Genomic DNA, 56,278 nt, shown 5'->3' on the forward strand with positions numbered 1-56,278 from the left:
GGCGCTTTCGGTCGTTTCCCTGTCCAACGGCGAGGGAAAGACATTGCTGATCACCGCGCTCGCACAACAGATCGCCGCCACCGGCCTGACGGTTGCGGTTATCGATGCGACCAGCAGGCGGTCGGGGCTGGCGGAGGCCTTCGGGCTTCCGCAAGGGGATAACGGCATCATTTCCAGCGGTCGCGCGCTGGCAGGCGCGACACTGGTGCACGACCATGGTTCAGGCATCAATATCGTCACGCCCAACAGCCAGAGGCGCGAGGGCGACTGGCTGGCCGAGCTGATTGCCCAGTTGCGCACTGATCACAAGATCATTCTGGTCGATCTCCCGGCGGTCATGGAGGACAAGCGCTCGGTTTTGCTGTCGCGGGCAACGGATACGGCGCTTCTCGTGGTGCCGTCGGACAGGCAGGACCAGTATGCGACCAATGCGCTGATCCAGACGATGGCGTCCTTCGGGCGCAAGCCAGCGCTTGCGGTCGTGAACCATAATTCGTCGTCCTATCACGGCTGGCTGGCGGTCATTGGCGTCATGGGTGGGTTGGGCTTGTGGGCGAAGCGAGGCGTGAGTGCCATCTTTTCGCGACGGCCAAAGTCAGCCGCAGGCAGCGTTCAGGAACAGGCGTGAGGGCAAGCCATGTCACACAGGATCATCAGAAACCGCATTGTCACCCACCTGCGGGCCACGATGCTCTCGGGGCTCATTCTGGCTGGCGGAAGTTTTGCCGCGCTTGGCGAAGGGCAGGCCTACCGGGTCGGCGCCAACGACGTGTTGCAGGTGACCGTCTATGGCCAGCCGTCCCTCACAGGGCTTTACCCGGTCGATGTGGATGGCAATATCGGCTATCCGATCGTGGGCAACATCCCGGTAAACGGGCTGACCATAAACGAGGTTGGTGAAAAGATCGCCGGGTCGTTGTCCCAGCATATTCCCGGCCTGACGGTCACGGCAACGGTCAACCAGTACGCGCCGGTATTTGTGGTCGGCGACGTGAAGATGCCGGGAAAATATCAATTTCGGCCCGGCATGGTGGTGCTTGAACTGACGGCGCTTGGCGGCGGGGCAGGCAAGACGGAGACGCCAGCGCTGACCGCCGGGATGCAGCTCATCACCGTGCAGCAGGAATATGCGGATTTGCAGATGCAGATCACCGCCATGACAATCCGGCGGGCGCGTTTCGAGGCGGAGCTGAACGGTGCGGAATTCAATTATGCCCTGCCGGAACAGCCTGCCGCGAACAAGGAAACGGTGGCGCTGACGCAGCAGATGCTGGACGGGGAAAAGACCGTCTTCAATGTCCGCCGCAACAATCTCGCCGCCGAACGTCAGGCACTGGAAGCGCAGGCCGCAAGCTATGGCGACGAGATCGAGACCTTGCAGCAGAGCATCAAGCTGCACGACACGGAAATCGGGCTGTTGCAGGAGAATGTGGATTCCAGCAAGTCGCTGGTGGATCGCGGCCTTGCCGCCAAATCCAACCTTCGCGACATGGAGCGCGATCTGTCGGCTACGCGGCGGGCCGCGCTGGAGCTTGCCTCCTTCCTCGCGCGGGCGAGGCAGAACCAGCTTGCCATGCGGCAGCGCATCGCCAATCTGGACGAAATCCGCAGGAGTGAGGCTGCGACTGCGTTGCAGGATATTGACCTCAACATTGCCCGCATGGAGCACCGCAGCAATGCACAGCTTCAGACGATGGCCGAAATCGCCAAGTCATCCGGCAATATCGCTTCATCCACGCTGCGCCAGAAGCTGATCTTTTCGATCAGCCGTATCGTTGATGGCAGCTTCCAGGATATCGTTGCCAATGAGCGCACGGAGATCAAGCCGGGCGATATCCTGCGCGTCGAACTGGATATGAGCAGGGTAGGCGGCTCGCCTTCATAAAGCGAGCTTCTCAAGCCGCGACGGGATCGGCGGATTCCTGCAACCAATTGCGATAGACGTCGCGCAGGCCGTCCTCCAGACGGATACGCGGCTTCCAGCCAAGCGCCCGCATCTTCGACGTGTCGAGAAGCTTGCGCGGCGTGCCGTCGGGCTTGCCGAGATCATGTTCAAAGCGGCCTTCATAGCCGACGACGCGCGCGACCGTCAGCGCCAGATCCCTGATCGAAATCTCGTCGCCCGTTCCGATATTCATGGGCTCGATGCCGTCATAGAAGCGCAGCATGTGCAGGCAGGCATCGGCAAGGTCGTCCACATGCAGGAATTCCCGCAAGGGCTTGCCGCTGCCCCAGAGCGTCACATGGTCGACGCCCCGCACCTTGGCCTCATGAATCCGACGGATCAGTGCGGGCAGCACATGCGAGCTTTCGGGATTGAAATTGTCGTTCGGGCCGTAGAGATTGGTCGGCATAGCCGTCATGAAGCGGTTGCCATATTGCCGCGCGCAGGCTTGCGCATATTTCAGCCCGGCGATCTTGGCGATGGCATAGGCTTCGTTGGTCGGCTCCAGAGGGCCGGTCAAAAGCGCGTCTTCGGTGAGCGGCTGCGCCGCGTCGCGAGGATAGATGCAGCTTGAGCCGAGCCATAAGACGCGTTCCACGCCTGTCTGATGGGCGGCGCGGATGAGGTTCATGCCGATCAAAAGATTGTCGTAGAGAAAATCCGCCGGATATTGCGAATTGGCCAGAATGCCGCCGACGCGGGCGGCAGCGATGATGATGACATCCGGCTTGCGGCCGCTGATGAAATTTTCCGTCGGTCCTTGCCGGGTCAGGTCGAGCGTGCTGTGCGCGGCAGTGATGATGTCGCAATCCGTGCCATGCAGGCGGCGGAGGATGGCGGAACCGACCATGCCCGTGTGCCCGGCAACGAACACCTTCTTGCCTTCCAGCGCATAGAGTGGGGCGATATCAGCCATAGAAGTCATTGCGTCCGACCTCCCGCATGATGTTGCGCAGATCCCAATCGACCATTTCGGCAACAAGGCTGTCGAAGCCGGTCGTATGCTGCCAGCCGAGGCGATCTTTCGCCTTGGACGCATCGCCGAGCAGGAAATCGACTTCGTTCGGACGGAAATAGCGCGGATCGATCTCGATTAGGCAATTGCCGGATTTCCGGTCGCGGCCGATTTCTTCCACGCCGTCGCCTTGCCACACGATTTCCTTGTCGACCGCCTTGAAGGCGCGTTCGACGAACTCCCGCACGGTGTGCGTTTCGCCCGTGGCCAGAACGTAATCGTCGGGAACATCTTCCTGCAGGATGCGCCACATGCCCTCGACATAGTCGCGGGCATGGCCCCAGTCGCGGCGGGCATCGAGATTGCCTAGTCGAAGCCTGTCCTGAAGGCCGCGTTCGATGGCCGCGACAGCCCGGGTGATCTTGCGGGTGACGAAGGTTTCGCCGCGTAGCGGGCTTTCGTGATTGAACAGGATGCCGTTGGACGCATGGAAGCCATAGGCGTCGCGGTAATTCACCGTTGTCCAATAGGCATAGAGCTTTGCCGTCGCATAGGGACTGCGCGGCGCAAAAGGCGTCTGTTCGTTCTGCGCCTTGGGCGAACTGTTGCCGAAAAGCTCCGATGTGGAAGCCTGATAGAAGCGGCATGTTTTGCCTAGCCCCAGAATGCGCATGGATTCAAGCAGGCGAAGCGTGCCGAGCGCATCGGCATTGGCCGTATATTCGGGCGTCTCGAAACTCACCTGCACATGGCTCTGGGCGCCGAGATTGTAAATCTCGTCGGGCCGCACTTCCTGAATGACGCGACACAGATTGGTGGCATCCGTCAGGTCGCCGAAATGCAGGCGAAAGTGAATGTTCTCTTCGTGCGGGTCCTGATAGAGATGATCGATGCGGGCCGTGTTGAACGAGGAAGACCGCCGCTTCAGACCATGCACGCGATAGCCTTTCTTGAGCAGAAGCTCGCTTAGATAGGCGCCGTCCTGTCCGGTCACGCCGACGATGAGAGCTGTTTTCTCCTGCAAAACCCTGCCTCCGATCAGAAACTCGATGGAAGCATGTTAGCGATTTCCGGCGCGGGCAGAACGGCTCCAAAACGGCAAACGCGGGCCGGAACATCCCTCTTCGGATGAGGCTTGCGACGCGTCCGGCATGGCCAGTTTCACCCAAAGAAGTAGGCAGTTCGCCCGCTGTCGGTGCCTGCCATGCCTTTGTGTTTCTTGCGGTATCTGTCGCGCTGTTGCGATCCTCTGGGTAAGGGATCGTGCACAGGAAGCGAAATCATGCGTGTGGTGCTTGCCAATCGTTACTACTATCCGGACCAGTCGGCGACGAGCCGGATGGTGACGAGCCTTGCCCACACGCTGGTGCGCGAAGGCATAGAGACGACGGTGCTGGCAAGCCGCAGCTATCACGACAGGCGGAAGGATGTGCTCCCTGCGCGCGAGACGATAAACGGTGTCGATGTGCACCGCATATGGACCTCGGGCTTCGGTCGCGGCAGGCTTGTCGGGCGTGCGGTGGATTATGCGACCTTCCATCTGTCCGCAGCCGCATGGTTCGCGGCCCATGCCAAGAAGGATGACGTGTGCGTCGTCTGCACCGATCCGCCGCTTCTGTCGGTTTCGGCTGCGCTGCCGGTCCGGCTGCGTGGCGCAAGGCTGGTCAACTGGGTGATGGACCTTTTTCCCGAAACGGCGATGGAGCTTGGCCTCATCCGGTCCGATACCATTTCCGGCAAGCTCGCCCTGATCCTGCGCAACTGGTCGATGCGCCAGTCGGCACTGACCATTTGCCCGATAGAGCGCATGGCGCATTATCTGGCGACGCGAGACATTCCGGCGGAAAGCCTGAGCGTGGTCCACCACTGGGCCGACCGAAACGAGATCGTGCCGATCGAACCGGCGCATAATCCGCTCCGCCGCGCCTGGGGCCTCGGACGCAAGTTCGTTATCGGCTATTCAGGCAATTTCGGGCGTGCGCACGAGTTTCAGACGGTGCTCGATGCAGCCGAGCGGCTGCGGCATATGAAAAGCATCGTCTTCCTGATGATCGGCGAGGGGCAGCAGCGCGCCTTCGTCGAAAGCGAGGTCAGGCGGCGCGGCCTGACCAATGTGATGATGAAGCCGTTCCAGCCGGTGGAAAAGCTTTCCGAAAGCCTTGGCGCTGCCAATGTGCATCTGGTTTCGCTGAAGCCGGAACTGGAGCATTGCATCGTTCCCAGCAAGTTTTATGGCGTGCTTGCCGCCGCCCGCCCGACTATCTTCGTCGGCGACCCGGAGGGCGAGATCGGCACTATTGTCCGCGATTTCCAATGCGGCATGGCGTCGAGACCGGGCGATGTCGATGCGCTGGTCGGTGCGATCCTTCATTTGCGCCGCTCGCCAGTCGGACGCATGTCGATGGGCAACAATGCCCGTTATCTGATGGAAACCGCCTATTCGCGGGAATATGGCGCAGCTGTCTGGCAATCGGCCATCTCGCGGCTTGAGGAGAAGGTGGTGCCGCAGGCCATGCCGGTTCTCGACCGCCAGTTCCAGCCGAGGGAACTGTGATGGAAGGCTCGGTCGTTGTCAGCCAGCTTGGCGCGCGCCGGCATTATGCGGTCCCGCGCATTTTCGCAAACAACCAGAGACTGGCGCATTTCTATACGGATATTTGTGCCTTTCAGGGATGGCCGCGTCTGCTCGGCAGCGTACCACCCACTGCGCTCCCATCCTCGGTGCGACGGCTGGTCGGGCGCAAACCGCAGGGAATCCCGCTCAAGCAGATGACGACCTTTCCGGTTTTCGGACTGCATTCCGCTATCCGCAGGCTGGCGAACCAGACCGGCCCGAAATCCACCGCCAATGCGATATGGGCTGGCGAAACATTCGGCAGGCTGGTCGCCGAAAGCGGTTTTCACGGCGCGGGCGGGGTCTATGCTTTCAGCGGCGAAGCCGTGGAAGTGCTGTCGGCTGCGCGGAAAGCGGGGCTGTGGACCGCAGTCGATCAGGTCATCGCGCCGCGCGCAATCGTCGACCGGCTGGGGCAGGAAGAGGGATTGCTGAATCCGGGCTGGCAATTGCCGGTCGAAGACGATGGCTATTGCGAGGCTTTCGCGGAACGCGAGCGAACCGAATGGCGGCTGGCCGATCTGGTTGTGTGTCCGTCGCCTTTCGTTGCCCGTCATGTTGCCGAGGAAGGCTGCGCGCCGGAAAAGATCGTCGTGGTTTCGACCGGGGTCGATACACGCTTCCAGATCGAACGAAAGGCGCGGGCGCCGGGCAAATTGCGCGTGCTGACGGTGGGCGCCGTTGGCTTACGCAAAGGTTCGCCCTATGTCGGAGCGGTTTCAAGGCTGCTGGCGGGGCAGGCGGAGTTCCGGATGGTGGGGCCGCTGGAACTTTTGCCGGAGGCGCAGGCAAAACTGGCTGCAACGGTTGAACTGACGGGCCCCATTCCGCGCGGCGAGATGCGCAAGCAGTTTGAATGGGCCGATGTTTTCCTGCTTCCCTCCTTGTGCGAAGGGTCGGCGATTTCCGTTTATGAAGCGTTGGCCGCGGGGCTGCCCGTGATCTGTACCGAGAATACCGGCAGCGTGGTGCGCAACGGTGTCGACGGCTACATCGTGCCGATCCGCGACGTCAGGGAGACAGCTGAAATCCTGCGGGAACTGGCGGGTAATCCGGCGGCACTGGAACGGATGGGAGAAAATGCGCGCGAGCGTGCAGCCGACTATACCCTGTCACGCTATGGCGAAAGGCTCGCTGCTGCGATCTTTGGCAGGAGGGCGGCATGAACATCGTCCACGTCATCGGCTCCTACGATCCCGCCAAGGGCGGACCGCAGGCGGTCGTGGTGCGGCTGGCGGCGGCACAGGCGGCGCTCGGCCATGAGGTGACAATTGTCAGCTACAGCGACCATGAGGTGAGCAGACGGGCTGTCGCGGCTACTGCGACAATTCCCGGTTTCGACAGGGTGAGGACCCTGTTGATGCCAATGCCCGATCTGCGCGAAACGCTGTCTGGAAGCGCCGCAGCGAAGGCAATGGAAGCGCTGTTGCGGGTCACGGATTTCGTGCATCTGCATGGCGTGTGGGAAACCAATCTGCTGCGCGCATCGATGCTCTGCCGCCGCTTTTCCGTGCCCTATTGCGTGTGCTGCTGCGGGATGCTCGATGTGTGGAGCATGCAGCAAAGCGCATGGAAGAAGAAAGTCGCAATGATGCTGGGTTTTCGCCGGATGCTCAACGGCGCGGCCTTTATCCATGCGCTGAATGCGGATGAGATCGAGCTGATGCGGCCCCTTGGCCTGAAGGCTCCGCCGGTGATTATCCCCAACGGGATTTTTCTGAACGAGGTCGAAGGGGGCGAGGTCGATGTGAGCAGCTTGCCCAAGCGGCCCTATGTGCTGTTTCTGTCGCGGCTTCATTACAAGAAGGGTCTCGACATTCTCGCCGATGCCTTTCGCCGTGTCGCTCCCCTGTTTCCGGAAGTTGATCTGGTGGTGGCTGGCCCTGATGGCGGGGCGGAAGAAGAATTTCGCGAGCGTATCCGCCAATACGGGTTGCAAGAGCGCGTGCATATGACCGGCGGGCTTTACGGCCCGGCCAAGATCGCTGCCCTGAAGATGTCGGCCTGTTTCTGCCTGCCCAGCCGTCAGGAGGGGTTCAGCGTTGCCATCACTGAGGCGCTTGCCTGCGGCGTGCCGGTGGCGATTACCGATGCGTGTCATTTTCCGGAGGTGGGCGAGGCGGGGGCGGGCGTGGTTTCCCCGCTCGATCCGATGGCGGTTGCTGCGGCGCTTGAGCGGATTCTGGAAGACGCGGATCGCGCGGCGCGGATGGGTGCCGCCGGTGCAAAACTGGTGCGCGACAATTACACCTGGCCGCGCATCGCGGTCCAGACAATTACGGCCTATCAGGATTTTCAGTCACAAAAGCCGGACGCGGTTGCAAGTCGCAAGGCGCTCCGGTCCGTTACTGCAAGCTGAGGGTCAGGGCTTTCGCCGTGGCCGCACCGGCTTGGCCGGATTGCCCGCATAGACCATCCAAGGTTCCATATCGCGGAAACTGACCCCGCGCGCGCCGAGAACCGCGCCTTCACCGATGTTCACTCCCGGCCCGACGAAGGCTTCGGCTGCAACCCAGCCATAAGCGCCGACATGAATGGGTGCTGCCGTCAGCGGAAAGTCGGCCTGATCGATATTGTGGCCCGCGGTGCACAGATGCGCGCGCTGCGAAACGATGGCGAAAGGCGCAAGCGTCACATGCGCCACGTTGTAACACAGCGCGCCCGGTCCCAGCGATGAGTGCGCGCCCATGGTCAGGTTGCCCGGCCACCAGATGCGGGCGCTGCCGCGCACGATGGCCGTCTTGTGCACCTTTGCGCCGAAGGCGCGCAGCACCGCGCCGCGCCAGCGCCACAGGAAGGAGGGCGTCCATGCGGCAAGCAACAGCCAGCTTCCCTGCCAGCACAGGCGCTGGACGCGATGTCCGAGCGTGAAGGTCGCCCCGCCCTCAAGCGGACGCGACGCATTCATTCTGCCCTTGATGCCTTCCGCGGGTGCTTTGCGGTGCGTCGTTGCGGTCATGATGACCATCCTTCCTGAAGCGTGCCGCTATGCGATGGCGGGAGCGGCAGGTGGATCGATCGATTGCGGATTACGCAGAACGAAAGAACCGGAATGAGGAACAATGCCATGTGAATCCAGACCGGCACGACCCAATCCGTATGGTGAGAAATGGAATGCATGGCCGGGACGATGGATAGCATGTAGACCAGTTGGCCCAGCATCTCGCCCGCCATTGCGGTTTCCCAGAGCCTGCGCATCGCCCAGGCCAGCACCAGGAATTTCAGCGCGCCGAAATACCAGAACGACGAAAATGCATCGACCAGCCCGGTCTCGGTGGTGCCGGTCAGCGGATTGTAATCGCGGCTGGGTTCGGGGACGTCGAGATAGAGCGCTTCCTTGACGTCGCCGCCGACGAGCTGTGCCGGAACGAATGTGAAGACGATCCGGTTCCAGTGATATTTGCCGTAGTCGAATTCCAGCCGCCGGTCGATTTCATCAATGCGCTGCACGGCATTGCGCATTTCCGGGCCGCCGCGCTCAAGGGTGCTGCGGAAATTGGCGGCATAATCGATTTCCAGAATTTCATCGAGAACGAAGCTCGCATCCGTGCGCGTTACCTGACGATAATCGCCCATGCTGGTCATCAGGAAAGTGCCGGCGAGGATGCCGATGGCCATGACGGTTCGAGGCACGACGATCCGCCGGTAAAACCAGAAGGCGAGAAGGAACATAAGGACAAGCTGAATTGTCTCTGCGCGTTTTCCGGTCACCAGAATCCGGTCCAGATAGAAAACGAGATCGAACAGAATGATCGCCAGCGCAGCCCATGATGGACGCCGCGCAAAGCACAGGATAGCGATGGCAAGACCATAGGGCATGAGCTGTGCGAAGAAGAGATAAACCACCGGCATGCCGGTCATCTGCATGCCGATGGAGACATCGCCCGGAAGGCGGCTTAGCAGAAAATAGAATATGGCGCCGAAAGCCGACAGCCCGGCTGCCGCCCATATCAGCCGCCGCTCGCTGAAACTCATGCGGAGAAACCGGATCGGCTTTTTCGTTGTCCGCCACCCGATCGCAAGCATTGCGAAGGACAGGATGCCCATGATCATCGTCTTGGCATAAGCGCCGGAAGGCAGGAATTGATCGTAAATAAGGGCGGGAAGCTGCGGCAGCAGGAAACCGAAGGTCATCACCCCGGCGAGGAAGGGGAACTGGTACATGCGTTCTGGTCTGGAGAAGAGGCCGCCAGCCAGAAGGCAGAGGACGAAGCCGACAAAGATCCAGGTGAGCGAGAGGTTCATTGCGTGCCTCCCGTCGCAGCGCATATGTCCGAAAGGTCGGGTGCGGGCTCGCCTGCCGTAAGATCGTGCGGGAAAATGCGGCCTGACACCAGATACCAGCCGAGCTTCACATATTCCTTTGCAACGAGCTCCATGTCGGCGGGCGTCGCCGGAAAACCGGGGCGTCCGTCATCGCCGCCGATGGGGGACGAGATGAAGCGCATCTGCGGACAGGCGGCGCGAAAGCTCGCTATGGCCCGGCGGGAATGATACCAGTTGGTCACGATGAGGGCGCTTCTTGCCCGGATTCCACGCAAAACAGGCGCAGAAAATTGCGCATTCTGCCACGTGCTGCCCGACCGGCATTCGACGAAGATCGCCGAAGGGTTCACGCCGTTGCGCACCATGATCCGCTTGTTATAGAGGCAGTCGCCATCGCCGGTAACGAGGATCACCGGCGAGCGGCCTTCCTTCCACAGACGGGCGGCCTGCGCCGCGCGCGGCGGGCCGTCACCGCCCGGCACGACGATAACATCCGCCCTGCCGCCATCATCCTGCAAGGTCAGAACCGGTTTCGATAAGAACATCGCGGCAATGCCGAACAGAATGGCGCAGGGCAGGACGACGAGAAGCATCATAGCACACGCCGTTCCACTGTCCCGGCTTCCAGCGGCCGCCCGGCCAAAGGGATCTCCGTCCGCATGGCTGACTGCCGCTGGCGCTGTTCTTCCATCTTGACCACGATCATGAACTCGTAAGCCGAAAGCAGGCGGCAATAGAGATAGCCGGGCTTGCCGTCCAGAAAGCCGCCGCGCAGCAGGTACATGTAGAGGAAGCGCAGGCCTGGCCTGAACGGCATGTGATAGGAAAGCGATTTCAATGCCCGCCGCCGCCGCTCCGGCTCTGCCGAAAAAATGCCGCCCCAGTCGATCTTGCGTTCAAGCAGGCGCGAGGCTGACAGATCAGCCTCGGCGGAAGAATAGCGGTTATGCTTGTCGTACCAGGCTTCGAGCCCCTTGTTGAAGCTGTAATGGATGAAATGGGCCTGCAAGGCACCTTCCGGCCCGCCGCTGGCGCGCGAATGCACCGAGCGTTCGAACCGCACCCGGTCGGGCCTCACCAACCGTGTGATCCAGGTGGGATAAAGGCTCGCATGGCGTATCCAGCGCCCCATGAACATGTTCTTGTATCGCGCCTTGAAAAACACCTCCGGCCGGTCGGGATCGGCGGCGATTGCCAGCATTTCGTCGCGAAGGTCCGGCGGGGTGATCTCGTCAGCGTCAGGCGTGTAAACCCAGTCATGCCTGAACTTGATTTCCGTCAGGCCATACATGCGCTGGCGGTCCTCGGTGTCGTAGGCACGCTGGAAAACGCGGGCGCCCGCTGCCCTTGCAATTTCGACCGTGCGGTCGCTGCTGAAGGAATCGAGGACGACGATATCGTCGCACCAGTCCAGCGAAGCCAGACAGGCTGGCAGGTTGGCTTCTTCGTTCAGCGTCATGATGAGTACGGAAACATTCATGAAGTTGCCTCGGGATAGGTGATCTTCGGTTTGGCTTCGGCCTTTGAAACTGCAACCGTCCGGCGCGGACCTCTGGTCATGCGCAGCACGAAAAGCGTATGCGCCGCAGCCGGTATCGCCAGCGCCAGAAGCATTGGCCAGACAGGCGTTTCGAACCGGACGGCGATGTAGGCGACGGCACCCGCCATGAGATTGAGCATCATGACCGCGACGGCTGTCTGCCCGCAGGAAAGCCCGGCATCCATCAGCAGGTGATGCAGATGCTGGCGGTCCGGCGAGAACGGGCTGCGGCGCGCCGACATGCGGCGCACGATCAGGCTCAGCGTATCGATGACGGGCACGATGACGATCCAGATCAGGATGGGAAAGGCGACGGCGGCGGTTCCGCTTGCAAGGATGAGGATAAACCCGGCAAGAGCCGCACCAAGAAAGGTGCTGCCGCCATCGCCAAGGAAAAGGCTTGCCCTGTTGCGCCAGCGATGCCGCATATTGAAGACGAGAAAGCCGAGGCAGGCGGCGGCGATGGCGAGCGCCTGCAAGCCGAGGCGATGCTCGCCCGCGCCGAAACCGATGACGGCCAGCCAGAAGAAGGCGGCAGCGCTTGCCGACCCCGCCAGCCCATCTACGCCATCGCTCATATTGACCGCGTTGACGAGGCCCACAATGAAAGCGGACGCAATGAGAAGAAAAAGCGGTCCGGCGAGAAACTGGGCCAGCATGTCCGGGGCGATGCCACTGGAAGCAAGCCCCAGATAGATATGCCGGACACCGGCTATGCCGATGATCAGAAGTGCCGCCAGAAGCTGGACCGCAAGGCGTGGCGCGACGGGCAGATTGAAGCGGTCATCCAGCACGCCTGCAATGAGGACCAGCACCAGCCCCGGCAGCAGGGCGGCGGCATTGGCGTGACCTGGAATGCCAGACGCAAGCAGCGCGGCAACGGAAAACGAGAGAAAAATGGCAATGCCTCCGCACAGCGGGACGTCTCCGTCATGCGTCTTGCGGGCATCGGGTATGTCGATGAGATACCATTCACGCGCCAGTCCGCGAAAGCCGAGGCAGAAAGCGACGGAAAGGACGAAGGCCAGAAGCGTGATCCATGAAAGACTTGTCATGTCTCCTCCAAGCCGCGTGCAAAAGATCAAACTCCGCAAATTTTTACCCATTGCCGCGCCGTCCACGACTTGGCTTTAGAGCGTGCCGCATACTCCTTTCAGGTTGGGGGCTAACACCAAGGGCGGCATTTCGTGCCTTTCGCAAAAGGCTATTCTGGTCCTGCCGGGAAGATTGCGCCTGCGAGCGCTGCTGCCGGACTGCAATGAATGGGGGACGAAAGGTGACACAAAAACCGTCGACCGCGCCGGGGAACATCACTCGTTGGAGCGCATCATGAATGGCAGTCGCAGAGGCTTTCTCATGGCGGCGCTGGAGCAGTATGCGGGGCTGCTCTTCAACTTCGTGACGGTCGCTGCGGTTTCGCGCTTTCTGGGACCGGCGGAAACCGGAATGGGCGTAATAGGCTTGAGCCTTACGGCAATCGTGTTCTCACTGCGTGAATTCGCCAGTCCGGAGTTCCTGATAAAGATCGACACGGTGCGCGATCAGGATATTCGGACTTCGCTGACTTTTCTGATGGGCGTGACAGCCCTGCTATCGGTCGCTCTCTATCTTTCTCTGGGTTACTTCGCCGAAGCCTATAACGATCCGAAACTGAAGCTTTTTCTGAGCATCACCATCATAGCCGCGCTGATTGAAAGCCTGTCCTTGCCGATTGTCGCGCTGTTGAGGCGCGAGATGGCTTTTGGAGCACTGGCGCGCATTCGCACCGCAGGGGCGGGTCTCGGTGCTCTGGTAACGGTTGCCATGGCCTATTGTGGCTTCGGCCATATGTGTTTTGCCTTCGGCCTGCTGGCAAGTGCGTTGATGATAACGGCGCTGGCTATCTCGATCCATCCTTTGAAAAATCTGTTTCGCCCGTCGCTGGCCAGTTTCGACACGGCCTGGCGGTTCGGGATCTATCTTGGGGGCAATGCCGGGCTGAACAAGGCCTGCATGACGCTGCCGCAACTCCTGCTCGGGCGCTTCATGCCCATATCGGCGGTCGGGATATACAATCGCGCCGACACGCTGAGCGGCCTGCCTGATCGCATCATCCTTTCTGCCGTTTTTACCGTGGCTTTCCCGATGCTTTCGGCACAGGTCCGTGACGGAGCGAATATCAGCCAATCCTATATCCGTGCCTTATCCTATATCACTGTCGCCTACTGGCCAGCACAGGCACTGCTTGCGCTGCTGGCATATCCGGCGGTGCACATCGTCCTTGGCCCCGGCTGGGACGAAGCGGCACCCATTGTTGCAATCCTCAGCCTTGCCTGTCTGTTCTGGTTTCCATCGATCCTCACCTATCCGCTGCTGATGGCATTGGGACAGAACCGCGAGGCGTTTCTGTCCAACCTGATTTCGCGGTTGGTGGCGGTCACCGTCATCGGCACAGCCGCATTTTACGGGCTGCTCGCCGTTGCGCTCGGCCAGTTCATCAGCCTGCCGATACAGATGGTCATAGCCATCATATTCGTGCGCAGGCATGTGGTCTTTTCCTATGCCGAGCTTGGCCGTGCCTTGCTGAAAAGCGGGCTCGTTACCGTGATCACCCTTGCCATACCGCTGGCGATTGTGGCGGCGAATGGCTTTTCGCTGGAAATCCATCGGTCCACGGGTGTTGTAATGGGCGTCATCGCGGCGTTCAGCTGGCTGGGCGCGCTGTTCGTGGCGCGGCATCCTTTCGCCGCCGAGGTCGAACCGATACTGGGCTGGCTTGTCGGAAAGTTTCGGGCGCGGAGCGTGCAGCCGCCAGCTTCCAGACTCGCGGAATAGGACGGCTGGTGATGGTCAAATACAAATTGCCGACGATTGACGTCGTGATCCCCAATTTCAACTATGGCCGGTATCTTTCTCTCAGCGCCAACAGCGTTCTGGGTCAGACAGGCGTCGATGTCCGTCTGCTCATTATCGACAATGCCTCAACCGATGACAGCGTCGAGGTCGCACAGGGCCTTGCCGCTAGGGACCGCCGGGTGGAGTTGCTGCTTCGCAGCAAAAATCTGGGGCCGCATGCTTCGTTCAACGAAGGCATAGACTGGGCCGCATCGGATTATTTCCTGATCCTCTGTTCGGATGACATGCTGGCAGGCGGCGCGCTGGAAAGGGCGGCGGGATTGCTCTCGCAACACCCGGACGTTCATCTGGCGCATGGCGCGACCGGCAGGATGAAGGCGGATGACGGGGAACCCCATCACGCTAGTACAGACCAGGCGGGCGGTGATTGGCGGATACGCTCCGGGGATGAATTTATCGAATTTGCCTGCCGCCATGCATTTAATCCGGTGATCGGCCCCACCGCAGTCGTGCGGACAGCGATCCAGAAACAGGCTGGATATTACCGCACTTCGCTTTCCCATACGGACGATCTGGAAATGTGGCTGCGCATCGCCATGCGCGGGGCTGTTGCATCGACGAGCCGGATACAGGCCTTTGCGCGTTCACACGCCCAGAACCAGTCGGCGGCGGTGAATGGCATTTTGAACTGGAATCGGGAATTCGAGGCTGGTTTCCGGTCCTTTTTCGATCATGAGGGGGCGAGCCTGCCGCATCGGGACCGGCTGTTCGCGATGGTCCGGGATTGCCTGACCAAGCGCGCCTACTGGTCCGCGATCTCCAGTCTGGCGCGGCAGCCGAAAGTGGCGGGTTCGCTGATGGCGTTCGCGCTGAAGCGGGAGCCGTTACTGGCAGTCATGCCCCCGTTCGACTACTTGTTGAAACGATCCGCCTGGCGCAACGGACGCGGCGCATGATTGGGTGGCGCAATCGGCCTTTTGCCGTGTCGGGTCGACAAAAAGGGCGCGAAGGATTTCTTCCTGTCCTGCGAGCCTGCTTCGATAGAGCTCCACCCCAGCTGTGACTTGCTGGCTCAATGCCGTTCGTTGCGTGAAGGCAAGATCGATCTGGGAGAGGATGGTTTCGGGATCGAAACTATCGATCCGGTGGCAGAATGCCGCGAGACCGGTATCGTGCAGAAGCGCATCGTTCTTGCTCGCATAAGCCAGCGAAATTGCAGGACGCCCCATCGCAAGAGCGCAGACAATGTTATGGTAGCGGCTGGCAATAACGACATCTGTTTTGGCTATCTGCTGCATGAGGTCGTGCAGCGATGCGGATGGCTCAAATATCACCTTGTCCGCTTCCGCCGCAGGGAGCTGTTCCAATATGTCGCGCGCCGCTGCCATATCGCCTTTGTCGCCGATCAGCAGCCGGACCTGTCGCCCGCTGTCCAGAAGTCTTTTCGCAAGTGTCGCCATTTTGGCGACATAGTTCCTGTAGATCGCGTTGCCATCCTTCTCGGCCTTTTCCCATCCGCGATAGGTCATCACACCGATGCCCACGCATTGGTGGGGACTGTCCTGTTTTCCATCCGGAACCGTTGGCAGCGCGAAGGCGATATCCGCGCTGACGAAATCCCCGGAAGGGGCTACGCCGAGTTGCTTCATGAAGTCGTGAGACACCTGATCCCGGTAAGACCGGAAAGCGGCAAGCTTCGCGGCCCAACGTACGAAGCGCCGGCTCAACGGGTGATTGACGGGTCCGGCGCCAATCGACACAAAAATCATGCGCGTGCCGGTTAGCCGCGCCGCAAGGGACCATCGCAACACTGCGAAAGGCCAGCCAAAGGGATTTTCGTTAAAGTCGTCCAATATGCCCGTGCCCGGCACGACAATGAAGTCGAGTTGAGAAGCGAGCAGCAGCGCGCAGCAGAAGCCGATCGTTCGGCGGGGCGCATGCAACATTGCCTTGTTGATGGCGCGCAGCAGCCAGTTGGATGGATAAGGCCGGGAGACCGGATGGGCTGGAAGATCGAATTTCCGCGCAATAATGTCGGGCCTTGAGCAGATGCAGACAAGTTTCGCGTCGGGGCAGTTGCGCTTCAAGAGCTGCAACATGGCCTCCAGCGAACCGTCATTGCCGGTATTGCCCGATCCAAATTGCCCGAAAAGACCTACCCGCATATGCGCAACTCCAGACATACCTAGAAGCTAATGCCGGACTGGCTTTCGGGAAAACTGGCAGAAGGGTGAACACCATCCTCTATTGTAGGAGGGGATGTACCCCTCATAGCCGAAATGCGCAGCGTTGCGATTTCGATACACTGGCCAGCGGTATATCCATTGCCCCCCGATATACCGGAGTAAGGCTTCGAGGGAGTTGTTCCCTCGAAGTCTTGGCTCCCTTGCAATGTCACGTGGCAACAAGGTTCCGGCCATGAAATGTGCTTACTTTGTCCGTCCCCACATTGGCGGGACCTATTCGGTCTTTACACGGCTGCGCTCGTCGCTGGGCCAGTCGGGGATCGAGCTTCGCTGGCTGGCCGCGGGCGCCGCCGGCGATACGGTCAGCGTGCCGAGCGGGCAGGGGCTTGAGGATGCGCTGCGCAAGGGCGATGCCATCGACCGCATGGGGCTACTTGACGAAGAAACCCGCGCCCGGCACATGATCGGCTTTCTGCGCGACAACCGCTTCGACGCCGTTTTCGTCAATGTTCTCGCCAACCGTTTTGAAACCAATCTGGTGCGCTATCTGCCTGCCGATATTCTGCGCGTCATGATCGTGCACAACATCACCCCCGGCACCTATGTGGCGGCAAGGGCGATCCGCGATCATGTCCACGCCACGGTCGGCGTTTCGAAACGCTGCCGCGACGATCTCGTGCGCCAGCACGGTTTCGATGCGGCGCGCACGCTGGTCATCCCGCACGGATTGAACCGGGACATTCATCTGGCGCGCAATGGCGCCAAACAGGATGAAAGCGGTCCGCTGCGCCTGCTTTATCTCGGGCGTATCGAGGACAACTCCAAGGGCATTTTCTGGTTGCCGAACATATTGCGCGAGCTCGATTGCCCCTACCATCTGACAGTCGCCGGTGACGGTCCCGATCTGGCGGAACTGCGCCACCGTCTTGCGCCGTTTGGCGACAAGGTCAGCTTTGCGGGCTGGGTTGCGCCTTCCGATGTTCCGTGGCGGGTAAGCCAGCATGACGTTCTGGTCATGCCGTCACGCTTCGAGGGGTTCGGCCTCACGCTCATCGAGGCGATGAGCCAGGGTTGCCCTGCGGTTGTATCGAGGATCGCCGGGGTGACCGATACTATCGTCACCGACGGCGAGGACGGTTTCCTGTTCCGGGTCGGCGATTTTCGTCAGGCGGCACGTCATATCGAACGGCTTGCCCGCGACCGCAAACTGCTTGCAGGCACGGCCGCCGCCGCGCGGCAAAAGGTGGAAACCGTGTTCGACAACGATGTTGTGGGCCGCGCCTATGCGAGCCTTCTTGAACATCTGGCGATGGAACCTCCGGCCATTGCCGCGCCGCTGGCGCTGTCGCAATGGGCGATGCCGAATGCACTTCATTCCAGCCTGCGCAGCCGCCTGCCGAAGCCGGTCAAGAACTGGCTGCGCCAGATGCGCGAGCGCCTGCATGCGGGATGGTCGGCAGCATGACCTGTGAATAGAAAGGAGAAGGGGCATGAACCTTTTCACATCGCAGTTCCGCAATTCCCAATTGCTCGCCAGCAAGGCGCATGCGCTTATTCCCGGCGGCTGTCACACCTATGCCAAGGGCGACGATCAATATCCGGTTCTGGCGCCCGGTTTCATCCAGCGCGGTTCCGGCTCGCATGTCTTCGACGTCGACGGGCATGAATATATCGAATACGGCATGGGCAATCGCGCCGTCGGCCTCGGTCATGCCTATCCGCCCATCGTGCGCGCCGTGCGCGACGCCTTGCAGGACGGGTGCAATTTCACGCGGCCAAGCGCCATCGAAGTCGAATGTGCGGAAAGTTTTCTCGAGCTGATCGACAATGCGGAGATGGTGAAATTCTGCAAGGACGGGTCGGACGCGACCTCCGGCGCGGTGCGGCTGGCGCGCGCCTATACCGGGCGCGACATGGTTGCCTGCTGCGCCGATCATCCATTCTTTTCGACCGATGACTGGTTTATCGGTACGACCAAGATGAATGCGGGCATTCCAGCATCGGTCTCGGCATTGACGGCGACGTTCCGCTATAACGACATTGCAAGCGTGCAAGCCCTTTTCGACGATTATCCGGGGCGTATCGCTGCCCTTATCCTCGAGCCTGCAAAGGCTGATGAGCCGCAGGGCAATTTTCTGCAGGAAGCAAGGCGGATCGCCCATGAAAACGGGGCCTTGTTCATTCTTGACGAGATGATTACCGGCTTTCGCTGGCACCTGCGCGGAGCGCAGAAGCTTTACGATGTCGAACCCGATCTTTCCTGTTTCGGCAAGGCGCTGGGCAACGGTTTTGCCATTTCCGCACTCGCGGGCAAGGCGGAATATATGCAGCTTGGCGGTTTGACGCAGACGGACCATCCTCGCGTTTTCCTGCTCTCGACCACGCATGGCGCGGAAACCCACGCCATGGCCGCAGCGATTGCCACGATGACCATCTATCGCGATGAGCCGGTAATCGAAAGGCTCTATGAGCAAGGTTCCAAACTGGCAGAGGGCGTGAATGCAGCGATTGCCGCTCACGGGCTTCAGAACCATGTTCGCCTGTTCGGGCGACCGTGCTGCCTTGCCTATGGAACGCTCGATGAAGAGGGCCAGCCGTCGCAGGCTTATCGCACGCTGTTCCTTCAGGAGACGATCCGGCGCGGCGTGCTGATGCCGTCGCTGGTGGTAAGCTACACCCATAGCGATAGCGATATTGCGCGCACGGTGGATGCGATCGACGGTGCGCTCGGCATTTATGTCCGAGCGCTCAATGACGGGGTGGGTTCCTATCTGACGGGACGTCCTTCGCAGGTAGTCTATCGCCGCTTCAACGAAGCGCCGACCTTCCCGCCCGCGATGCGATGAAGCGCCTCGCAGCGGCTTTGATCGCCCCAATCCTGCTGTGTTTGGCAGCAGGGGTTTCAAATGCGGCTGATCTTTTCCCGATCAGGATCGATCAGGACCGGCGCATTTTCGAGGATGCGACGGGCAGGCCCTTTCTGCTGCAAGGCGATACCGCATGGTCGCTGATTGCCGAACTGAAGCGGGAGGACGCCGAGATCTATCTGCAGGATCGCAGGAAGCGCGGCTTCAATGCCATTCTTGTCAATCTTCTTGAGCATCGGTTTTCCAGCCATCCGCCTGCCAATGCCTATGGCGAGAAGCCCTTCGAGGGCGATGCGTTCGGCGAGCTCAATCCGAGATATTTCGACCATGCCGCCTGGGTGATCGGGCGGGCGGAGCAACTGGGCATGGCCGTATTCCTGGCGCCAGCCTATCTGGGCGTCAATGGCAACGATCAGGGCTGGTTTTCCAGAGTTCAGGCTGCTGGACCCGCAAAAATGCGCGCCTATGGCGAAGCGATCGCCCGGCGGTTTGCAAAATTTCGCAATATTATCTGGGTGTTGGGCGGAGATTTTAATGCGCCGGATCGCCAGCTTGTCTCTGCTCTGGCCGAAGGCCTGGCGCAGGTAGCCCCGGACGCGCTCCAGACGGTGCATTCCGGTCGCAATACCAACACGGCGGAACTCTGGGCCGACCAGCCATGGCTTGGCTTCGATACGGTTTATACCTATGACGATGTTCATGCGGCGATTTCTGCCCGACGAAAAGCGGGCAGGATGCCGGTCATCCTGCTGGAAGGCGCGTACGAGTTCGAGCGGGACACCACTGCCAGCATGATCCGCCGCAATGCCTATGGCGCGCTGCTGGCCGGTGCCGCAGGGCAGTTCTTCGGCAATAATCCAATCTGGCATTTCACCGGGCCGGGTGTCTTCAATGCCGACCGTAGCTGGCAGGAAGCGCTCGACAGCCCCGGCGCGCGGTCAATGATGGTGTTGAAGAAACTGTTCGACAGATTGCCATGGCCGCAATTGCAGCCCGATCGCGAAAAGCGCATCGCATTGAAGCCGGAAAGCCATGCCTCATCCCTGTCAGACGGCACGCTGTCGGTAATCTATGGCGATGCCGATGGCTTTGCAGTGCCGAAGGATGCGGTGAGGCAAGGGGGGAAAGCAATCTGGTTCGATCCGGTTTCAGGCGTGTTCGCGGAGGCGGGCCAGCCGAAAATCGAGGGGACGGTCGCGACTTATAGACCCCGGCAGGCAGAAAATGCAGGCGGCGGAACCGACTGGCTTTTGCTGATCGGCAGCGCCGCGCGCCTGCGCGACATCCAAAAGGAGTAGGCGATACGCCCTTTCATACCTTTCATAAACGCTTGTCCTACTGGGGCATGCCTTCGGTCAAGTCGCGGCTCCTGGGCTGCGTCGCTAACATACATTTATCAAAGCTTGAGGAGCTGGACATGAAGGTATTGGTTACGGGCAATCAGGGCTATATCGGGTCGGTCATGGTGCCGGTCCTGATCAATGCGGGGCATGACGTGTCCGGCTATGACATTGGGCTTTACGAACATTGCCTTTTTCAGGAAGGCGGCGCGGTAATGAATGTGCCGACCATCCGCAAGGATGTGCGCGATGTGTCGCCGCGTGATCTGGAGGGGTTCGACGCGGTCATTCATCTTGCCGCGCTTTCCAACGATCCGCTTGGCAATCTCAATGAGGAATTGACCTACGATATCAATCACCGGGCAAGCGTCGCCATGGCAAGGGCCGCGAAACAGGCCGGTGTCGGGCGTTTCCTGTTCGCCTCATCCTGCAGCAATTACGGTATCAGCGATGCCGATCTGATCGATGAGACCGGCGAACTGAAACCGGTAACGGCCTATGGCCGGTCCAAGGTGCGGGCAGAACAGGAAATCCGGGAACTGGCGGATGCAAGCTTCTGTCCGGTCTATCTGCGGCCTGCCACGGCCTATGGCGTTTCGCCCTTCCTGCGTTTCGATATCGTGCTCAACAATCTGGTTGCCTGGGCGGTGACGAAAGGGCTGATCTATCTCAAGTCCGACGGTACGCCCTGGCGTCCTATCGTCCACATCCGCGATATTTCCCGCGCCTTCATGGCGGCCATGGAAGCCCCGCGTGAAAAAGTCTGGAACGAGGCCTTCAATGTCGGCTCGACGGAGCACAATTACCGCATTCGTGACATTGCGAGCATCGTTGCCGAGAATGTTCCTGATTGCCGCATCGATTATGCGGATGATGCCGGGCCGGACACGCGCTCCTATCGCGTCAGTTTTGAAAAGCTGGCGCGGGTGCTGCCGGAAGCCAAACCGGAGTGGGACGCGGTCGCGGGTGCGCGTGAACTGCTCGCCGCCTATAGCCGCTCGACCCTGACGCTTGAAGAGTTCGAGGGACCGCGCTTCCAGCGCATCGCCCATATCCGCAAGCTGATAGCGGAAGGCGTGCTTGATTCCGATCTGCGACGGATTGATGAACAGCCGCAACCGCTGCGGGCGACGGCGTAATGGATACCGGGGCGGTTAGAGGCGCTGAACGGGCCGTTCCGCAGCCCTCGAACGGAAAGGCGATCTATGATCTTGCCGCCCGTCTTTATCCTCTGTGCCGCAGTCTGGCAGGTGATGGGGTGCGCGAAACGCTTGCCGTCATCGGGGAATATCTGCCGCTGACGATCCATCAGGTGCCAACCGGCACACCGCTATATGACTGGAAAGCGCCGCAGGAATGGATCATTCGCGAAGCCTATATCGCAGATAGGAGCGGCAATCGTATTGTCGATTTTGCACGGCATAAGCTGCATGTCGTGAATTTCAGCGTGCCCGTGCGGACAAGAATGACGCTCAGCGCATTGAAGGAGCATATTCATACGCTGCCCGATCAGCCGGACCTCATTCCCTACCGCACTTGCTATCACGCGGAGGGCTGGGGCTTCTGCATGGCGCATAATGCGTTTCTGTCGATGCCGGAGGGCGATTATGATGTCGTGATCGATGCGGAGCGTCGCGACGGCTTCCTGACCTTCGGCGAGTTCATTCGCCGAGGCGAAAGCGACGAGACGTTCATTCTGTCGGCCCATCTTTGCCACCCCTCGCTCGCCAACGACAATTGCTCCGGGCTGGCGCTGCTGGCCCGTCTCGGTGAAGTGCTGCAATCACGGCGCACGCGCTTGACCTATCGCCTGCTATTTGGTCCGGCGACTTTCGGCGCGCTTGCGTGGCTTCAACAGAACGAGGCGCATCTGGGGATGATCCGGCATGGGCTGGTCCTGTCTTGCGTCGGTGATGCAGGCGGGCCGAATTACAAGCGCAGTCGTCGCGGCGATGCGGAGATCGATCGTATCATGGGCCATGTGCTTGCCGAGCGCACCGGTGCGGCAATGCATGATTTCTGGCCTTATGGGTATGATGAACGCCAGTTCTGTTCGCCGGGATTCAACCTGCCAGTCGGCATGTTCCAGCGCAGCCTCTATGGTGCCTTTCCTGAATATCATACATCGGCGGACAATCTCGATTTCATCAGGCCGGAATATCTCGATCAATCTTTCAATATGCTCATGCAGGCCATTGAAATTGCTGAACGAAACTGGCGTCCAGTCAGCACATCGCCGAAGGGAGAACCGCAGCTTGGAAGGCGCGGGCTTTATGGCAGCATGGGCGGTGACAGCAGTGCTGCGCAAAATGCCATGGCGCTGCTTTGGGTGTTGAATTTGGCAGATGGCGAGCACTCCATCCTCGATATGGCGGAGCGGGCGAAACTGCCTTTCGCGATCCTTGCCGATGCCGCGGACCGGCTTCGTGATGCGGGGCTGCTCAAAGAAGCGGCCACGCCAGATCCTTGTCGGAAATGACGCTCGGCCTGCTCGGCCAAGGTATGCCAAGCGACGGATCATCATAGCGCAAACCCGCAGCATAATCAGGCGCATAGGGCTTTGAGATCATGTAACGCACGAGCACATCAGACGTCAGGGTCTGGAAGCCATGCGCGCATCCTTCGGGGATATAAAGCTGCAAACCGTTTTCGGCGGATAGCTCCAGGCCGGTCCAGCGCCGATAGGTTGGCGAATGCGGGCGCAGATCGACCAGAACATCCCAGATTATCCCTTGCAGGCAGGTGACGAGCTTCGTCTCCGAATGCGGTTCGCTCTGATAATGAAGGCCGCGCAATGTTCCTTCCTCACGCGAGAAGGACAGGCTGTGCTGCGGAAAATGCGTTTCCATCTTTCGCTCGGCGAATGCGGCCTCGCAATAAACCCGCGCGAACCAGCCGCGTTCGTCTTCCAGCCTTTCCGGTTCGATAGACCAGGCACCGTCGATGTTGAGCGAAGTAAACCGCATGTTTTGCCCCGATTGCCTATATCGGCATTCTGACAGCAGGACGCTCACGCGATAGAACCTTCTTCGATGCATCCGAATGGCCTTCCGGATGAGGCCAAGTTGTCCGAATGAGGTAGGCGTCTACGCCCACGCCGCCATTGGGTGAAGATTGCACGCTTACGCCGCGTAGTCCGTCCGGTGAATGTCGCGCCCGATCGTATGTGCGGCTCGCTCCCCATGACAGTCTCGGCAATTTTCAGGCCGCTTAGTAGTTTTGGTTATCCGACGCGGATCGGAGTTCAATCCCACAAGGGGCGGGCCGTACAGGTTCAAAAGGCGAGGAATGACGTATGACCATCCAGACGCCGGATTTTTCGCGGAGCACGAGCATGGCGCAAGAGCAAACCGGTTGTCGCCTGTGCGGTAAACTACTCAAGCACACCTTCGTCGATCTCGGCATGTCACCGCCCTGCGAGAGCTTCATCACGGCGGATCGCCTCGACCGTATGGAGCCTTATTACCCGCTCTATGCGCTTGTCTGCGACCATTGTTATCTGGTGCAGCTGAAGGAATATTTCTCGCCTGCCGAAATTTTCACGGAATATGCCTATTTCTCATCCTTCGCGACCAGTTGGGTCAGCCATGCGAAGACCTATTGTGATGAGATAACCGAGCGGCTGGGGCTGAACGAAAACAGCTTCGTGGTCGAGATCGCCAGCAATGACGGCTATCTGTTGCAGCATTTTCTGCCGAAGGGCATCCCGATCCTCGGCATCGAACCGGCGGCCAATGTGGCGGAAACCGCAATTGCCAAGGGTGTGCCGACGCGCGTGGATTTTTTCGGATCGACGCTTGCCGCCGAACTGGTGGGTGCAGGCCGCAAGGCCGACCTCCTGATCGGCAACAACGTTCTGGCGCAAGTGCCTGATCTCAATGACTTTGTGCGCGGCCTGCAACTGCTGCTGAAACCGGAAGGCGTGATCACGCTGGAGTTTCCGCATCTGGCCAACCTGATCGAACAGAACCAGTTCGATACGATCTATCACGAGCATTTCTCGTATTTCTCATTGCTAACAATCCGCTACATGGCGCATCGCCATCACCTCAAGGTCATTGACGTGGAGGAACTGCCGACCCATGGCGGGTCGTTGCGGGTCTATCTTGCCCATAATAGCAGCAAGCGGAAGGCAGGGCCGCGCGTGGCCGCTCTTTTGAAGCGCGAGGAGAGTTTCGGCCTCAACGAGATTTCGACCTATCAACAGTTTGCTGAAAAGACGCGGCGCACCAAGCGCGATCTTCTGTCCTTCCTGATCGCGGCCAAGAATGCGGGAAAACGCATCTGCGGTTATGGCGCGCCGGGCAAGGGCAACACGCTGTTGAACTATTGCGGCATCGGCACGGATTTTCTGGATTTCACAGTCGACCGCAATCCCTACAAGCATGGGCGCTTCACGCCGGGCATGCACATCCCGATCTACGATGTATCGGCAATCGACAAATACCGGCCCGATTACATTCTCATCCTGCCATGGAACTTCAAGGACGAGATCATCAGGCAGATGCAGCACGTGGTGGAATGGGGCGCGAAGTTCATCATTCCCATTCCGCATGTCACGTTGATTGATCCGGCACTACTCACAGAGGAGCGGTAATCATGAAAGTCGTACTGTTCTGCGGCGGTCTTGGAACCAGAATCCGCGAATATTCGGAGACTATCCCGAAGCCGATGATCCCGCTTGGCCATCAGCCGATCCTGCATCACGTTATGGAATATTACAGCGATTACGGGCACAACGACTTCGTTCTCTGCCTCGGCTACAAGGCCAATGTCGTGAAGGATTTCTTCCTGACCATCCGTCCGCAGACCTTCGCGGATTGCGTGGTTTCCGACGGGGGACGCAATGTGCAACTGCTTGAGGAAGTGGATCGCGACTGGAGCGTGACGCTGCTCGATACAGGCATCTGGCGCAATATCGGCGAGAGGCTGTGGAGCGCCCGGTCCCATGTGGCGAACGAGGATATCTTCCTCGCCAATTACAGCGATGGCCTCAGCGATGTCGACCTTGATGACATGACTGAGCGTTTCCGCGCCAGCGGCAAGATCGCCTGTTTCCTGGCCGTCCGTCCGCCGCTGACCTATCACCTTGCCGATATTGCCGAAGGCGGCGACGTGCGGGCTTTCCGAACGTCGAACACATCGGACATCTGGATCAATGGCGGCTATTTCCTCTTCCGCAAGGAAATCTTCGACTATATGCGCGAAGGCGAGGAACTGGTGCTGGAGCCCTTCGGTCGCCTGATCGCCGAAAACCAGTTGATGGCCTATAAATATGAGGGCTTCTGGCGTTCCATGGACACGCTGCGCGACTGGCAGACGCTTGAGGACATGGTGGAAAAGGGCGATATGCCCTGGAAAAGACACAAGGCGGAACGCCGTGCGGCCAATATCGCGATAGCGCTATGATCGACCTGCGTTCGCTGGCAAATCCCAAGCGTCCGCTAGAGCTGCTTTGTCTGGGCGCGCATTCCGACGATATCGAGATCGGTTGCGGCGGCACGCTTTTGAACCTGATCGGGAACGGCACGCCGCTGCATGTGGAATGGTGTGTGCTGTCGGGAACCGAGGAAAGGCAGGCAGAGGCCGGAGCTTCCGCACGCGATTTTCTGCGCGGGGCGGACAGTTTCAACATCCATCTTGCCTCTTTCGAGGACAGTTATTTTCCGGCACAGGGTCGTGAGATCAAGCAATGGCTGATCGAACAGCGCGGGCGAGGACAGCCGGATATGGTCTTCACCCATCGCCATGGCGATGCCCATCAGGACCACCGCACCGTCAATGAACTGACATGGAACCTGTTTCGCGATCAGGTGATCCTTGAATATGAAATCCCGAAATGGGATGGCGATCTCGGACAGCCCAACGCCTATTCGGCACTGCCAGCAACGATCATGGATCGCAAGATCGAACTGTTGATGAAGCACTTCGGCACCCAGCGCTCCAAGGATTGGTTCGACGCGGAAACCTTTCGCGGACTTGGCCGGCTGCGCGGCATGGAGTGCCGTACGCCCGAGGCTTATGCCGAGGCTTTTCATGCTCGCAAGCTGCGGCTGTTCTAAACGCTACAAAAAATTTGCGGCTTCGGGAATAAATCGTGGGTGCGGATTGTCTTACCTCCATATCGCATGTCGCGATTGGAACCCTTGTGAGGCAAATCATGAAAACGCTTGGTTTTATGTCCGTACTGACAATAGCAACCGTGGCGGCATCAGCCGCTCTGGCTGCGCCATCCGTCAAGACGATGGAAAGCTCGAAGGGACAGGTTCTGGCGGGCGCCAAGGACATGACGCTCTATACTTTCGATAAGGATAGCAAGGACGAATCCTACTGCTATGATAAATGTGCGAAAAACTGGCCGCCCTTTCTGGCGATGAAGGGAGCCAAGGCTTCCGGTGCATATACGCTGGTCAAGCGCAAGGATGGCAGCGAGCAATGGGCAAAAGACGGAATGCCGCTCTATTACTGGGTAAAAGACAAGAAGCCCGGCGACGTGACTGGAGACGGCGTTAATGGAGTCTGGCACGTCGCAAAGCCATGAGGCCGATGTGAGCCAGCCCGCTCCCGAAACTTTCGAGGGCCAGCTTCTGGCCCTCCTGCCGGTCATGCGGCGCTATTCGCGCAGTCTTGCGAAGTCCGATGCCGAAGGCGAGGATCTCTTGCAGGACTGTGTGGCGAAGGCGCTGTCCCGACGCGGCCAGTGGCGCGGCCTCAATTTGCGTGGGTGGATACTCACGATGATGACCAACCTTTATCGCAACAGCTATAAAAGTCGGGCCAGAACCCGGCATGAAACGCTTGATGCTGCCGAAAATGTCAGTGTCGCGGCGGCGGAAGCCGATCCGTTCCAGTTGCAGCAGCTTGAAGAGGCAATCAACACCCTGCCGGAAGACAACCGCGCGGTGCTGATGCTTGTTGTGGTCGAAGGTTATAGCTATGGCGAGGCCGCGGAAATGCTGGGCATACCAGTCGGAACGGTTATGTCGCGGCTGTCGCGGGCACGCCATCGCCTGACAGAATATATGAGCGGCTCGAATATCGTTACGCTTCGGAGAAACCGATGAAAGAACGCAATTCTCCCATAACCGAAGCGGAACTGCATGGTTTTGTCGATGGGCAATTGTCTGAAGACGAACATGCGCGCATTGCCGCATTTCTTGAGAACGATCCCGAACAGACCGCGCTGGTTGCGGAATGGCGCAGGCAGAATGAAGGTATCAGGCAACTCTTTTCCGGTTATGCCGAAGCAAGGAACAACGATGCCGCATTGATCCATTCAGTCGGCCGTCGCCAGTCAAGAAACTATCGCGGAGCAGTTGCCGCGGCTGTTCTTGCTGCCTTGTTGGTCGGTGGCGCGGGCGGCTTTGCTGGTTCGCGCCTGTTTGCGGATACTGGCCCGCAGCTAGCCAGCATGCAAACCCTGCCGGAGCAGGCTCAGGCGGCTTATCTTGTCTATGCCAGCGAAGTGCGGCATCCGGTCGAGGTGTTTTCCAATGAAGAGGCGCATCTGGCGACGTGGCTCGGCAAAAGGCTCGACATAGCCGATCTTCGTGTTCCCGATCTCCGCTCGCTTGGCTTCCAGCTTGTCGGCGGGCGTCTGTTGCCGGTCGGCGGCAAGGCGGGCGCTTTCTTCATGTATGAGGACGAGGCTGGAAAACGCCTTTCGGTGATTGTCGGCCGTAATGCGGAAAATCGCGATACGAGCTTCCGGTTCGCTTCGAGCGACGGTGTCGAAACCTTCTACTGGATCGACAACGATCTGGGTTATGCAGTGAGCGGCGAAATATCACGCGAGCGGCTGCGGCAAGTGGCGGAAGAATGCTACCGCCAGTTTCCGAGCTGAACCATTTTATCGATAGTCGCTGAAAGCGCGGACCATTGCATCTGAGGAACTGCCGTTGGCGATCAGCGCGGCGAGCAGAATGCGGGCTTGGCCGGGGCGAAGCGTATGCGCGTGGATGGCTCCCGCATCGGCGAGATCATATCCGCCGCCGCCGCCGCCATAGCCGGGGACCAGCAATCCCTCCGGCACGCGGCTTGAAACCACGACCGGAATATCGCGGCGCGAACACTCACGGACCGCTTCGACAACGCAAGGCGTGGCATTGCCCGAACCGAGCGCCGCAAGCACAATGCCGCTGGCGCCGGCTGTTATGCTCGCTTCGATATGGAGGGCGTCGCAACCCGGATAGATGGCTATCGTATCGATACGCCGATCACCGACAGGAGCTGCCAGCACCGGGCTCTGGGTTTCGATCAGACGGGCCGACCGGAAGGCGTCGGCGCTGTCGCTGCTGAACTTGTATGCGCCCCAGGCAGGGACGACCCGCCCGCCAAAGGCGACAAGCACGCCTTTATCTGCATTGGCCGGATCGCAGGCGAGGCGAATGGCGGCGGCGAGGTTTTCCGGCCCATCTGCCTGAGGATGATCGGCGGTAAACTGCGCGCCGGTGAAGATCACCGGCTTGCCGATGCGGTGTTGCAGATGCACCAGCAACGCGGTTTCTTCCATTGCGTCCGTTCCGTGCAGGACGACGACGCCATCGACTTCGCCATCCTTCAGGCCGGAATCGACGGCATCGCTGATGCGCTGCATGTCCGACAGGGTGAGGCAGGCGGAATCCTTCGCCATCAAATTGACGGGACGCAGGTCTGCATCTAGGCCGGGCACAAATTCCAGCAGGTCCTCACCGGACAGGACAGGTGTGCTTGCTCCGTCTTCCCCACGCTTGCTGGCGATGGTGCCGCCAGTGGCGATCAATATGATGGAAGGCTTTGCAGGCGACATAATTCCGAATCCTCTCACTTACCCCGAATGCTGGCGTCTACAGCACGTTCGGCAGCAAGTCGATGGATGCGCTCACGCATCAGATACCAGCCGAGGATGAGGGCAGGCCCGATGATCGCCAGTGAACCAATCGTCAAGGTGCCGACCGGATAGTCGAGCGCCATCAGGACAAGCACGCCGAGCAGGAAAGCGAGCGTAAGGATGCCGGTATAGGGTGCGCCGAACATGCGGAAATCCGGTCGCGCCATCTCGCCGCGACGTGCAAGATGCCACAGTTTCAGCTGGCAAAGGACGATGACGCCCCATGCCGTGATGATGCCGAGGGCGGAGAGATTGAGCGCGATTTCGAATGCTTCCGCAGGCACGACGGCATTGAGGATAACGCCGATAACGGTGACGACGGCGGTAACTGCAATGCCCATATAGGGGACGCCGTTCCTGTTCATCCTGGCCAGGGATGCCGGAGCGGAGCCGGATACCGCCATGGAATGCAGGATGCGCCCGGTGGAATAAAGCCCGGCATTCAGCGATGACAGAACCGCGGTCAGCACGACAAGGTTCATGATAATATCTGCCCCTTCGACGCCGATCTTGCCGAAGAAGGTCACAAACGGGCTCTCGCCAGCGGAATAGGCGGTGTAGGGAAGAAGCAGCGAAAGCAGCAGAACCGAACCCACATAAAAGACGAGCAGGCGGAAGACCACGGTGCGGATTGCCCGTGGCATGACTTCGCGCGGGTCTTCGGTTTCGCCCGCCGTGGTGCCCAGCAACTCGATGGATGCATAGGCGAAAACCACGCCCTGTATGATGACGAAGGCAGGCAATATGCCGTTCGGGAACAGGCCGCCGCTATCGGTAATGATGCTGAATCCGGCTGGATGACCGTCGATTGGTGTGCCGGAAACGACAAAGTAAATGCCGACGATCAGGAAGGTCACGAGCGCGATGACCTTGACGAGACTGAACCAGAATTCCAGTTCGCCGAACACTTTGACCGACATGAGGTTCATCGCCAGAACGATGACAAGCGCCGTCAGGGCGAATATCCATTGGTCGATGCCTTGCAGCCAAGGCACATAGTGCTTGAAGAAATTCATGTAGAGCGCGACCGCCGTCACGTCGGCGACCGATGTCATGGCCCAGTTGAGCCAGTACATCCAGCCTGCCACGAAAGCCAGCTTCTCGCCGTAGAACTCGCGGGCATAGGAGACGAAGGAACCGGAGCTGGGGCGATGCATGATAAGCTCGCCCAAGGCCCGCAGAACCAGAAACGCAAAGAAGCCGCACAAGGCATAGACGAAAACCAGAGCCGGGCCTGCCAAAGCCAGACGACCACCAGCGCCAAGAAAGAGCCCGGTCCCGATTGCACCGCCAATGGCGATCATCTGGATTTGCCTTGGCCTCAGGGCTTTGTGATAGCCGCGATCTTCTTCAATGAATACGTCACGTTTGGCCGGCGCGGCCTTCATGGTTTCGATCGGCATTGCTCCTCCCTGAGAGCGCTGTTTCGACAGGCGACCGTTCGGCGTAAAAGGCAAATTAGGGCACGCCGCCGGTCATTCAATGGATATGGAATGCATCCCTATTGAGTGGGTATTCTGTAAAGCTGCATGACAGGTTATGCGGGCGGTTTTAACGCATATCGCAGAACGCGCGTCAAGTATTCCGCGCCAGCACACAAGCTTCGTGTGTACTGCACAGAATCTACCGGCGGCGAAAAATTCAGCGGGAAGAAAGCTTTATCGGCATTTGCTGAAACGACACGAAAGTGGCGTTCCGGTCAGGATCGGCGCGAATGGCAGGCTTCAGTCCTGTGGAAAAATTAGTAGTCCTGACCCTAGTTGATCTCATCCTTGCCGATGATCGTCGTTACAGCTGTCCGGACCTTGCTCAGATGCGCTTCCATGGCGGCGCGGGCTTCAGCTTCCAACTGGGCCTCGATGGCCTCCGCGATACGGCGATGCTCGACATTCGACGCTTCGCGTCGGCCCGACATCACGTTGACCAGCTCGGACTGCTGGATCAGCGCCTCGCGGGCATCCGCCACGATCTTGGTGAAGACCGCATTTCCGGAGGCTTCGGCAATGGCGCAGTGAAACTCTGAATCGAGCAGTTCCCATTTCTGCGGGTCCGTCTGGCGATCCATCTTGTCGCAAAGCTCAAGTAGATGGGCGAGTTGCCCGGCATTGCGCCGCAGCGCAGCCCAGCCCGCCGCAGGCACTTCAATAAAAGGACGCGCCTCGATCAGATCGCGGGCCGAGTAACCGCCGTAACTGAGCTCGCTCGCGGGGGATATATTGAGAACATAGGTGCCGCTGCCCGTGCGGGTCTGCGTGAGGCCCAGCGTCTGCAATGACCGCAGCGCCTCGCGCACGATGGGACGACTGACACCGAAACGGCCAGCAAGTTGGGCTTCGGAGGGCAGGCGGGTTCCAACGGCAAGACGACCAGACGTGATGGCCGAGCGAATATCGTCGAACACGACTTCCGCCGCGCTCTTGCGTGTGATCGGTTGGGTGTCCGATAGCCAATCAGCCAGTTCGCTCATGTCCAAGCCTCCGTCAATCGCCTCGCTCCTGTCAAGCAGCTAGGCAATTTCCGGAAGGATATCAATCCCAAACCGGTTCTGAAAGGCGAGATAGGCGGACGCAAAATGCCCTGCGGTCCGGCTGGATCGCAGGGCTTATATCTGGAAAATATCAGGCAGCGGTGGCTGCTGTATTCAACTTGTTGGCCGAAAGGATGCTGATAAACGCGGCACCGTAAGCCGTGAGCGGCGCCATCTTTGCAAGTGCGCTCGCAATGGCGTCGTGGTGGCTCAATTCTTCCTCGGAATCGTGGCGGAAGGAAACGCAAACAGTTTCGCCATCTTCACCGATGAATTCGACCTGATAGGAATTTTCTGTGCCGCACCTTTTGACCAGAGCATCGACGATTTGCATGCAATTATTCTCCTTCCGAGCCGCATGAACGCGCTGCGGAGGATATGGTTCCATAAAATTTTATCTCTTTGCCTGCCCCTTACTTCCCTCGTGACAGTCAGGCTGCACCGAACGCCGCTGCAAAAGCGAGGGCGAGCATGACGAAGGTAAATTCGGCGACCGCCGACCATCCGTCGGCAATCCAGAAATAGCCGCCTGCCGCACGGGCGATGCTGGAACCCAGATAATAGGCGAGCAGATAGAATGACGAGGCATGTCCAAAGACGGATGATGTGAGAGAACGCATATATTTTGCTTTACGTACCTCAAAACGAAAGCTAATCTTTAATCGTGACGCTTTGGGAGGAGTTCACGTGCAGCCAGAAATATCGGCGAAAACACCGGGAAAAAGTGTGCTCAGGAAGCGTCAGACGCAGCGGCTCGCCATGGGCGGTTGCCTATGAGTGGGCCTGAAAAAGATGGCAGGCCTGCGTTGCTGGAAGCCGTATCGCTATCCAAATCATTCGGTCCTGTTCAGGTTCTGAAGAATATTGACCTGCGCATTTTCGGCGGCGAAGTCCATGCGATTATCGGCGAGAACGGTGCCGGAAAATCAACGCTGATGAAACTCCTGGCGGGCAATGAGCGCCCGACGAGCGGAGAAATCCGCATCGACGGCAAGCCGGTGTCCTTCTTGGGGCCGGTTGAGGCCGAAGCGCAGGGCATCGTGCTCGTGCATCAGGAAATCCTGCTCGCCCCCGATCTGACCGTCGCACAGAACATCTATCTTGGCCGTGAGCTTCACCGGGGCTTGGTCGTCGACGACAAGTCGATGCGAGAGGGTGCGCGCAAGGCCATCCGTGATCTTGGCGCCGATATCGACCCCGATGCGGTTGTGGGTTCCCTGTCGATTGCGCAGCGCCAGCTCGTTCAGATCGCCCGCGTGCTGCTGGTGCCGCATCGCGTGGTGATTTTCGACGAGCCGACTGCTTCGCTGACGCCGTTCGAGACGGAAGCATTGTTGAAAGTCATTCGCGACATTCGCGCGAAGGGCGTTGCAGTTCTCTACATCTCGCACCGCCTGCCGGAAGTAAAGGAAATATCCGATCGTGTGACCGTGCTTCGTGACGGCAAGCTCGTTTCCGCGCATCTGGCCTCGGAATTGCAGCCATCTGATATGGCGCGGCTGATGGTTGGCCGCGATGTCGCAAAACTCTATCCTGACCGCGCAAGCCAGTATGACAACGCTGCCATTTTGGAAATCGAGAACTTCAGCGTGCCGGGTTACGTGCAGAATGCGAGCTTTTACCTGAACCGTGGCGAAATACTTGGTTTTGCCGGTCTGGTCGGCGCGGGCCGTACGGAACTGATGGAGGGCATCGTCGGCCTGCGGCCCGGCAAGGGCGATGCGCGCCACAATGGAAAGCCGGTTCACTTCCGCAACGCGCATGAAAGCCAGAAGGCGGGGATTGTTTATCTCAGCGAGGACCGGAAGGGCAAAGGGCTGCTGCTGACCAAGGACCTGGGCGTCAACCTGACGCTTGCTTCGCTGAAGAAATTCGTGAGCGGTTTGCAGATCAATCGCGACCGGGAACGCACCGCACTCGACGACGCGATCCGCGAGTTCGATATTCGTACTGGTCGCAAGGACATTCTTGCGGGCCAGCTTTCCGGCGGCAACCAGCAGAAGCTCTTGCTCGCCAAGATGATGATGCTCGATCCGTCCATCGTCATCATTGATGAACCGACACGCGGCATCGATGTCGGCACGAAGGAGCAAATCTACCAGTTCATCGCCAATCTGGCCGATGAGGGGAAATCGATCATCGTCGTTTCGTCCGAAATGCCGGAACTGATCGGTATCTGCGACCGCATCGTCGTGATGCGGGAAGGGCGGATTGCCGGTGAGGTATCCGGTGACCGCATGACGGAACATGATATCGTCGTGCTTGCAACCGGCGTTGAAGCTGAAAACGCCGCATAAAAACAATAAAGTGGGAAATAGATGACACAGGTTGCGACCGATAAAAGCAGAATGCCGAGGACGTCCAAGGATTGGGATCTGCGGGCGATTGCGCCTTTTGTGGCGCTTGCCCTGCTGCTTGTTCTGGGTACAATTGCCAACCCGAATTTCATCAGCATCGACAATCTTCTCAATGTCGCAACGCGCAGTGCATTCATCGCCATTATCGCGCTTGGCGCAACTTACGTGATTTCATCCGGCGGGCTTGATCTGTCGGTGGGCGCGATGGTGGCGTTCGTCGCCAGCATCATGATCCTTTTCATGAATAGCGGGGTGATTGCCGATCCGGTAATGATGTTGATCGCCGCTGTTATGCTGGCGCTGATCGTCGGTGCAGCCTGCGGCCTGTTGAACGGCCTCATAACGACAGTTGGCGGCATTGAGCCATTTATCGCCACGCTGGGTACAATGGGTATCTATCGCGGTCTCACGACATGGCTGTCGCAGGGGGGCGCGATCACCTTGCGCAATCCTGATATTCAGGCGCTTTATCGTCCCGCCTATTTCGGTTCCGTGCTTGGAGTGCCCATACCGGTTATCGTGATTTTCGTGACGGCGGCGCTCGCGGCATTCGTCCTTTATCGGACACGCTATGGCCGCCATGTCATTGCGGTAGGATCGAACGAAGACGTGGCGCGCTATTCCGGCATTTCAGTCAAGAAGGTGCGCACCATTGCTTTCGTTATCCAAGGGCTTTGCGTCGCTGTCGCCGTGCTCCTCTATGTCCCGCGCCTTGGTTCCACTTCTGCCACCACAGGCCTGATGTGGGAATTGCAGGCGATCACGGCAGTCGTTGTTGGCGGCACGGCGCTGCGCGGCGGCGTCGGTCGCGTATGGGGCACGATCTGCGGCGCGTTCATACTGGAAATCATCGGAAACATCATGCTGCTGTCGAGTTTCGTCAGCGAATATCTGCTGGGAGCCATTCAGGGCGCGATTATCATTATCGCGATGCTGGTGCAGCGTTCGCTGGCGCGGAGATAGGTTTTGGAGATTGGCGGGATTGGTGGGGCGATTCCAGCCAGAGAGGAATGAGAGCCCCGCGTTTACTGGGAGGAAGACTATGCGAGGGAATTTGATGAAGCTTGCTTTCGCCGCTCTGACGGCGGGTGCGCTGGCCTTTGGCGGCGCGGCAAGTGCGCAGGACAAGAAAGTGACGATTGGCGTGTCGATCCCGGCGGCCGATCACGGCTGGACGGCAGGCGTCGTCTATCACGCCGAACGCGTGGCGAAGCTTCTGATGGAAGAGCATCCGGGCCTCAACGTCATCGTCAAGACGTCGCCCGATGCGGCATCGCAGGCGAATGCGTTGCAGGATCTGGCCGTACAGGGCCTCGACGGGCTGGTCGTTCTGCCAACCGATCCTGATCCGCTCGTCAACGCCATCAAGGAGATCAAGGACAAGGGAACTTTTGTCGCTCTGGTCGACCGCGCGCCGAGCAGCAACGATAATACCATCCGTGATCTCTACGTGGCCGGCAACAACCCGGCGCTCGGACAGGTGGCTGGCGAATATATCAAGAAGACCACGCCTGATGCACAGGTCGTTGTTATTCGCGGCCTGCCAATCCCGATCGACCAGCAGCGTCAGGATGGTTTCGACAAGGGCATCGAAGGCTCCAACGTGAAGGTTCTGGACCGCCAGTATGGCAACTGGAACCGCGACGATGCCTTCCGCGTCATGCAGGACTTCCTGACCAAATATCCGAAGATCGATGTGGTCTGGTGCCAGGATGACGATATGGCTGTTGGCGTTCTGGAAGCCATCAAGCAGGCGAACCGCAGCGACATTCAGTACGTCGTAGGCGGAGCTGGCTCCAAGGACATGATCAAGAAAGTCATGGATGGCGACAAGCTGGTGCCGGTCGATGTTCTCTATCCGCCAGCGATGGTTTCGACGGCAATGCAGCTTGCCGCTGGTCATTTCTACGATCAGATTCCGGTGAGCGGCAATTACATCCTCGATGCGACGCTTGTCACGAAGGATAACGCCAAGGACTTCTATTTCCCGGATTCGCCATTCTGACCACGGTTCGGCGCGCCTCGTCAGAGGCGCGCCTTAATTCATTCTGGAGGAGTTTCGATGAAGACGATCAAGGGGCCGGGCATTTTTCTCGGGCAGTTCGCAGGCGATGAAGCGCCGTTCAACACATGGGATGGCATCACCAAATGGGCTGCCGAAAAGGGCTATGTCGGGGTGCAGGTTCCCACATGGGCGAGCCAACTGATCGATCTGAAAAAGGCTTCTGAATCCAAGGATTATTGCGACGAATTCGCCGGTGTGGCACGCCAGAACGGTGTCGAAGTCACCGAGCTTTCGACCCATTTGCAGGGCCAGCTCGTTGCGGTGCACCCGGCCTATGACGAAGCGTTTGACGGTTTCGCCGTGCCGGAAGTGCGCGGCAACCCAAAAGCGCGCCAGCAATGGGCGGTAGAGCAGGTAAAGATGGCGATCCGCGCCTCGCGCAATCTGGGCATCGGCGCGCATGCCACCTTCTCCGGGGCGCTGGCCTGGCCATTCATCTATCCATGGCCGCAGCGTCCTGCCGGTCTGGTGGAAACGGCATTTGAGGAACTCGCCCGCCGCTGGAAGCCGATCCTCAATCATGCCGAGGACCATGGCGTCGATATCTGCTATGAAATCCATCCGGGCGAAGATCTGCATGATGGCGTGACCTTCGAGATGTTTCTGGAGCAGGTCAAAAATCACCCGCGGGCCAATATGCTCTACGACCCGTCGCATTATGTCCTGCAATGCCTCGATTATCTGGACAATATCGACATCTACAAGGACCGCATCAAGATGTTTCACGTCAAGGATGCGGAGTTCAATCCGACCGGGCGGCAGGGCGTCTACGGCGGATATCAGGGCTGGGTGAACCGCGCGGGCCGCTTCCGTTCGCTGGGCGACGGTCAGGTTGATTTCGGCGCGGTATTCTCCAAGATGGCCGCGAACGATTTTGACGGCTGGGCCGTGGTCGAATGGGAATGTGCGCTGAAGCACCCGGAAGATGGTGCGCGCGAAGGCGCTGAATTCGTGAAGGCGCATATCATCCGTGTCACCGACAAGGCGTTCGATGATTTCGCCTCCGGCGGCACCGATGACGCCGCCAACCGACGCATGCTTGGATTATGAGGACGCAATGACCATCGAAGCTAAAACCAAGGAAACGGCCGTTCCACGCATTCGCCTCGGCATGGTGGGCGGCGGCGCAGGTGCGTTTATCGGCGGCGTTCATCGCATGGCAGCGCGGCTCGACAATCGGTTCGAACTGGTTGCAGGCGCTTTGTCCTCCTCAGCGGAAAAGGCGCAGGCCTCGGGGCGTGAACTGGGGCTGGCCGAAGATCGCATCTATTCCAGCTACAAGGACATGGCCATTCGCGAGGCGCGCCTGAAAAACGGCATCGAAGCCGTTTCCATCGTGACGCCGAACCACGTTCATTACGAAGCTGCCAAGGAGTTTTTGCGACGCGGCATCCATGTCATCTGCGATAAGCCCCTGACTTCTACGCTTGCCGATGCAAAGAAGATGAAGAAGGTCGCCGATGAAAGTGGTGCTCTGTTCGTTCTGACGCATAATTACACCGGCTATCCGATGGTGCGACAGGCGCGCGAGATGATCGCCAATGGTGAACTTGGCGATCTTCGTGTCATACAGGTGGAATATGCGCAGGACTGGCTCACAGAAGCGGTAGAGGCAACAGGTGCCAAGGGCGCCGTCTGGCGTACTGATCCGGCGCAATCGGGACTGGGCGGCGCGACCGGCGATATCGGCACGCATGCCTTCAATCTCGCCTCCTTCGTGACCGGTCTCACGCTCGACAGCCTCGCTGCCGATCTCGACAGTTTTGTCGAGGGACGGCGTCTCGACGACAACGCGCATGTGATGCTCCGTTTCGCAGGCGGGGCCAAGGGCATGCTCTGGTGCAGCCAGGTTGCGCCGGGCAATGAAAATGCACTGCGCCTGCGCGTCTATGGCACAAAGGGCGGCATCGAGTGGGCGCAGGAAGACCCGAACTATCTCTGGTTCACGCCTTTTGGCGAGCAAAAGCGGCTCATCACGCGGGGCGGGGCGGGTGTGGGTTCCGCTGCCGCGCGCGTGACCCGCGTACCGGCGGGACACCCCGAGGGCTATCTGGAGGCTTTCGCCACCATCTATTCGGAAGCGGCCAATGCCATTGAGGCCCATCGCAACGGTAAGAAGCCGGATAGCGCGGTGATCTATCCAACCGTCGATGACGGCTTGAAGGGCGTTGCCTTCATCGATGCCTGCGTGCGTTCGTCACAGAAAAACGGTGGCTGGGTCAAGCTTTAGAAATCGATATGTAATAGAAGAAAGGGCGCGAGTGGCGCCCTTTTTATTATCGCCGCTTTGCCGGTTCAGACATACCGATTGACGATGTTTTCGAGATATTCCTGACGGCCGGATTTTGGCTGCGGATTGATATCCTTCGCTTCCACTTCGGCTGTAATCTGATCGAGCGAGAGGCCGCTCAGAAGCTTCTTGCCGAAGTCGCCGTTCCAGCCTGCATAACGCTCGTTGAGCGGGTTGGACAGAGCGCCATCTTCGAGCATTCCGGCGGCGGCTTTCAGCCCGCGCGCGCAGCAATCCATGCCGCCGATATGGCCGATCAGCAAATCCTGCGGATCGAGCGACTGACGGCGCAGCTTGGCGTCGAAATTCGTGCCGCCGGTCGTGAAGCCGCCTGCAAGCAGGACCTGATAATAGGCGAGCGCCATTTCCGGCACATTGTTCGGGAATTGGTCCGTGTCCCAGCCGGACTGATAGTCATTGCGGTTCATGTCGATGGAACCGAAAATGCCAAGCGCGCGGGCAAGTGCCAGTTCATGCTCGAAGGAATGACCGGCGAGAATGGCGTGGCCCTGCTCGATATTGAGCTTCACCTCGTTTTCGAGGCCGTAACGCTTCAGGAAACCGTAGACCGTCGCGACATCGTAATCATATTGATGCTTGGTCGGTTCCTGCGGCTTCGGTTCGATCAGGATCGTGCCCTTGAAGCCGATCTTGTGCTTGTACTCGACCACCAGATTGAGGAAACGTCCCATCTGATCAAGCTCGCGGCCAAGATCGGTGTTGAGCAGCGTTTCATAGCCTTCGCGACCGCCCCACAGCACATAGTTCTCTCCGCCGAGTCGCTTGGTCGCATCAATGCAGCTTTTCACGGTCGCGGCGGCAAAGGCGAACACGTCGGGATCGGGATTGGTTGCAGCGCCGGCCATATAGCGGCGGTTGGAGAAAAGGTTGGCGGTGCCCCAGAGAAGCTTTACGCCGGTTTCGGCCTGCTTCTTCTCGAATATGTCGACGATCTCGTTCAGATAGCGCGTATTTTCTGCAAAGTTGCGTCCCTCTGGCCGCACATCGGCATCGTGGAAGCAATAATAGGGCGCGCCGAGCAGGGAGAAAAACTCGAAAGCCACCTCAGCCTTGAGCTTTGCCGCATCCAGCTCGTTCGAATACCATGGGCGGTCGAAGGTGCGACCACCGAACGGATCGCCACCTTCCCAGGCAAAGCTGTGCCAGTAGGCGACCGCGAAGCGCAGATGGTCTTCCATGCGCTTGCCCAGCACGATTTCATCCGGATTATAGTGGCGGAACGCCAGCGGGTTGTCGCTGTCCGGCCCCTCATATTTAACCTTTTGAATGTCGCCGAAAAATCCGGTGCTCATTATGTCCTCCCGTTCGAATGACGTTCATGTCTGATTGTATGCGGCAGCATCACGAACCGGCGAGGGCGTGAAGTGCCGGATAAAGGGCGTGATAGCGCTGATAGGCTTCCTCATAGACCGGGATCAGGGGCGCTTCCGGCTCTATGGTCCGCTCGGTGCGCGGCGGTGTGCAGACAGCCAGCGGATCAACACCCGTAGCGGCTATGAGACCCAGACGCGCGGCGCCAAAAGCTCCGCCGAAATCGCCTTCTTCCGGCAAGGCAATCGGCACATTCAAGGCGGTCGCGATTGCCTTCAGCCAATAGGTAGAGCGTGAGCCGCCGCCGACGGCGGTGAGCGATCTGATTTCCGTTCCCGCCGATTGCAGCGCGGCGAGATTGTCGCGGATCGCGAAGGCGACGCCTTCCAACACGGCCTGCGTCAATGCGCGCTGATCGGATTCATGTTCCAGACCGGAAAACACGCCGCGTATCTTCGCATCGTTATACGGGGTGCGTTCGCCCGAGAGATAGGGCAGGAAGGTCGCGCTGCCCGGCGCATGCAGCGTGTCGCCGAGCGCCTTGTCGAGTTCGTGGGCCGTTTTGCCGACAAGCCGTGCATACCAGTCGAGCGCGCTCGCTGCGGACAGAATGACGCCCATCTGGTGCCAGGTGTCGGGCAGGGCGTGGCAGAAGGCATGAACCGCGCTTTCCGGCTTCGGCTGATAAGCGCCGTTCGCCGCGAAAAGCACGCCTGATGTGCCGAGCGAAACGAAGGCATGGCCGGGCTTGACCGTACCCATGCCGCAGGCCGAAGCTGCGTTGTCGCCAGCACCGCCTGCCACGACCGGCTGACCGACGATGCCCCATTCGGCGGCAAGCTCAGCCCGCAGCCTCCCGGTTGCGTCCGTGCCTTCTGCAAGACGCGGCATCTGGTTTTCATCGAGGCTGGTCTTGTCCAGAAGCTCATGTGACCAGCGGCGTGCGCCAGTATCGAGCCAGCTCGTGCCTGCTGAATCCGACATATCCGACACATATTCGCCGGTCAGCCAGAGGCGCAGATAGTCCTTCGGCAGCAGCACCTTACGGATACGTGTGAAAATATCGGGTTCGTTATTGGCAACCCAGACGAGCTTGGGTGCGGTAAAGCCCGGAAAGACGATATTGCCGGTGATGGCGCGAAAGGCCGGATCGGCATCGAGTGCGGCTGCTTCGCGATAGCTCCGCGTATCGTTCCACAGGATGCAGGGACGTAGCACCTGATCCTGTTCGTCCAGCAGGGTAGCGCCATGCATCTGGCCGGACAGGCCGATACCGGCAATCGCCGAAAACTCCTTCGGGTGGGCCGCACGCAGACCGTCGATTGCGGTGCGGCAGGCCTTGATCCACTGGGTCGGGTCCTGTTCGCTCCAGCCCGGATGGGGGCGCGAAACATCCAGTTCGCCATGGGCCGAACCTATCACTGTCTGTCCGTCATCGATCAATAGCGCCTTGACCCCCGATGTTCCTAGATCGATCCCGAGATACATATTTGCTCCTGTTGGAAAGGCCCCGTTGGAAAGGTATTGTCGCCTGCGCCTCAGTCGAAATGCGGCAGGTTGTCTTTGAGAAAAATTTCAATGCGGATGTGTTCCTGACCCGGCACGATCGCCAGACGGTCCGCAGAGGCTTTCAGCACCCGGATGGCGCTGCGGATTTCGTGGCCCGCATCCTGCGCCAGCACCGCGTGGATGATGCCATCCGTCAGTGCTTTCGAGGTCACGCTGTCGCGTTCATGCGCAATGACAAGCGGGCGGTTGGCACTGTGCTTTGCCAGCGCCTTCACCAGGCCGCTATTACCTGCACCGAGGCTGTAAATTCCGGCAATGTCGCTGCGCTCTTCGAGCAGCTTGTCGACAAGCTTTTCCACGCGCGGACCCTCGTCGAAGCCCTCCAGCACGGGCAGTATCTCGCGGCCCGGAAAGTCCGCTTTCATGGCAGCGGTAAAACCATCGAAACGTTCCTGATGGTCGCGAACCTTCAACGAGCCGGCGACGACCGCAAGCGCACCTTCGGTTCCGTTGGCAAAAAGCCCGAGAAGCCGCGCTGCCGTGCGCCCCGCTGCACCGTTGTCGACGCCGACATAATGCGTCCGCGTGGAATGCCCCAGATCAGATACGAGCGTGACGGCGTGAATGCCATGCTCTCCCAGCCGGGCGCAGGCCTCACGCACCGGATCGGTATCGACTGCCACGAATGCAACACCATTGGGCTTGCGTTCGGCGCAATCGTCCAGCGCCGCGACAAGCGCCGCTTCATCGAAGGCGGGTACAAGCACGAGATTGATCAATACACGCTCAGCCAAGGCCCGTTCGGTCGCGGCTTGCAGTTCCGCGCGAAGGCTCAGCATGAAGGTGTTTTCATTGTCCGGCAAAATAAAATCGAACTGATAAAGCCGCCCGCGCGCAAGGTTGGCCGCACCCACATCGCGCACATAGCCAAGCGTGTTCATCGCGGCCATGACCCGCTCGCGTGTCTTTGCTCTTACGCCCGGCCGCTCATTCAAAACACGGTCAACCGTGGCAAGGCTGACGCCCGCTGTTCTGGCTATATCATGGACTGTCGGTTTCATTCTCGCTCCTCGACGCGGACCATAAGATCAAAAATGAGGTACGTAAATCAAAAAATACTTGCTATTCATTTTTCTTCACGTATCAATGGTTCGCGAGGATGGGGCGGTGTGCCTTTGCGCACTGTCCTGATGGAGTGATCTTGGCGCAAAGCGCATTCGGGAGGATCAGCCATTCAAGGAATAAGCAGCTCCGAAGTGGGCTGTTTTGTCGTGCCGAATTCCGGGGGCGGATACGTTCGGGGCAGGCTTTGCAATCAGCCGGCGAAGGCCGGTGGTGTTTGGAGGAGGAGTGCATGAAACGTCGTAATTTTCTGACCGGCGCGCTGGTTGCTGCGGCTTTGGGCATCGGCGCCATGGCGTCGACGCCGGTCCATGCTTCGCCGGAAAATCCGGTTATCGGCTTTTCCATCGACGATCTTCGCGTCGAGCGCTGGGCGCGCGACCGAGACTATTTCATCGAAGCGGCCGAAAAGCTGGGTGCGAAGGTCAATGTGCAATCGGCTGACGGCAACGAGGAAAAGCAGGTCAAGCAGGTTGAAAACCTGATTGCGCAGGGCGTTGACGCCATCGTCATCGTGCCGATGAATTCCAAGGTTTTCGATGCGGTCGTGGCTGACGCCAAGGCTTCGGGCATCAAGGTTCTTTCCTATGATCGCCTGATCCTCAATGCCGATATCGACGCCTATATCTCGTTCGACAATGAGCGCGTTGGCTTCATGCAGGCGGAAGCGGTTCTGAAGGCCAAGCCGGAAGGCAATTATTATCTCCTCGGCGGCTCGCCGACGGATAACAACGCCAAGCTTCTCCGCGCCGGTCAGGAAAAGGCGCTGAAGGAAGCCATCGATTCCGGCAAGGTGAAGGTCATCGGGTCGCAGTGGGTCAAGGAATGGAGCCCGACCGACGCGCTCTCCATCATGGAAAACGCCCTGACGGCAGCGCAGAACAAGATTGACGCTGTTGTGGCTTCGAATGACGGCACTGCCGGTGGCGCTATTCAGGCACTTGCAGCACAAGGACTGGCCGGAAAGACTGCGGTTTCCGGGCAGGATAGTGACCTCGCTGCCGTCAAGCGCCTGATCGATGGCACGCAGACCGTAACGGTCTACAAGCCGCTGAAACTTATTGCTTCGGAAGCGGCAAAGCTCACCGTCCAGATGGTCAAGGGTGAGACGCCGGAATTCAATTCCAAGCTCGACAATGGCGGCAAGCAGGTCGACACGCTTCTGCTGACGCCGACTGCCGTGACCAAGGACAATATCGACATCTACGTTCAGGATGGCTTTTACACCAAGGAGCAGATCTACGGGAAGTAAGCCTTTCCGGCGGTTTTGCCCTGTGCACATAGGCACATAGGGGCCGGAAGTTTGGGAGTTATTGTCCCGCTTCCGGCCCCTGCTGGATTGTTGAGACTGCTGCTGACAGCGTTGTCCGGCTCAATACTGCAAGGTCATATACGATGTCCGAATATCTTCTGGAGATGCGCAATATCGGTAAGGACTTTAACGGCGTGAAAGCGCTCGATGGTATTTACCTGAAAGTGCGCGCGGGCGAGTGTGTCGGTCTTTGCGGTGAGAACGGCGCTGGCAAATCCACACTGATGAAAGTGCTTTCCGGCGTCTATCCCCATGGTAGCTGGAGCGGCGAGATTTTCTGGGAAGGCCAGGAACTGAAGGCGACGGGCATTCGCGACACGGAGGCCGCTGGCATCGTCATCATCCATCAGGAACTGATGATGGTGCCGCATCTGTCGGTTGCGGAAAACATCTTTCTGGGATCGGAGCCGACAAGCGGCGGCTTCATCGACTATGACCAGATGAACGCGCGCGCGACGGAACTTCTGGCGCGCCTCAATATTCACGACATCAATGTCGCGCTTCCGGTCTATCATTATCCGGGCGGCAAGCAGCAATTGATCGAGATCGCAAAGGCGATCAACAAGAATGCGAAGCTGCTCATTCTTGACGAACCGACATCGGCGCTGACGGCCTCCGAAACGCGCGTCCTTCTCGATCTCATCAAGGACTTCAAGGCGCAGGGCATGGCCTGTGTCTATATCTCCCACAAGCTGGACGAAGTGGCTGAAATCTCCGACACGGTGACGGTTATTCGCGACGGGACACATATCGCGACGAAGCCGATGGCGGAACTGACGACACCAGCCATCATCACCATGATGGTGGGACGCGAGATGAAGAACCTGTTTCCGCGCGAACCGCATGATATTGGCGAGGTTATTTTCGAAGCGCGCAATATCAATTGCTGGGACGTGACCAATCCCGACCGCAAGGTGGTTGACAATGTCTCGTTCGCGCTTCGGCGTGGTGAAATCCTCGGCATTGCCGGACTGGTGGGGGCGGGACGGACGGAACTGGTGTCCAGCTTGTTTGGCGTCTGGCCTGGTGCTCATGATGGGCGAGTGTTCCTCGAAGGTAGGGAACTGAAGATCCTCACGCCGCGCGATGCGGTTCGGCAGGGCATCTGCATGGTGCCGGAGGACCGCAAGAAGGATGGTATCCTGCCCATCATGCCAGTCGGCCACAATATGACGATCTCGGTGCTTGACCGGTTTTCTTTGCGTGGATTGCTCGACAAGGAGGCGGAACTGGCCACGATCCAGCGCGAAATTCTACGCCTCAAGGTCAAGACCGCAGACCCGATGCTGGAAATCGCGTCGCTGTCCGGTGGCAACCAGCAGAAGGCCGTGCTGTCGAAAATGATGTTGCCAGACCCCAAGGTGCTCATTCTCGACGAACCGACGCGGGGTGTCGATGTTGGCGCGAAATATGAAATCTACAAGCTGATCTTCGCGCTGGCGAAACAAGGCGTAGCAGTGCTGATGGTCTCTTCCGAAATGCCGGAAGTTCTGGGCATCAGCGACCGTGTTCTCGTGATCGGCGAGGGCAGGCTGCGCGGCGATTTCCCCAATGAAAATCTCACCCAGGAAGAAGTGCTCGCCGCCGCAATCGGCAAGCCCACAACCAATGCGGCGTGATCCGCAGCAAATCTGACCGGTGCACGACATGACGTTGACAGGTAAAAGCCTCCGAAAATTTCTGGCGGAATACAAGATCGTTGCCCTGTTGATCGTGGTGGCACTCATCTGGGCCTTGTTTGCGGTCCTGACCTATGATCCGGAGATGGGGCGTTCGCAGTTCCTGACAGCGCGCAATTTTTCCAATCTCCTGCGCCAGATGGCGATTACGGGAATGCTCGCATCGGCGATGGTGTTCGTTATCGTTGCCGGTGAGATTGATCTTTCCGTGGGCGCGTTATTGGGGCTGTTGGGCGGCATTGCCGCCGTCCTCGACGTTCTCCTCGGATGGCCCTTGTGGGCTACGATCAGCACCGTTCTGGTTCTTGGTGTTGCGCTTGGCGCCTTCAATGGCTGGCTGACCGCCTATCTCGGGATACCGTCCTTCATCGTCACGCTTGGCGGACAGCTTGTCTTTCGCGGTATTGTGCTGGGTATCATGGGCGGCGTCACCATCGCGCCGATCTCGTCGGAGTTCAAATATATCGGGCAAGGCTATCTGCCGGGCTGGCTTGGCAATCTCTGTGCCATTGCCTTGTTCGGAGTGCTGATCCTGATGACCTTGCGCACGCGGGCCAGCAAGCGCAAGCACAATCTCCAGATGCTTTCATCCGGTATGGAAGTTGCGAGGCTTCTTGGCATCGGTATCCTGATCCTTGGCTTCATCCTGATCCTCAACAGTTATCAGGGCGTGCCGGTTCCGGTCCTGATCCTGCTGGTGATCCTTGGCGTCTTCACCGTTATCGCGAAACAGACGGTCTTTGGCCGCCACATTTATGCGGTCGGCTCCAACACCGAAGCGACCCGTTTTTCCGGCGTGAACGTCAATTTCGTCAAGATGGCGGTCTTCGCGCTGATGGGGCTGATGGCGGCGGTAGCCGGTCTGACGACAACCTCGCGCCTCGCGGCAGGCACACCATCGGCGGGCATGGGCGGCGAGCTCGACGCCATTGCCTCATGCTTCATCGGCGGCACGTCCATGCGCGGCGGCGTCGGCTCCGTGCTTGGCGCACTCGTTGGCGCGCTCATCATGTCGAGCCTCGACAATGGCATGTCCATGCTCGGTGTGGATACGTTCTGGCAGCAGATCATCAAGGGCAGCATTCTTGTTCTTGCTGTCTATCTCGACATCGTCTCTTCCGGCACGCGGCGCGGATAAGCCATGTGGTCCTTCGGTTCAAGCCAGATCAATTCTCCTCGACAAATACCTCGTCGCGCTTCTTGCGTACCGATGGAAGCAGCACGACCACGAGAACGGCGGCGGCTATTGCAAGCAGAATGGCGCTGATCGGCCGGGTGAAGAACGTTGCCGGGTCGCCGCGTGACAGGATCATGGCGCGGCGCAGATGCTCTTCCAGCAGCGGACCGAGAACGAAACCAAGCAGCAGGGGAGCCGGTTCGCAGCGCAGCTTGGCCAGCAGATAGCCGATGAAGCCGAAGAAGGCGACCGCATAAAGATCATAGACGTTCGAATTGACGCTGTAAACGCCGATGGAACAGAAGGTCATGATGATCGGAAATAGCACATAATACGGAACGGTCAGAAGCTTCACCCACAATCCGATGAGCGGCAGGTTGAGGATGATGAGCATGAGATTGCCGATCCACATCGACGCGATCACACCCCAGAACAGGGCAGGCTGTTCGGTCGCAACATTCGGACCCGGCACGATGCCTTGGATGATCATGGCGCCGATCATCAGCGCCATGACCGGATTGGCTGGAATGCCAAGTGTCAGCATGGGGATGAAAGATGTCTGCGCGCCTGCATTGTTGGCGGATTCCGGTCCAGCGACGCCTGCGATCGCACCTTTTCCGAACTCTTCCGGCGTGTCGGAAATGCGTTTTTCCACGGTGTAGGAAGCAAATGATGCGAGAATGGCCCCGCCGCCGGGCAGAATGCCAAGCGCCGAGCCGATAACGGTTCCGCGCAGGATTGGAGCTGTCATGCGCTTGAAATCGTCGCGCGTTGGCATCAGGCCTGTGACTTTTGCCATCAGCACTTCGCGGGTATGTTCGCTTTCAAGATTGCGCAGGATTTCGGCAATGCCGAATACGCCAACCGCAACGGCAACGAAATTAAGTCCGTCGGCATATTCCGTGATCCCGAGCGTGAAACGCGGCGCGCCGGTATAGATATCGGTGCCGACAAGACCGAGCAGGAGTCCCAGCACTACCATCGCCAGAGCCTTGACAATGGAGCCGTGCGCAAGCGCAACGGACGACACCAGCCCCACGACCATCAATGAGAAATATTCAGCCGACCCGAACTTAAGGGCGATTTCAGTCAGCGGCGGAGCGAAGACTGCGACAAGAAAAGTGGAAACTGTACCGGCGAAGAATGAGCCGATTGCCGCGATTGCAAGTGCCGCGCCAGCCCGTCCGCGCCGCGCCATCTGGTAACCGTCGATGGCGGTTACGGCAGATGATGACTCGCCCGGCATGTTGATGAGAATTGCGGTCGTCGAGCCGCCATATTGGGCACCGTAATAGATGCCTGCGAGCATGATCAGCGCCGAAACCGGGTCGCCGATCTGAAACGTGACCGGAAGAAGCATGGCGATTGTTGCGGTGGCGCCGATGCCCGGCAGCACGCCGATCAATGTGCCGAGCAACACGCCGATTAGGCAAAAGCCAAGATTTGCAAGCGTTGAGGCTGTTGAAAAACCGAGCGCGAGATTGCTGAAAAGTTCCATATTCGTGCCCCCTAGAACGGCCACCAGGGCCCGAAACGCTGATAAGGCAGCGCGAGGGCGTAACTGAACACAATGACGGAGAAGACTGTGATCGCAGTTGCAAGAACGAGTGCTGCGGGCAACTTCATGCGCATTGAGGCGAAAGAGGCAATCAGACAGGTCAGGAACAGCGACGGCACGAAACCGAGGCCGCGCACGGTCAGGCCAAAAAATATCGGCGCAGGCAGAATAAAGAACAGGCCGCGCCATGCGATCGGCCCCATCGGCTCACCGGAGACACGTGTAGCCTGAACAAGAATGACCAGTCCAAGCAGGACCAGTACGCCTGAGAGAACAAGGGGGAAATATCCCGGCCCCATGCGCAGCGACGTGCCGAGATCCAGATCTAGCGCCTGATAGGCAAAGAAAGCGCCGGTCAGGGCGAGGAGGGCACCGCACAGCCCGTTGGTGGGGTCTATTGAAAATTTCTTCAAAGGCTTGTTCATGGGCCAATCATCTTTCGGATTCACCATCGAAAGGGCTGTGCCGGAGGACCGGCATGTGAAATCGGATAGCTATCCCGTCAGCCGCGATTCTGATCAGCGGCAGACGAGACAACGCCCATCAGGGCGCGCCAGAGGACACGCCCTGACAGGCTGCCATAGGATCAGTCGGCGTATTGGCCCGCCGCCTCGATGATTGGCTTCCAGCGTGCGACTTCGGATTCGAGCTTGGCCTTCAATGCTGCGGGCGTCGCATCGGAATCCGGCGAAGGCTTTGTGCCGAGTTCGGCGAAGCGAGCCACGACGTTCTGGTCCTTCAGGGCCAGCTGAAGTGATTTCGACAAGCGTTCCGTAATTTCCGCCGGGGTTCCCTTGGGCGCATAAATGCCATGCCAGATACCCACTTCCATGCCGTCGAGACCTGCTTCCTTGGTTGTCGGAAGGTCTTTCAGCACGTCCAGACGTTCGGGCGAGGTCACCGCATAAGCCTTGATGGTGCCTGCCTGAATTTGCTTTGTCGTATTGGTCGTCTGGTCACACATGATATCGACCTGGCCGCCGAGAAGATCGGTCATGGCCGGGCCGGTTCCCTTGTAGGGAACCGTGACGAGCGGCGTTTCAATCGCACTCATGAACAGCATGCCGCAAAGATGCGAGGCCGCGCCGATACCCGCATTGGCGACCGTCACCGTATCCTTGTTGGCCTTGGCATATTCGATCAGTCCCTTGAGATCGGTTGGTTCAAGGTCTTTGCGCGCAACGATGGTCATCGGAACTTCCGTGACGAGACCAACATATTCAAAGCCGTTCAGTGTGTCATAGGCAAGCTTGCGATAGAGTGTGGCGCTCGTCGCCATGCCGATATGGTGAAGCAGGAGCGTATAGCCATCCGGATCGGCGGTTGCCACCCGTCCCGCGCCGAGCGTTCCGCCTGCGCCGCCAACATTTTCGACGACAACCTGTTGTCCGAGATCCTTCGACATGGATTCCGCGACAAGCCGCGTCACTGTGTCGGTAGGTCCGCCGGCAGCAAAGGGCACGACCATGGTGATCGTTCGCTCAGGATAGTTTTGTGCCTGTGCGGAGAAGGCAGCGGTGGAAATAGCAAGTGTCGTCGCCAGAGCGGCGATAAGCTTCATCATAGTGTCCTCCCAGACTATGTTGCGGCGGGCGCGCCGGTATTTTGAATTTATTTCCCACGCCTCTTCGGGCGCTACAGGCAATTGAATTCGATATTATCAAGTCACTGCATAAGAGTTTCGGCATCGCGGTTGCTGTTGAATCAGCAGGGCTGTCCGGTTTCCTCTAAAAAGAATGTAGATGTATCCCGGCGGCTTGCCAATGCCCGAGCTTCAATGAAAACGATTATACTACCAAAGTCTGGGTAGCTCCGGCGTTGCCCCCTGAATCGCCTCAGAAACGCTCTTGAATTGCCCGCAGCTTCCGTCAAGGAAAGCCGCTTTCTGTTCGGAAACATTGGCAGATAGAATGCCGGTTCAGAACGTCTCCGGGAACCTGTTGAAACCATTGTTCTCGACAAGTTGATGAATGGAGGACGATTTTTCCGTTACGGCAGTGCTTATACGGATTTGCTTTCCTGTTCGAATCCGGCATGGGCGGGATATTGTCTCACTCCCAAGAGAATAGTTATCGCTTCATTGAGTTTTCGCTGAAGCCCTTATGATCGGCCTGAACCACGGAATGACCCAGAGAGATACCGAACAACAGCGGTCGCGCATGTCCCGACTGTTCAAGCCGATCCTTGCCGGTGCGACGTTGCGGGAACGGTCGATTGCCTGCCTCGGTGCGCTGATCGGTATCGCGCTGACTGGCTTCATATCGAGTATGCTGCTTGGAAACGGCCCGCACTTGCCTTTGATCGTTGCGCCGATCGGCGCTTCGGCGGTTCTGCTTTTCGCGGTTCCGACAAGCCCGCTGGCCCAGCCATGGTCCATCATCGGTGGCAATACGATTTCCGCCTTTGTGGGATTGGCCGTCACCCAGTTTGTTGATGATCCGGCGCTGGCAATCGGCCTTGGCGTCGCTCTGGCCATCGCTGCAATGTCCGTTACACGCAGCCTCCATCCCCCCGGCGGTGCGGCGGCGCTGACGGCGGTTCTGGGCGGTTCGGCGGTTGCCAAGTGGGGTTTCCTGTTTCCGCTTGTGCCGGTTGCGCTGAACTCGTGCCTTCTGGTTGGCCTGGGTATCCTGTTTCACAAACTGTCACGCAGGAAATATCCTCACGTGGCGGCCGCAGCCCCGGTAAACAAGCACAGCACGGAAGACCTGCCGCCTTCGGTTCGCATGGGTATCCGCGAGGAAGACATCGACCGCGCCTTGCTTGCTTTGGATGAAAGCTTCGATATTGATCGCAATGATCTGGGACGATTGTTGCGGCAGGTGGAGCTCGAAGCGTCCATTCGCTCGCATGGTGACCTGACATGCGCTGATATTATGTCCCGTGATGTGGTCAGCATTGACGAGGATGCAACGGCGAGCCAGGCCCGCGACCTGATCCTGCGGCACAATCTCCTGACCTTGCCGGTGCGCGCCCATGATGGTCGCCTCAAAGGCGTGGTTGGTTTGCGCGAATTGATGCATCCGGGCGACGATTTCAGAAACTATATCGTGGAGGCTCCAACCGCTTCGCAGGCTGATCCGGTGATGAGCCTTTTGCCCGGCCTGACCGATGGATTGGCGCACGCCGTCGTGGTTATCGATGAAATGCGCCATATCATCGGCTTGGTATCGCAAAGCGATCTTCTGAGCGCGCTTGCCCGTTCTCTTCCCAATGAAAAACTGGAACCGCTGAAAGCGGCATAACCTGCCGGGCCTGTGCTTCTCTATTGAATTGGAACGGTTTTCCGGGCAGGGTTTCCCGACCCGGAAATCTGCAGCAGGTGTTCATGTCCGTCCAGCGCGCGAGCTTCTATATCCTACTGGCACTGGTCACCGTCGCCTTTGCGTGGTTGCTACTGCCTTATTATTCGGCGGTCCTGTGGGCGGTTATTCTTGCCGTGGTGTTCTCGCCGGTGCAGCAGCGCCTGGAGCGTCTGCTCGGGGGCAGGAAGAACATTGCGGCACTGCTTTCCGTGCTGATGTGCATCTGTCTTGTCATCATTCCCATGCTGGCCATTTTCGGCTCGCTGGTGCAGGAGGGTAACTCCCTCTACCAACGGCTGAGCAGTCGCGAGTTCGATCTGAACAGTTATATTTCACGTATTCTGGGTGCCTTGCCGGATTCCCTTGAGGAGTGGTTGACCCGGTTCGAGCTGGGCAATTTCGCCGAGTGGCGTGCGCGCATATCGTCCGCAGTCATGCAGGGCAGTCAGCTTTTTGCCGGAAAGCTGGTCAGCTTCGGCCAGAATACGCTGCAATTTTTCATCGGCTTCGGTATCATGCTTTATCTATTGTTCTTCCTGTTTCGCGACGGTGCGGATCTTGGGCGGAAGATCAGGCGGGCCATTCCGCTCAATGATGAATATACCCGGCAGTTTCTGGAAAAGTTCACCGCCGTCATCCGTGCGACTGTGAAGGGCAATATCATCATTGCTGTCATTCAGGGAACGATAGGCGGCGTGACCTTTTGGCTTCTCGGTGTGGAAGCAGCCTTGCTCTGGGGTGTCATGATGACATTCCTCTCCATGCTGCCAGCCGTTGGCGCAGCACTTGTCTGGTTACCCGCGGCGGCCTGGTTTTTTGCGAGTGGAGAATGGATCAGCGGAGCTGTTCTGGTTTTCGTCGGTGTATTCGTGATCGGGCTGGTGGACAATCTCCTGCGTCCGCCACTCGTTGGAAAAGGCACCCGCATGCCGGATTACGTCGTATTGATCTCCACCATTGGCGGCATTTCCCTGATCGGGATTAATGGTTTTGTGGTGGGGCCGTTAATTGCTGCGATGTTCATCGCCGCATGGTCGCTGCTGGCAGAAGAGCAAAAGGGTAATAGTCCCGCTCAACTGCCAAAGGACTGATCTTCAGGCGACTTTCAGTTCAGCGATCGGGAGACCGGTTTCCGTCATCTTGTTGTCGACACCGTTTTCATCGAGAAACTGCTTCATCTCGGCATAGGTCTCGAACCATGCCCGGTTATATTTATCGAACAGCGACTGGTCCCAGTAGTCTTCCAGTTGGAATGGCTTGTCGCTGAAGACATCATAGCTCGGTATCTTGTAGGTCTCAGCAAATTCCGCCGTACGGCTGTCATAGGTGAAATAGATGGACGGAACGCCATTGGCGAGCGCCATCAGATTGCCGTGCAGGCGATAGCCGAGAACAAGCTGCTGCCTGCGCACCAGCTCTTCGTAATCGGCTACGACATCCGAATAGAACATGCGATGGCGATAGAGGTTTTCAATCGTCTCGTCGAAATACCAGTCTGCCGTCCAGCGATGGTTCTTGAGGGCCGCAATGGCCTCCTCCTTCTGCTCCGCCGTGCCGAAGACCATCTTCTTTTCATCGATCTCGCCTTGCGCCATCAATGTCACATCGAAGCGTTCGGCCATGGATTTGATGAGATTGCGGTGGCGGGTCAGATATTGCTCGATATCCTGCGCATAGGCCGGTGAGACCTCGCGGCGCACCGTAACGCCGACTTGGGCAACGTTTTCCAGCGGCGGCAATTTGATGCGCAGATGCTGGTTGTTGCGGCGAAATGCGGTCGGGCAACCGACGATGCGCACATTGCGAATGCCGATATCGTTGAGAACTTGCGCCGTATAAGCGCCGCGCACGCCGATGGACGTCGTGGAATCCGCGATGATGCGCAGGACCGCCTTCGTCTCTTCGGAAAGTTGTATTTCCCCTCTGACTGGTGCCTGCGCGCCGACGCCGAATGCAATCACCGGCAGTTTCAGCCGCTGCAAGACCGGGATCGTGTCACGCCAGTTCATATCCTTGTTGATATAGTTCGAGCCGCGCAGGATCACATAATCATATTCTTCACGCAGCTGATCGATCTTCTCCGGCGAGAAATTGGTGATCGGGAGTTCGGAGACCTTCTCGTAATTCATCAGCTTCAACGATGACTCGAAGACGAATGCATCGCCGATATTGTGATAATGATTGATGCTGCCCTGAACGTCAGTATGACGATACCAGCGGACATTGTCGTGATCGTACACTTCTCCCGCAGGGATCATGACGAGGGCGCGTGCCATACGGTCTTCCTTCTTCTAAAGATACAGGCAAGCCAGGCTCAGCTTGCCTGAGAAAGAGCAGTTTCAGAAACTGCCGGTTTCTGTCTGCGCGGTTTTGACTCCCGCAGCCGGTTATAAAGATCAAGATGCTCCTTTGCGCAGTCGACATAGTGGACCGGATTGCGGATGGAATTGTGCAACCTGTCCCATATGGTCGGCTCGCTCAGCACCTCTGTAAAGCGGTCGGCCAGGTCTTCTGCGCTGCGCACACGAAAATGCAGGCCGTCTTCGCCGTCGCGGATTTTCTCCGCCATGCCGCCGATGTTCGAGCAGATGACCGGGCGGCGATGATGCAGGGCCTCCTGAATGACGATGGGTGAGTTTTCCCACCAGATGGAAGGCATGACTACCCAGTCGACCGACTGCATGAGGCGCGGCATTTCAGCATTCTGGTAAGCGCCGTAGAAACGTACGCGCGGGCCGGCCTCCTCAATCAGCTTGTGCATGCGTTCCTGAAAAGCAGGCGGCTGCTTTTCCAGATTGCCACCGAAGATCATCAGGCGGGAATCCTCACCCCATACCTGTTCCGGTACACGCGATACGGCATCAACCAGTACATCAATGCCCTTGAACGGATTGATCTGACCGAAAAAGGCAAAGCGGCTACGACGCGGGTTCGGGCCGGTCAGTTCACGTGGAGGGGTAACGTCGCGGATAGCGATACCGTTCTCTATGACCGCCATCTTGTCAGGGTTGAGGCCCCATTCGAGATAGCGATTGGCAAGGAATTCACTCGGCGAGACGAATGCGTCGGCCAGTTCCAGCATGCCGCGCACAAAGCGTTCCCGCTTGAGGAAACGCGCGGGCGGTATCTGCGGAAAACAGGCGTGGCAATCGATGGGAGATGCCTCATTGCAGAGCTTGGACGTGCCTGCCTTGACCATCTGGCCGTCATTGTTGCAGATGGACAGGAACTCGTGAAACGTCACCAGAATGATGCGATCCGGCAGCGCTTCGCGAATGGCGTAGAGCGTTTCCAGCCCGAGGCCCAGAACGTGATGGAAATGCACGATGTCCGGGTCGAAATCGCGGACGAAGCGCAGCAGGTCGCGGCGGATTTCATCGGTGTTCTTGTTCGACAGATAGAAGTGATCGTATTCATCGGCATGGAACAGGATTTCGTCGCTGGCGCGTCGCATGCTCATGAGTGCCGTCGTGCCGTGCCGCGGGATCGGGTGGGCGGTACGCGCCAGATAGACCGACTGGACGCCCGGAACAGCATTCAACCCCTTGTGCAGATTGTAGGAAGCGATTTCACCGCCACCGAGCGAGATTGACGGGTGGGCGTGAGAGATGACGAGAACGCGGAGTTTATCGCTCATGCGGGTTCCTCCACCTGTATTTTGCGTCTACCGGCGAGAATAGAGGACCATCGTGCATCGAAGACCTGCCGGTCAATGCGCTCGATGAGGGCGATGGTGGATGCCCTATCGGTGACGGATGTGTCATCCGCTCCCAACATCTGTGCTGAAGGCAACCAATAGGAGCGCAGGCCCGATTGTTTCAGTTTCAATCCGAGATCCAGTCCCTTTTCGTGGGTGCCGAGATAGCCGCGCGTGAAGCCGCCGACCGAAAACAGGGCTTCGCGTGGAAGAATGCAGCATTCGAACGTAGCCGTTGCGACTTCCGTCAATGACATGCCTGAAACCGCATCGATGGGATAACCAGCATAGCGGCTGATCAGTGCGCGGTCTGCCGACATGCCGGATTGCGGTCCTGCGACCCAGGTTCCCGCCCAGCGGATTGAGTCATCCTCATAGGCGAGGGTGGGAGACAGAACGCAGTCCTTGTGCGCTTCATAGGCGCTGACGAGCTTGTTCAGCCAACCGGCGCGGCGCGGCAACAGCGACCCGGCCAGAAAGATGACCTGATCTGTTGAAACTGTGCGGGCTCCGACTTCCAGCGCATCGTAAAGGTCTTCCGACCCGGTGGCGGAAACGAGCCGGATGCGCAGGCGGTAGAAATCCGCAAGACGCCTGATCTGTACGCCCACGCGGTCAATGATTTCGGTCGCAGCGGCGATCACGATCGGCGCGATGCGGGTTTCAGGGTCGAGCGCGAGTAGCGCCAGCAAAGGCTCAACTTCCTCGACGCGTTCGTCAATGCCGATGATGATTGCAGGCCCTATCGCATCTTCGAAGGGGCCGAGATCGACAACACCAAAAACTTCCGGTGCGGGCCGGTTGACGCCGCGCAGCAATGGCACGAGCTGCTGGTCCACAATATGGCGCAAAGCCCATGCATTTGGGTCAGTGGCGCGGATTTGCCGGACAATGGCATCTCGCGAAGTCACGCGAGTTGGCGTCAATGGAA

General features: G+C 58.9%; 51 protein-coding genes (2 of these 51 cut by a window edge). 28 read left to right on the forward strand and 23 right to left on the reverse strand.

All coding sequences use genetic code 11. The features are described from left to right. Positions 1–628 carry the final stretch of a GumC family protein gene (locus AC0TNJ_RS18495; protein ID WP_473771973.1) on the forward strand. The gene continues 1,565 nt to the left of window position 1, outside the view, so only the last 628 of its 2,193 coding nucleotides appear in the window; the start codon falls outside the window, past its left edge; its stop codon occupies positions 626–628. A gap of 9 nt (positions 629–637) precedes the next feature. Beyond that, positions 638–1,885 carry a polysaccharide biosynthesis/export family protein gene (locus AC0TNJ_RS18500; protein ID WP_473771974.1) on the forward strand — a complete coding sequence of 416 codons (1,248 nt, stop codon included), beginning with the start codon at positions 638–640 and terminating at the stop codon, positions 1,883–1,885. Between the two features lie 10 nt (positions 1,886–1,895). Here AC0TNJ_RS18500 and AC0TNJ_RS18505 read toward each other — a convergent pair whose 3' ends face one another. Next, positions 1,896–2,870, reverse strand: coding sequence for a GDP-L-fucose synthase family protein (locus AC0TNJ_RS18505; RefSeq protein WP_473771975.1), 975 nt, complete (start codon positions 2,868–2,870; stop codon positions 1,896–1,898). Further along, positions 2,854–3,924: a GDP-mannose 4,6-dehydratase gene (gmd, locus tag AC0TNJ_RS18510; protein ID WP_473771976.1), complete on the reverse strand. Its 1,071-nt coding sequence runs from the start codon at positions 3,922–3,924 to the stop codon at positions 2,854–2,856. The genes AC0TNJ_RS18505 and gmd overlap by 17 nt, the downstream gene beginning before the upstream one ends. A gap of 258 nt (positions 3,925–4,182) precedes the next feature. Here gmd and AC0TNJ_RS18515 point away from each other — a divergent pair, with 258 nt between their 5' ends. The 3 genes from AC0TNJ_RS18515 to AC0TNJ_RS18525 are packed head-to-tail and all read left to right on the forward strand — an operon-like array spanning position 4,183 to position 7,873. After that, entirely contained in the window at positions 4,183–5,454 is a 1,272-nt protein-coding gene (locus tag AC0TNJ_RS18515) for a glycosyltransferase family 4 protein (RefSeq protein WP_473771977.1), read from the forward strand. After that, on the forward strand, positions 5,454–6,680 hold the full coding sequence (locus tag AC0TNJ_RS18520; protein WP_473771978.1) for a glycosyltransferase family 4 protein: 1,227 nt from the start codon (positions 5,454–5,456) through the stop codon (positions 6,678–6,680). Before AC0TNJ_RS18515 ends, AC0TNJ_RS18520 begins: the two co-directional genes overlap by 1 nt. Continuing rightward, positions 6,677–7,873, forward strand: a complete 1,197-nt coding sequence (locus AC0TNJ_RS18525; protein WP_473771979.1) for a glycosyltransferase — start codon at positions 6,677–6,679, stop codon at positions 7,871–7,873. The genes AC0TNJ_RS18520 and AC0TNJ_RS18525 overlap by 4 nt, the downstream gene beginning before the upstream one ends. Positions 7,874–7,876: 3 nt before the next feature. Here AC0TNJ_RS18525 and AC0TNJ_RS18530 read toward each other — a convergent pair whose 3' ends face one another. The 5 genes from AC0TNJ_RS18530 to AC0TNJ_RS18550 are packed head-to-tail and all read right to left on the reverse strand — an operon-like array spanning position 7,877 to position 12,375. Continuing rightward, positions 7,877–8,473: a putative colanic acid biosynthesis acetyltransferase gene (locus tag AC0TNJ_RS18530; protein ID WP_473771980.1), complete on the reverse strand. Its 597-nt coding sequence runs from the start codon at positions 8,471–8,473 to the stop codon at positions 7,877–7,879. After that, on the reverse strand, positions 8,470–9,759 hold the full coding sequence (locus tag AC0TNJ_RS18535) for a hypothetical protein (protein ID WP_473771981.1): 1,290 nt from the start codon (positions 9,757–9,759) through the stop codon (positions 8,470–8,472). The genes AC0TNJ_RS18530 and AC0TNJ_RS18535 overlap by 4 nt, the downstream gene beginning before the upstream one ends. Continuing rightward, the gene (locus AC0TNJ_RS18540) at positions 9,756–10,373 is read right to left on the reverse strand and encodes a YdcF family protein (protein WP_473772410.1); all 618 of its coding nucleotides are present in this window, start codon (positions 10,371–10,373) and stop codon (positions 9,756–9,758) included. Before AC0TNJ_RS18540 ends, AC0TNJ_RS18535 begins: the two co-directional genes overlap by 4 nt. Next, complete coding sequence (locus AC0TNJ_RS18545; protein WP_473771982.1) at positions 10,373–11,260, reverse strand: glycosyltransferase family 2 protein; 888 nt, start codon at positions 11,258–11,260, stop codon at positions 10,373–10,375. The genes AC0TNJ_RS18540 and AC0TNJ_RS18545 overlap by 1 nt, the downstream gene beginning before the upstream one ends. Beyond that, on the reverse strand, positions 11,257–12,375 hold the full coding sequence (locus AC0TNJ_RS18550; RefSeq protein WP_473771983.1) for an MraY family glycosyltransferase: 1,119 nt from the start codon (positions 12,373–12,375) through the stop codon (positions 11,257–11,259). Before AC0TNJ_RS18550 ends, AC0TNJ_RS18545 begins: the two co-directional genes overlap by 4 nt. A 274-nt stretch (positions 12,376–12,649) precedes the next feature. Between AC0TNJ_RS18550 and AC0TNJ_RS18555 the strand changes: the two genes are divergently transcribed. Together AC0TNJ_RS18555 and AC0TNJ_RS18560 are read left to right on the forward strand one after the other, a co-directional pair. Next, positions 12,650–14,134, forward strand: a complete 1,485-nt coding sequence (locus AC0TNJ_RS18555; RefSeq protein WP_473771984.1) for an oligosaccharide flippase family protein — start codon at positions 12,650–12,652, stop codon at positions 14,132–14,134. A gap of 11 nt (positions 14,135–14,145) precedes the next feature. Then, a complete protein-coding gene (locus AC0TNJ_RS18560) occupies positions 14,146–15,111 on the forward strand; it encodes a glycosyltransferase (protein WP_473771985.1) in 966 nt (321 codons plus the stop codon). Here AC0TNJ_RS18560 and AC0TNJ_RS18565 read toward each other — a convergent pair. Beyond that, complete coding sequence (locus AC0TNJ_RS18565) at positions 15,040–16,320, reverse strand: polysaccharide pyruvyl transferase family protein (RefSeq protein ID WP_473771986.1); 1,281 nt, start codon at positions 16,318–16,320, stop codon at positions 15,040–15,042. The two genes, AC0TNJ_RS18560 and AC0TNJ_RS18565, sit on opposite strands and share 72 nt — an antisense overlap. Positions 16,321–16,573: 253 nt before the next feature. Between AC0TNJ_RS18565 and AC0TNJ_RS18570 the strand changes: the two genes are divergently transcribed. The 5 genes from AC0TNJ_RS18570 to AC0TNJ_RS18590 all read left to right on the forward strand — a co-directional run bounded on the left by AC0TNJ_RS18570 (position 16,574) and on the right by AC0TNJ_RS18590 (position 23,027). Beyond that, on the forward strand, positions 16,574–17,806 hold the full coding sequence (locus AC0TNJ_RS18570; protein WP_473772411.1) for a glycosyltransferase family 4 protein: 1,233 nt from the start codon (positions 16,574–16,576) through the stop codon (positions 17,804–17,806). A gap of 25 nt (positions 17,807–17,831) precedes the next feature. After that, complete coding sequence (locus tag AC0TNJ_RS18575; protein WP_473771987.1) at positions 17,832–19,187, forward strand: glutamate-1-semialdehyde 2,1-aminomutase; 1,356 nt, start codon at positions 17,832–17,834, stop codon at positions 19,185–19,187. Continuing rightward, on the forward strand, positions 19,184–20,506 hold the full coding sequence (locus AC0TNJ_RS18580; RefSeq protein WP_473771988.1) for a glycoside hydrolase family 140 protein: 1,323 nt from the start codon (positions 19,184–19,186) through the stop codon (positions 20,504–20,506). The genes AC0TNJ_RS18575 and AC0TNJ_RS18580 overlap by 4 nt, the downstream gene beginning before the upstream one ends. Before the next feature lie 119 nt (positions 20,507–20,625). Beyond that, the gene (locus tag AC0TNJ_RS18585; protein WP_473771989.1) at positions 20,626–21,687 is read left to right on the forward strand and encodes an NAD-dependent epimerase/dehydratase family protein; all 1,062 of its coding nucleotides are present in this window, start codon (positions 20,626–20,628) and stop codon (positions 21,685–21,687) included. Next, positions 21,687–23,027, forward strand: coding sequence for a DUF4910 domain-containing protein (locus tag AC0TNJ_RS18590; protein WP_473771990.1), 1,341 nt, complete (start codon positions 21,687–21,689; stop codon positions 23,025–23,027). The genes AC0TNJ_RS18585 and AC0TNJ_RS18590 overlap by 1 nt, the downstream gene beginning before the upstream one ends. Here AC0TNJ_RS18590 and rfbC read toward each other — a convergent pair. Further along, positions 22,990–23,514 (reverse strand): dTDP-4-dehydrorhamnose 3,5-epimerase, encoded by a 525-nt coding sequence (rfbC, locus tag AC0TNJ_RS18595; protein WP_473771991.1) that lies wholly within the window; start codon positions 23,512–23,514, stop codon positions 22,990–22,992. The two genes, AC0TNJ_RS18590 and rfbC, sit on opposite strands and share 38 nt — an antisense overlap. A gap of 329 nt (positions 23,515–23,843) precedes the next feature. Here rfbC and AC0TNJ_RS18600 point away from each other — a divergent pair, with 329 nt between their 5' ends. The 6 genes from AC0TNJ_RS18600 to AC0TNJ_RS18625 all read left to right on the forward strand — a co-directional run bounded on the left by AC0TNJ_RS18600 (position 23,844) and on the right by AC0TNJ_RS18625 (position 28,391). After that, the gene (locus AC0TNJ_RS18600; RefSeq protein ID WP_122002503.1) at positions 23,844–25,145 is read left to right on the forward strand and encodes a class I SAM-dependent methyltransferase; all 1,302 of its coding nucleotides are present in this window, start codon (positions 23,844–23,846) and stop codon (positions 25,143–25,145) included. Positions 25,146–25,147: 2 nt separating this feature from the next. Then, positions 25,148–25,957, forward strand: coding sequence for a sugar phosphate nucleotidyltransferase (locus tag AC0TNJ_RS18605; RefSeq protein WP_122002502.1), 810 nt, complete (start codon positions 25,148–25,150; stop codon positions 25,955–25,957). Beyond that, entirely contained in the window at positions 25,954–26,610 is a 657-nt protein-coding gene (locus tag AC0TNJ_RS18610; RefSeq protein WP_473771992.1) for a PIG-L deacetylase family protein, read from the forward strand. The genes AC0TNJ_RS18605 and AC0TNJ_RS18610 overlap by 4 nt, the downstream gene beginning before the upstream one ends. Before the next feature lie 98 nt (positions 26,611–26,708). Beyond that, positions 26,709–27,089, forward strand: a complete 381-nt coding sequence (locus tag AC0TNJ_RS18615; RefSeq protein WP_473771993.1) for a COG4315 family predicted lipoprotein — start codon at positions 26,709–26,711, stop codon at positions 27,087–27,089. Next, positions 27,061–27,612: a sigma-70 family RNA polymerase sigma factor gene (locus AC0TNJ_RS18620; RefSeq protein ID WP_473771994.1), complete on the forward strand. Its 552-nt coding sequence runs from the start codon at positions 27,061–27,063 to the stop codon at positions 27,610–27,612. The genes AC0TNJ_RS18615 and AC0TNJ_RS18620 overlap by 29 nt, the downstream gene beginning before the upstream one ends. After that, positions 27,609–28,391 (forward strand): anti-sigma factor family protein, encoded by a 783-nt coding sequence (locus tag AC0TNJ_RS18625; protein WP_473771995.1) that lies wholly within the window; start codon positions 27,609–27,611, stop codon positions 28,389–28,391. The genes AC0TNJ_RS18620 and AC0TNJ_RS18625 overlap by 4 nt, the downstream gene beginning before the upstream one ends. Before the next feature lie 6 nt (positions 28,392–28,397). On the opposite strand, the gene AC0TNJ_RS18630 is transcribed toward AC0TNJ_RS18625, so the two are convergent. From AC0TNJ_RS18630 to AC0TNJ_RS18650, 5 genes are all read right to left on the reverse strand, one after another. Continuing rightward, positions 28,398–29,336, reverse strand: coding sequence for an asparaginase (locus tag AC0TNJ_RS18630; RefSeq protein WP_473771996.1), 939 nt, complete (start codon positions 29,334–29,336; stop codon positions 28,398–28,400). A gap of 14 nt (positions 29,337–29,350) precedes the next feature. Beyond that, a complete protein-coding gene (locus AC0TNJ_RS18635; RefSeq protein WP_473771997.1) occupies positions 29,351–30,820 on the reverse strand; it encodes an amino acid permease in 1,470 nt (489 codons plus the stop codon). A 353-nt stretch (positions 30,821–31,173) separates the two neighbouring features. Then, positions 31,174–31,884 (reverse strand): FadR/GntR family transcriptional regulator, encoded by a 711-nt coding sequence (locus AC0TNJ_RS18640; protein ID WP_473771998.1) that lies wholly within the window; start codon positions 31,882–31,884, stop codon positions 31,174–31,176. A gap of 151 nt (positions 31,885–32,035) precedes the next feature. Continuing rightward, positions 32,036–32,278: a hypothetical protein gene (locus tag AC0TNJ_RS18645; protein ID WP_235925425.1), complete on the reverse strand. Its 243-nt coding sequence runs from the start codon at positions 32,276–32,278 to the stop codon at positions 32,036–32,038. 97 nt (positions 32,279–32,375) lie between these two features. Then, positions 32,376–32,564 carry a hypothetical protein gene (locus AC0TNJ_RS18650; protein WP_473771999.1) on the reverse strand — a complete coding sequence of 63 codons (189 nt, stop codon included), beginning with the start codon at positions 32,562–32,564 and terminating at the stop codon, positions 32,376–32,378. Between the two features lie 153 nt (positions 32,565–32,717). Here AC0TNJ_RS18650 and AC0TNJ_RS18655 point away from each other — a divergent pair, with 153 nt between their 5' ends. From AC0TNJ_RS18655 to AC0TNJ_RS18675, 5 genes are all read left to right on the forward strand, one after another. Next, the gene (locus AC0TNJ_RS18655; protein ID WP_473769284.1) at positions 32,718–34,241 is read left to right on the forward strand and encodes a sugar ABC transporter ATP-binding protein; all 1,524 of its coding nucleotides are present in this window, start codon (positions 32,718–32,720) and stop codon (positions 34,239–34,241) included. A gap of 21 nt (positions 34,242–34,262) precedes the next feature. Then, on the forward strand, positions 34,263–35,264 hold the full coding sequence (locus AC0TNJ_RS18660; RefSeq protein ID WP_473772000.1) for an ABC transporter permease: 1,002 nt from the start codon (positions 34,263–34,265) through the stop codon (positions 35,262–35,264). A gap of 79 nt (positions 35,265–35,343) precedes the next feature. Next, on the forward strand, positions 35,344–36,306 hold the full coding sequence (locus tag AC0TNJ_RS18665; protein WP_162792626.1) for a substrate-binding domain-containing protein: 963 nt from the start codon (positions 35,344–35,346) through the stop codon (positions 36,304–36,306). Between the two features lie 57 nt (positions 36,307–36,363). Next, on the forward strand, positions 36,364–37,416 hold the full coding sequence (locus AC0TNJ_RS18670) for a sugar phosphate isomerase/epimerase family protein (protein WP_473772001.1): 1,053 nt from the start codon (positions 36,364–36,366) through the stop codon (positions 37,414–37,416). A 7-nt stretch (positions 37,417–37,423) separates the two neighbouring features. Further along, positions 37,424–38,596: a Gfo/Idh/MocA family protein gene (locus tag AC0TNJ_RS18675; protein WP_473772002.1), complete on the forward strand. Its 1,173-nt coding sequence runs from the start codon at positions 37,424–37,426 to the stop codon at positions 38,594–38,596. A 65-nt stretch (positions 38,597–38,661) separates the two neighbouring features. Here the strand turns inward: AC0TNJ_RS18675 and xylA are convergent, their stop codons facing one another. The 3 genes from xylA to AC0TNJ_RS18690 are packed head-to-tail and all read right to left on the reverse strand — an operon-like array spanning position 38,662 to position 42,558. Then, the gene (gene xylA, locus AC0TNJ_RS18680; RefSeq protein WP_473772003.1) at positions 38,662–39,969 is read right to left on the reverse strand and encodes a xylose isomerase; all 1,308 of its coding nucleotides are present in this window, start codon (positions 39,967–39,969) and stop codon (positions 38,662–38,664) included. A 49-nt stretch (positions 39,970–40,018) separates the two neighbouring features. Further along, on the reverse strand, positions 40,019–41,476 hold the full coding sequence (xylB, locus tag AC0TNJ_RS18685; RefSeq protein WP_473772004.1) for a xylulokinase: 1,458 nt from the start codon (positions 41,474–41,476) through the stop codon (positions 40,019–40,021). Between the two features lie 50 nt (positions 41,477–41,526). Then, positions 41,527–42,558, reverse strand: coding sequence for a LacI family DNA-binding transcriptional regulator (locus tag AC0TNJ_RS18690; RefSeq protein ID WP_473772005.1), 1,032 nt, complete (start codon positions 42,556–42,558; stop codon positions 41,527–41,529). 293 nt (positions 42,559–42,851) lie between these two features. Between AC0TNJ_RS18690 and xylF the strand changes: the two genes are divergently transcribed. From xylF to AC0TNJ_RS18705, 3 genes are all read left to right on the forward strand, one after another. Beyond that, a complete protein-coding gene (gene xylF / locus AC0TNJ_RS18695; protein WP_473772006.1) occupies positions 42,852–43,871 on the forward strand; it encodes a D-xylose ABC transporter substrate-binding protein in 1,020 nt (339 codons plus the stop codon). A gap of 143 nt (positions 43,872–44,014) precedes the next feature. After that, on the forward strand, positions 44,015–45,550 hold the full coding sequence (locus AC0TNJ_RS18700; RefSeq protein ID WP_473772007.1) for a xylose ABC transporter ATP-binding protein: 1,536 nt from the start codon (positions 44,015–44,017) through the stop codon (positions 45,548–45,550). A gap of 28 nt (positions 45,551–45,578) precedes the next feature. Beyond that, complete coding sequence (locus AC0TNJ_RS18705) at positions 45,579–46,748, forward strand: sugar ABC transporter permease (protein WP_473769293.1); 1,170 nt, start codon at positions 45,579–45,581, stop codon at positions 46,746–46,748. 28 nt (positions 46,749–46,776) lie between these two features. On the opposite strand, the gene AC0TNJ_RS18710 is transcribed toward AC0TNJ_RS18705, so the two are convergent. From AC0TNJ_RS18710 to AC0TNJ_RS18720, 3 genes are all read right to left on the reverse strand, one after another. Continuing rightward, positions 46,777–48,285: a tripartite tricarboxylate transporter permease gene (locus AC0TNJ_RS18710; protein WP_473772008.1), complete on the reverse strand. Its 1,509-nt coding sequence runs from the start codon at positions 48,283–48,285 to the stop codon at positions 46,777–46,779. Between the two features lie 11 nt (positions 48,286–48,296). Continuing rightward, positions 48,297–48,758, reverse strand: a complete 462-nt coding sequence (locus tag AC0TNJ_RS18715; protein WP_473772412.1) for a tripartite tricarboxylate transporter TctB family protein — start codon at positions 48,756–48,758, stop codon at positions 48,297–48,299. A 173-nt stretch (positions 48,759–48,931) separates the two neighbouring features. Beyond that, on the reverse strand, positions 48,932–49,909 hold the full coding sequence (locus AC0TNJ_RS18720) for a tripartite tricarboxylate transporter substrate-binding protein (protein ID WP_473772009.1): 978 nt from the start codon (positions 49,907–49,909) through the stop codon (positions 48,932–48,934). A gap of 559 nt (positions 49,910–50,468) precedes the next feature. On the opposite strand from AC0TNJ_RS18720, the gene AC0TNJ_RS18725 reads away from it, so the two are divergent. Next, a complete protein-coding gene (locus tag AC0TNJ_RS18725) occupies positions 50,469–51,590 on the forward strand; it encodes an HPP family protein (RefSeq protein ID WP_473772010.1) in 1,122 nt (373 codons plus the stop codon). An 83-nt stretch (positions 51,591–51,673) separates the two neighbouring features. Next, on the forward strand, positions 51,674–52,741 hold the full coding sequence (locus tag AC0TNJ_RS18730; protein WP_473769297.1) for an AI-2E family transporter: 1,068 nt from the start codon (positions 51,674–51,676) through the stop codon (positions 52,739–52,741). 3 nt (positions 52,742–52,744) lie between these two features. On the opposite strand, the gene AC0TNJ_RS18735 is transcribed toward AC0TNJ_RS18730, so the two are convergent. The 3 genes in view from AC0TNJ_RS18735 to AC0TNJ_RS18745 are tightly spaced (at most 38 nt apart) and all read right to left on the reverse strand, a layout consistent with a single transcriptional unit that may run on beyond the window. After that, positions 52,745–53,926, reverse strand: a complete 1,182-nt coding sequence (locus tag AC0TNJ_RS18735) for a polysaccharide pyruvyl transferase family protein (protein WP_473769298.1) — start codon at positions 53,924–53,926, stop codon at positions 52,745–52,747. Positions 53,927–53,964: 38 nt separating this feature from the next. Then, complete coding sequence (locus tag AC0TNJ_RS18740; RefSeq protein WP_473772011.1) at positions 53,965–55,287, reverse strand: glycosyltransferase family 4 protein; 1,323 nt, start codon at positions 55,285–55,287, stop codon at positions 53,965–53,967. Next, positions 55,284–56,278, reverse strand: the 3' end of a protein-coding gene (locus tag AC0TNJ_RS18745; RefSeq protein WP_473772012.1) for a glycosyltransferase family 2 protein. 1,177 nt of this gene lie beyond the right edge of the window; only the last 995 of its 2,172 coding nucleotides appear in the window; its start codon lies off the right edge, out of view; the stop codon is at positions 55,284–55,286. Before AC0TNJ_RS18745 ends, AC0TNJ_RS18740 begins: the two co-directional genes overlap by 4 nt.

Source organism: Ochrobactrum sp. PL_is483, from assembly GCF_055816855.1.

Excerpts from the sequence above, each read along its gene's own strand:
- AC0TNJ_RS18500 (WP_473771974.1), top strand. The coding sequence starts at position 638 with ATGTCACACAGGATCATCAGAAACCGCATTGTCACCCACCTGCGGGCC.
- AC0TNJ_RS18505 (WP_473771975.1), bottom strand. The coding sequence starts at position 2,870 with ATGACTTCTATGGCTGATATCGCCCCACTCTATGCGCTGGAAGGCAAG.
- AC0TNJ_RS18515 (WP_473771977.1), top strand. The coding sequence starts at position 4,183 with ATGCGTGTGGTGCTTGCCAATCGTTACTACTATCCGGACCAGTCGGCG.
- AC0TNJ_RS18520 (WP_473771978.1), top strand. The coding sequence starts at position 5,454 with ATGGAAGGCTCGGTCGTTGTCAGCCAGCTTGGCGCGCGCCGGCATTAT.
- AC0TNJ_RS18525 (WP_473771979.1), top strand. The coding sequence starts at position 6,677 with ATGAACATCGTCCACGTCATCGGCTCCTACGATCCCGCCAAGGGCGGA.
- AC0TNJ_RS18530 (WP_473771980.1), bottom strand. The coding sequence starts at position 8,473 with ATGACCGCAACGACGCACCGCAAAGCACCCGCGGAAGGCATCAAGGGC.
- AC0TNJ_RS18535 (WP_473771981.1), bottom strand. The coding sequence starts at position 9,759 with ATGAACCTCTCGCTCACCTGGATCTTTGTCGGCTTCGTCCTCTGCCTT.
- AC0TNJ_RS18540 (WP_473772410.1), bottom strand. The coding sequence starts at position 10,373 with ATGCTTCTCGTCGTCCTGCCCTGCGCCATTCTGTTCGGCATTGCCGCG.
- AC0TNJ_RS18545 (WP_473771982.1), bottom strand. The coding sequence starts at position 11,260 with ATGAATGTTTCCGTACTCATCATGACGCTGAACGAAGAAGCCAACCTG.
- AC0TNJ_RS18550 (WP_473771983.1), bottom strand. The coding sequence starts at position 12,375 with ATGACAAGTCTTTCATGGATCACGCTTCTGGCCTTCGTCCTTTCCGTC.
- AC0TNJ_RS18555 (WP_473771984.1), top strand. The coding sequence starts at position 12,650 with ATGAATGGCAGTCGCAGAGGCTTTCTCATGGCGGCGCTGGAGCAGTAT.
- AC0TNJ_RS18560 (WP_473771985.1), top strand. The coding sequence starts at position 14,146 with ATGGTCAAATACAAATTGCCGACGATTGACGTCGTGATCCCCAATTTC.
- AC0TNJ_RS18565 (WP_473771986.1), bottom strand. The coding sequence starts at position 16,320 with ATGCGGGTAGGTCTTTTCGGGCAATTTGGATCGGGCAATACCGGCAAT.
- AC0TNJ_RS18570 (WP_473772411.1), top strand. The coding sequence starts at position 16,574 with ATGAAATGTGCTTACTTTGTCCGTCCCCACATTGGCGGGACCTATTCG.
- AC0TNJ_RS18575 (WP_473771987.1), top strand. The coding sequence starts at position 17,832 with ATGAACCTTTTCACATCGCAGTTCCGCAATTCCCAATTGCTCGCCAGC.
- AC0TNJ_RS18580 (WP_473771988.1), top strand. The coding sequence starts at position 19,184 with ATGAAGCGCCTCGCAGCGGCTTTGATCGCCCCAATCCTGCTGTGTTTG.
- AC0TNJ_RS18585 (WP_473771989.1), top strand. The coding sequence starts at position 20,626 with ATGAAGGTATTGGTTACGGGCAATCAGGGCTATATCGGGTCGGTCATG.
- AC0TNJ_RS18590 (WP_473771990.1), top strand. The coding sequence starts at position 21,687 with ATGGATACCGGGGCGGTTAGAGGCGCTGAACGGGCCGTTCCGCAGCCC.
- rfbC (WP_473771991.1), bottom strand. The coding sequence starts at position 23,514 with ATGCGGTTTACTTCGCTCAACATCGACGGTGCCTGGTCTATCGAACCG.
- AC0TNJ_RS18600 (WP_122002503.1), top strand. The coding sequence starts at position 23,844 with ATGACCATCCAGACGCCGGATTTTTCGCGGAGCACGAGCATGGCGCAA.
- AC0TNJ_RS18605 (WP_122002502.1), top strand. The coding sequence starts at position 25,148 with ATGAAAGTCGTACTGTTCTGCGGCGGTCTTGGAACCAGAATCCGCGAA.
- AC0TNJ_RS18610 (WP_473771992.1), top strand. The coding sequence starts at position 25,954 with ATGATCGACCTGCGTTCGCTGGCAAATCCCAAGCGTCCGCTAGAGCTG.
- AC0TNJ_RS18615 (WP_473771993.1), top strand. The coding sequence starts at position 26,709 with ATGAAAACGCTTGGTTTTATGTCCGTACTGACAATAGCAACCGTGGCG.
- AC0TNJ_RS18620 (WP_473771994.1), top strand. The coding sequence starts at position 27,061 with ATGGAGTCTGGCACGTCGCAAAGCCATGAGGCCGATGTGAGCCAGCCC.
- AC0TNJ_RS18625 (WP_473771995.1), top strand. The coding sequence starts at position 27,609 with ATGAAAGAACGCAATTCTCCCATAACCGAAGCGGAACTGCATGGTTTT.
- AC0TNJ_RS18630 (WP_473771996.1), bottom strand. The coding sequence starts at position 29,336 with ATGTCGCCTGCAAAGCCTTCCATCATATTGATCGCCACTGGCGGCACC.
- AC0TNJ_RS18635 (WP_473771997.1), bottom strand. The coding sequence starts at position 30,820 with ATGCCGATCGAAACCATGAAGGCCGCGCCGGCCAAACGTGACGTATTC.
- AC0TNJ_RS18640 (WP_473771998.1), bottom strand. The coding sequence starts at position 31,884 with ATGAGCGAACTGGCTGATTGGCTATCGGACACCCAACCGATCACACGC.
- AC0TNJ_RS18645 (WP_235925425.1), bottom strand. The coding sequence starts at position 32,278 with ATGCAAATCGTCGATGCTCTGGTCAAAAGGTGCGGCACAGAAAATTCC.
- AC0TNJ_RS18650 (WP_473771999.1), bottom strand. The coding sequence starts at position 32,564 with ATGCGTTCTCTCACATCATCCGTCTTTGGACATGCCTCGTCATTCTAT.
- AC0TNJ_RS18655 (WP_473769284.1), top strand. The coding sequence starts at position 32,718 with ATGAGTGGGCCTGAAAAAGATGGCAGGCCTGCGTTGCTGGAAGCCGTA.
- AC0TNJ_RS18660 (WP_473772000.1), top strand. The coding sequence starts at position 34,263 with ATGACACAGGTTGCGACCGATAAAAGCAGAATGCCGAGGACGTCCAAG.
- AC0TNJ_RS18665 (WP_162792626.1), top strand. The coding sequence starts at position 35,344 with ATGCGAGGGAATTTGATGAAGCTTGCTTTCGCCGCTCTGACGGCGGGT.
- AC0TNJ_RS18670 (WP_473772001.1), top strand. The coding sequence starts at position 36,364 with ATGAAGACGATCAAGGGGCCGGGCATTTTTCTCGGGCAGTTCGCAGGC.
- AC0TNJ_RS18675 (WP_473772002.1), top strand. The coding sequence starts at position 37,424 with ATGACCATCGAAGCTAAAACCAAGGAAACGGCCGTTCCACGCATTCGC.
- xylA (WP_473772003.1), bottom strand. The coding sequence starts at position 39,969 with ATGAGCACCGGATTTTTCGGCGACATTCAAAAGGTTAAATATGAGGGG.
- xylB (WP_473772004.1), bottom strand. The coding sequence starts at position 41,476 with ATGTATCTCGGGATCGATCTAGGAACATCGGGGGTCAAGGCGCTATTG.
- AC0TNJ_RS18690 (WP_473772005.1), bottom strand. The coding sequence starts at position 42,558 with ATGAAACCGACAGTCCATGATATAGCCAGAACAGCGGGCGTCAGCCTT.
- xylF (WP_473772006.1), top strand. The coding sequence starts at position 42,852 with ATGAAACGTCGTAATTTTCTGACCGGCGCGCTGGTTGCTGCGGCTTTG.
- AC0TNJ_RS18700 (WP_473772007.1), top strand. The coding sequence starts at position 44,015 with ATGTCCGAATATCTTCTGGAGATGCGCAATATCGGTAAGGACTTTAAC.
- AC0TNJ_RS18705 (WP_473769293.1), top strand. The coding sequence starts at position 45,579 with ATGACGTTGACAGGTAAAAGCCTCCGAAAATTTCTGGCGGAATACAAG.
- AC0TNJ_RS18710 (WP_473772008.1), bottom strand. The coding sequence starts at position 48,285 with ATGGAACTTTTCAGCAATCTCGCGCTCGGTTTTTCAACAGCCTCAACG.
- AC0TNJ_RS18720 (WP_473772009.1), bottom strand. The coding sequence starts at position 49,909 with ATGATGAAGCTTATCGCCGCTCTGGCGACGACACTTGCTATTTCCACC.
- AC0TNJ_RS18725 (WP_473772010.1), top strand. The coding sequence starts at position 50,469 with ATGACCCAGAGAGATACCGAACAACAGCGGTCGCGCATGTCCCGACTG.
- AC0TNJ_RS18730 (WP_473769297.1), top strand. The coding sequence starts at position 51,674 with ATGTCCGTCCAGCGCGCGAGCTTCTATATCCTACTGGCACTGGTCACC.
- AC0TNJ_RS18735 (WP_473769298.1), bottom strand. The coding sequence starts at position 53,926 with ATGGCACGCGCCCTCGTCATGATCCCTGCGGGAGAAGTGTACGATCAC.
- AC0TNJ_RS18740 (WP_473772011.1), bottom strand. The coding sequence starts at position 55,287 with ATGAGCGATAAACTCCGCGTTCTCGTCATCTCTCACGCCCACCCGTCA.